Origin of the sequence: Rhodococcus globerulus NBRC 14531, from assembly GCF_001894805.1 — a bacterium.
Taxonomy (GTDB): Bacteria; Actinomycetota; Actinomycetes; order Mycobacteriales; family Mycobacteriaceae; genus Rhodococcus_F; species Rhodococcus_F globerula.
The window spans coordinates 1,717,014-1,774,684 of sequence record NZ_BCWX01000001.1; the positions used below are offsets into that span (position 1 = coordinate 1,717,014).

Sequence of the window (57,671 nt, forward strand, 5' to 3'; positions counted from 1 at the left end):
CACGCGGGATTCGTCGAGTTCCGCGGGTACCGCCGCAGGATCCAGTCGAGTGTATTTCTCGATCGAACCCCAGTCGCGACCCCAGTCGTTGTCGAGATACGACGGTATGGTCTGCGCACTGACGAGGAGATCGATCCACCCGAGCGGACCACCACCGAAGTGGTCCTGCCACGCTGTGGTCACGAGTGCGCCGCTGTGATCGGGCAGGATGCGGTACTCGGGAACCTCGGCAACGCCGACGCGATGATCGAACGGGCGCTGGCACGGAAAGGCCAGACCCACAGCCCAATCCAACATCACGGGAGTTTCGGAACCGACAACGTCCTGCAGTTTCTGTGTTTGCGGTACACGCGGCGGAGTAACCGCTACCCATTGATCGTCCTTGCTGTCGAGATCGCTGACAACAAGACGAATAGTGTTGGCTTCCACAGGAATCTGGTCGAGAGGAACGCGAAGGTTGCGCCACGACGGCGACGGGCCGATGTCGAGAGGTGCGATTCGGCCACCGATTTCGACGTCATCGGCACCTCGCGCGGTGCCGTATTCGACCTCGACGTTCTGCCCGTACGTGACGATGCCGTCAGTGTCGACGGATCGGACGCGTCCGGCTGCGGCGATGGAAATGATGTCGCCGCGGGTGCCGCTGTCGCTGAGGTCGGGAAGTTGGTACCACCCACTGGTCAGGGTGCCCGGTGCGGCTTGGCCGTAGCTGCCCATCACCGGAGTTGTGGCGGGATCGAGGCCGAACGGCAACGCGACCGAACTGCCGTTGACGCCGGTCACTCCAGCACCACCACCGGTTCCGGCGGAGTTTCCGGCCGTGGTCTCGTCGCTGTCGACAGTGTTGGCACCACCGGTGGCGGTCGCTTCCTTGTCGGCGCTGAGGTCGCCGGCAACACCGTTCGGATCAAATCCGGTGACGCCGCCGGCTGAAAGTGCGGTTGCGATGTCGCCGGACAGCGGCGTCAGCATCGATGCGTTCGGATCTGTTTCGAGCAGGACGTCGTTGGCTAGTCCACAGGGTTGTCCGAGCACCGCGTCGACGTTCGCGCGACCCACCGAATAGGCCGGGTACTGGCTGATCACGCCCTTGGACATCGAGAGAACTTCGAAGAGAACCATGGCACCGGCAGCGACGGTCAGCGGTGAGATGGCCAGCAGGCGAGCCTGACGCGGCGACATCTCCTTGCCGACGGTGTACGGCTCACGGAAGAAGAACCACGCGGCGACCCCGAGCATCAGCACGGTCAGCCCGAGGAGAACGGTGCTCGCGCCGAGCCCACTGATCGATACGGGTTTGTCCCACCAGGGAACGCTGTAGCTCGAGACGTAGTAGTTGCTGTTGCTGCCGGTGAACGCCACTGCGAGCAGGAACAGCACGCCTGCGGCGAACAGCGCGCGATTGCGCGGGGAACGTAGAAGGGTGGTTCCGACCGCAACTGCCGTCATCATTGCGAGAATTGCTGTCAGCCCCGCGAAGATCCCGAAGTGGTGAGTCCACTTGGTGGGCGAGAACATCAGCAGCGGCAGCGCGCCGATGGTGAGACCGACAATTCGCCGCGGCGGGCCGGCGGCCAATCCGGGGATGCGGCCGCCTTTGCGGAGCATCATCGCGGTGCAGACTCCCAGGCACAGGAACATGACAAACACGCCGAAGCGCCGTGTCAGTGATCCGTCAACGGAGATGTTGAGCAGGTACTGGTAGCGCAGATATTCGTCGAACCACGGGGCGTTCGGTGAGATCGAGTGAACGCGCTGCATCTCGATGACGGCGGCCAGGCTCTGATCGCCGAAGGCGGGGATGAGAATCGACAGTCCTGCAGCAAGAAGCGGTCCGACGGCAGCGAGGTAACCGGTGGTCCGAGCGCGTTCGACGATGATGCCGATGACGGGACGGATGCCGGCGATCAGCGCGGCGAAGCAGATCAGCCCGGACGGACCTGCCGTCAACGTGAACCCGGCAATCAGAATTGCGACGGCAACCGGCAGGAGTCGACGTGTCGCGATGGCGCGTTCGATCGAGCACCACGTCAGGAGAACACCGAGTGCAACAATCGGTTCGGGGCGCAATCCGTTGTTGAACGGGAGCCAGAATGCGAGAAAAACGAGCGCGCCGGTCCAGAGAGCAAGACGGTTTCCGCGGATTGCTGCGCCGAGACGCGGGGCGACCTCACGACTGATGACAAGCCACGCGACGACGCCGGCCACAAGTGCTGGGAGCCGGACCCACGGGCTTGCCGGACTGATGTGCGCGAGCAGTCCGAGGATGTTGTAGTAGGGAGTTCCGAACGGTGTTTCCGGGACGGCGAACCAGCGGAAGTAGTTCGACATGTACCCGGATTGCTCAGCTGCCCTGGCCATCGTGAACTGGTAGCCGTCGTCGGTTGTCGTGGCTCCGATGAAGTGCCACAGCACCAATGTTCCGATGACAACACCGTCGACGCGGGTGAATTTCCACCACCTCGTCGGCAGAAATTTGCGGCTGTGGCGGCCGTCGAGATTATCGAGGCGGTGCAACGCGACGAGCGAGATGATTGCGGTCAACGCGCCGAGAATCATGGCGAGCGTTTTGATCGTCGACGGGCTCGACGTGAATCGGGAGTCGGAGACTATCGAGACGTCCAATCCGGCGGCAGCGGTGTTCAGGTCGCTGAACACTCCGACAACTTGCGGCCGGTGGTCACCATCGAGAATCCGTGGCTCTGACCCGGTGACGGAGACCGTCGTCCGGGTGGGCTCGGCGAGCACCGTCAGCGCACAACCGCCGGGGAGTTCGTCGAGCGGTCCCGAGAACACAACCTCGTCCCGCAGGATCGCGTCGACGCGTGCGGGTGCGTCTGCCGATGCGGGCGACACCGTAGCGACAAACCCGTAGCGACGCGCATCGGCGGCGCGTGCGGGCGCGGTAGATACGAGGGTTCCACCCGTTGCTGCCAGCTCGTTTATCGACGCGCACGGAATGGAGGCCTCGAACCGCTGCGGTGTGTACGAGACGAGGGGGGATTCGACGCTGGTCGTCGAACCGGCCTGTGGCCAGTTGATGTTGGCCGTGTCCTGCTGGATAGGCAGGAACGGTATGGATACACACGCGAGGATTCCGAGAATGGAGGCAACGATTGCCACCATCCTTGCGTGCGACTGCCGTGCGGCGCGCTGCGGAATCGGCGGGTTGGGAGGTGCGGCCACGGCCACGTCACTGTCTGTCACGACTTTCGACCCTAGCGGTGCGTGACGCGTTTGTTATAAACACAGCGACCTTCGAAATGTCGGATGTGGAATTTGCCTAAATCCCGCGACGCCGATCGACAGTGACCGCCGCCACTGGCGGCGATGGCGGGTGGTCGCTGAGCGCCGCAGGTGGACCGGTGCTTAACAGGGTGCGACTATCCTGAATAATTGACGTCAGTTCTGTGTTCTCTCCGCGAGACACAGGTCCCCCGTTTGCGTACGAGAGGAACTCTCATGCTTGCCCGCACCGACCTGCGTGGTCGTACCCCATCCACGGCCGAACTTCGTGCCGCGCTTCCCCGAGGTGGAGTGGATGTGGATGCGGTGCTGCATCAGGTTCGCCCGATGGTCGAGGCCGTTCGCGATCGCGGCGCAGAAGCTGCTCTCGAGTTCGGCGAGAAGTTCGACGGCGTTCGTCCCGGGTCGGTTCGTGTGCCCGCAGCTGAGCTCGAGCGCGCACTTCGTGAACTCGACCCCGCAGTCAAGGAAGCCCTCGAGGTTGCGATCGAGCGCACTCGCAAAGTGCACGCCGATCAGCGTCGCAAGGACACCGTCACAGAGGTCGTTCCGGGTGGCACGGTCACCGAGCGTTGGGTTCCGGTCGAGCGTGTTGGTCTCTATGTTCCCGGCGGCAACGCCGTGTATCCGTCGAGCGTTGTCATGAACGTCGTCCCGGCTCAGACCGCCGGCGTCGGATCGTTGGTTGTCGCTTCGCCTCCGCAAGCTGACTTCGGCGGATTGCCGCACCCCACCATTCTTGCCGCCGCAGCGATGCTCGGCGTCGACGAGGTGTGGGCCGTCGGCGGCGGGCAGGGCGTCGCCCTGCTGACCTACGGCGGAACCGACACCGACGGAACAGAGCTTGTCCCGGTCGACCTCATCACCGGTCCCGGCAACATCTATGTCACTGCCGCAAAGCGTCTGTGCCGCGGACTGGTCGGCATCGACGCAGAAGCCGGTCCCACCGAGATCGCGATCCTCGCCGACCACACCGCTGACCCGGTCCACGTTGCCGCCGACCTCATCAGCCAGGCCGAGCACGACGTGATGGCCGCCAGCGTCCTTGTCACGACCAGCGTTGAATTGGCCGACGCGGTCGACAAGGCTCTGGCTGCGCAACTCGAGATCACCAAGCACCGCGAGCGCGTCACCACCGCCCTCACCGGAAGCCAGTCCGGAACCGTTCTGGTCTCGGACGTCGCAGCTGGTCTCCGCGTAGTCAACGCCTACGCGGCCGAGCACCTCGAGATTCAGACCGAAGACGCCACCGGTGTCGCAGCTCAGGTCACCAGCGCCGGAGCGGTTTTTGTCGGTCCGTGGGCGCCGGTCAGCCTCGGCGACTACTGCGCCGGCTCCAACCACGTTCTGCCGACGGCCGGCTGTGCGCGTCACTCGTCCGGACTGAGTGTGCAGACGTTCCTGCGCGGCATCCACGTGATCGACTACTCCGAATCGGCATTGAAAGATGTTGCCGGACATGTCATCACGCTGGCCAATGCTGAAGACCTGCCGGCTCACGGTGAGGCTGTGCGTCTGCGGTTCGAGGCTCTGCGATGAGTGCTGTTCCTGGAGGATCGATTTCCGTCGACGCGCTCCCGATTCGCGAGAACCTGCGCGGCAAGTCGGCGTACGGTGCTCCGCAGTTGACGGTTCCCGTACAGCTCAACACCAATGAGAACCCGCATCCGCCGACGCAGGCGCTCATCGATGACGTCGCCGAATCCGTGCGTGAAGCGGCCAAGGAACTGCACCGTTACCCCGACCGCGACGCTGTGGCGCTGCGGACGGATCTTGCTGCGTACCTGTCGAAGCAGACGGGAGTACCGGTCACCGTCGACAACCTGTGGGCGGCCAACGGATCGAATGAAATCCTGCAGCAACTACTCCAGGCCTTTGCCGGTCCTGGACGCAGCGCGATGGGATTTGTGCCCTCGTACTCGATGCACCCGATCATCGCGGACGGCACCGATACGGAGTGGGTCGAGGTCTTCCGTCGGGATGACTTCGCATTGGACGTGGATGCTGCCGTCACCGTGATCGCGGAACGTCGACCGGATGTCGTGTTCGTGACCAGTCCCAACAACCCGACCGGCCACAGTGTCGGCATCGCGGAATTGCGACGCATCCTCGAGGTGGCGCCGGGCATCGTGATCGTCGATGAGGCTTACGCCGAGTTCTCCGCCGCCCCCAGCGCGATGACGCTCATCGACGAGTTCCCCACCAAGATCGTGGTCACACGCACGATGAGCAAGGCGTTTGCGTTTGCCGGTGGCCGACTCGGCTACCTGGCTGCCGCCCCCGCGTTCATCGATGCATTGTTGTTGGTGCGCTTGCCGTATCACCTCTCGGTGGTCACGCAGGCTGCCGCGCGCGCTGCGCTGCGTCACGCCGACGAGACCCTCGCCAGCGTTCACGCATTGTCAGCCGAGCGTGATCGGGTATCGAAGGCATTGGCGGACACCGGTTTCCGAGTGATTCCCAGTGACGCGAACTTCATCTTGTTCGGTCAATTCACCGACAGTGCGCAGGCGTGGAAGGAATACCTCGATCGAGGTGTCCTCATTCGCGACATCGGCATCCCCGGATATCTGCGGGCGACGGTCGGACTCGAAGCCGAGAACGACGCGTTCATCACAGCCAGTGACGAGATCGCCGGTACAGAACTCATCAACGCAGGAGAAACGGCATGAGCGATCGCATTGCGCGGATCGAACGAACGACGCGAGAATCCAGCATCGTCGTCGAATTGAACCTGGACGGGACCGGCATTGTCGACGTTTCCACCGGCGTTCCGTTCTTCGACCACATGCTCACCGCGTTGGGTACGCACGCCAGCTTCGACTTGAGTGTTCAGGCGAAAGGTGACGTCGAAATCGACGCTCACCACACCGTCGAGGACACCGCCATCGTTCTCGGTCAGGCGTTGGGTCAGGCATTGGGGGACAAGAAGGGTATTCGCCGATTCGGTGATTCCTTCATCCCGATGGACGAAACCCTCGCGCACGCGTCCGTCGACGTGTCCGGCCGTCCGTACTGCGTGCATACCGGGGAACCGGATTACATGGTGCATTCCGTCATCGGCGGGTACCCCGGCGTTCCGTACCACGCGGTGATCAACCGCCACGTTTTCGAGTCGATCGCGCTCAATGCTCGTATCGCCCTGCATGTTCGGGTTCTGTACGGACGCGATCAGCACCACATCACGGAGGCCGAGTTCAAGGCTGTTGCTCGCGCTCTGCGTGAGGCCGTCGAGCCGGATCCGCGCGTGAGCGGCGTGCCTTCGACGAAGGGAACTCTGTGAGCGTCCTCTTTACCTATCTGTTGTTCATCGGCGCGGGAATCGCTGTGGGCGGGGCCTACTCGATGTTCAAGGTGAACAAATTGGCGTCGGGAATCCTTCTGGCACTGGCAATTCTTGCAGCGGTAGCCGGCGCGCTGCGCATCTGATGGTCGAACGCACATCATCCCCGGGGTTACTCCGAACCCCGGGGATGATCAGTGTCCTGGTCATGGCTGCTGCTGCATTTGGTGGCTGGTCGTTACTGCTTCCGGTTGTTCCGTTGGTGGTGGCGCAGTCGGGTGGCTCCGACGCCTTGGCCGGGGCCGTGACGGGCGTCTTCATGGCGGCTACTGTGCTGACACAGTTGCTGGTGCCGCGCTTGTTGAGGACTCGCGGCTATCGTCCTGTACTCACTGCGGGGTGCCTGTTGCTCGGGCCACCGTCGCTGGTGCTGTTGATGTCTTCCGATTCGATTGCGGCGTTGTCGGTGTCGGCAGTGCGCGGTGTCGGATTCGGTTTGCTCACGGTCGCCGGCGGCGCACTGGTCGCGGAATTGGCGCCCAGGCGGATCCTGGGCCGAGCTACCGGAGCCCAGGGCATCGCGATTGCCGCCTCTCAAATGGCAGGGTTGCCACTGGGTTTGGCGATAGCGGCACGATGGTCGGCCACACCGGTCTTCGTTTTGGGTGCCGTGGTTCCGGCGCTCGCGGTAATCGCCATCACCCGCTTGCCGAAATTGCGCGCTCAGCCAACCGGCACGTCTGCGCGAGTGAGTGTGTTCACGGTGATCGTCCCCGTGGTCGCGCTTGCGTGTGTGTCAGCGTCGTTCGGCGGCTTGTCCTCACTGTTGCCCATCGCAATTTCGGATCGTGCCGCAATCGCCGGCGTGGTGCTGGCGACGGCCAGCGGGTCCATGCTGGTGGGTCGATACTCAGCGGGATTGATCTCCGATCGATTCGGTAGCGGCAAGATGCTCGCACCGGCCTTGGTGTCGGCGACAGTCGGTCTCCTCCTGTTCGCCCTGAGTGTCGATGACGGTGCGAATGTGGTGTTGATCGGCGCTGCAGTGCTTTTCGGGTTCGGATTCGGTGCTGTGCAGAATGAATCCTTGGTCATGGCTTTTTCGGCGGCAGGTCCAAAACGCATCGGATCGGCCAGCGCGATCTGGAACATCGCATACGACGCCGGAACTGGAATCGGCGCGATTGCGCTGGGATTTGTGGCATCGGCGTCGGGATACACGTGGGTATTCATCGTCTCGGCAAGTGTCGTCGCGTTGATCCCGGCACTCGCTGTGGCCGGCACATCGATCGGCCGGCGGGGCGATCCGAAACCGGACAACCACACGGCAGGTTCTAAGATCCGGAGTTATGACAACCTTTGACGACACGGTTATCGCCGGTGTGACCGCTCATATGAATGCGGATCACACGAGCGACAATCTGATGATCGTTCGGGCTTTCGCGGAGCCGACCGCGACCAGCGCGCGAATGGTGGGACTCGATTCGGTTGCGGGCGAGTGGGTTGCCGAGGTCGACGGGACGGAAAAGCTCGTGAAGGTTCCGTGGCCCGAGCCGGCAGTGGACCGCGCCGCCATCCGGACGCAAGTGGTTGCTCTGTGTATGGACGCGTACAACAAACTTGGTGTCGCGAGGCCCGAGCACTGATCGCAGTAGCGTCAGACGTGCCCGATAGAGTTGGGGCATGAGCGCTTCCACGATTGCCGTCCTCGACTACGGCTCCGGCAACCTGCATTCGGCCACCCGCGCATTGGCGCGCACCGGCGCACAGGTGGAGGTAACCAGCGATCCCAAGGTGGCGCTGGCCGCAGACGGCCTGGTCGTTCCCGGCGTCGGCGCTTTTGCTGCGTGCATGGAGGGCCTGCGTGAGGTTCGGGGTGAGCGGATCATCGGTCAGCGCCTCGCGGGCGGACGGCCGGTTCTGGGCATCTGTGTCGGTATGCAGATCCTGTTCGAGCGCGGCGTCGAATTCGGCGTCGAAGCCGAAGGGTGCGGCGAGTGGCCCGGCACTGTCGAGCGCTTGAAGGCCGATGTGTTGCCGCACATGGGATGGAACACCGTCGAAGCACCCGAGTCCAGCACGCTGTTCAAGGGCATCGACGCGGACACCCGTTTCTACTTCGTCCACTCGTACGGTGTGCAGAACTGGGAACTGCCGCCGTCCGAGCACATCGCTGCTCCCAAACTGACGTGGGCCGATCACGGCGGAAAGTTCCTCGCTGCCGTCGAGAACGGTGCGCTGTCCGCAACGCAGTTCCACCCCGAGAAGTCGGGCGATGCGGGTGCTGAGTTGCTGAGCAACTGGGTGCAGAGTTTGTGACCGGACCTTCCGGCAAGTACAGCGGAGACAACTTCTCGTTGGCTCGTCTTGCGCTGTTCTCGCTCGGCGCCGCCGTGGCTGTTCTGGCAGTCACGACGGTGATCGTCGTTCTGGTGGATCCGACGCCCGTCGTGGGGCTCGTGATCGGCCTCGTCGGGGTTGGCGCGGCCATCGCGGCGATGGGCGTCGTGTCGAAGCGGATGACGCGAAATGCCTTCGGCGACGGTGATCAAGACCCGACACACGGTTCAAGGTCCTGACCGACTAGGGTTATCGCACGTGAGCCTGGTCCTTTTGCCTGCTGTGGATGTTGTCAACGGTGAAGCTGTTCGCCTCGTGCAAGGAGAGGCGGGAAGTGAGACCGGTTACGGGTCGCCCCGCGACGCCGCCCTTGCGTGGCAGAACGACGGTGCCGAATGGGTACATCTTGTCGACCTCGACGCCGCCTTCGGGCGCGGATCCAACAGCGAACTGCTGGCAGGCGTCATCGGTGACCTGACGGTCAAGGTCGAACTGTCCGGTGGAATCCGTGACGACGCCTCCCTCGAAGCTGCACTGGCCACCGGCTGTGCTCGCGTCAACCTCGGCACCGCTGCCATCGAAGATCCCGAGTGGTGCGCTCGTGCATTGGCCAAGTACGGCGACAGGATTGCCGTCGGCCTCGATGTGCGTCTGGTCGACGGCCAGTACCGTACCCGCGGGCGCGGCTGGGTCACCGACGGCGGAGACCTCTGGGAAACCCTCGCTCGTCTGGACCGTGACGGCTGCACGCGTTACGTCGTCACCGACGTATCCAAGGACGGAACCCTCACCGGTCCCAATCTCGAACTTCTGAGCCAGGTGTGCGCCGTGACCGACGCCCACGTTGTTGCATCCGGTGGTGTTTCAACCATCGACGATCTGCTGGCCATCTCCAGCCTCGTTGATCAGGGCGTCGAAGGCGCGATTGTCGGCAAGGCGCTGTACGCCGGCCGCTTCACCCTTCCTGAAGCACTTGCTGCAGTTTCCGGTTAGATTCGCTTGATGAACCCGCCGCGTGACCTCGACGAACTCCTCGCGATTGCCGGTGGGCTGCTTGACGGCGTTCACGATCAGTTTGTTGCCGGTGTGGGTTCGCCGAGCGCAGTCCGTAAGGGTTGGGCCGATTTTGCCACCGAGGTGGACCTCGCGCTCGAGAAGCGGTTGTCGTCGGAGTTGTTCGATCGCACCGGGATTGAAGTGCACGGCGAGGAATTCGGCGGGCCCGACATCGAGTCCGGGCTCGTCTGGGTTCTCGATCCCGTCGACGGCACGTTCAACTACTCGGCCGGGCTCCCGCAGGCCGGCACTCTGCTGGCATTGCTCGACGACGGCGTTCCGGTCCTGGGGTTGACCTGGTTGCCGTTGATCGGACATACCTACGCGGCAAAAGCGGGCGGCCCGTTGCTGGTGAACGGCAGCGCCGTACCACCCTTGGCATCCACTGATCTGGCGTCGTCGATCGTTGCGCTGGGTGCGCTCAACGCGAAGAGTCGCGGACGAATTCCCGGCAGCTATCGGCTGGAAGTACTGGCCGAAATCAGCAAGGTGTCTTCCCGTATCCGTATCCACGGCAGCACGGGAGTTGATCTGGCCTTCACCGCGGCAGGCATTTTGGGCGGCGCAATCGTCTATGGGCACAATGCGTGGGACAACGCGGCGGGCGTTGCCCTTGTCCGCGCGGCAGGTGGGGTAGTCACCGACCTCGCCGGTAACCCGTGGACCGTAGAATCGGGTTCGGTACTTGCTGCCGCTCCCGGTGTTCACGGTGAAATTCTCGACATCCTTACATCGCTCGGTGATCCGCGCGCTTCGTCCTCAGGAGGACCAACGTCATGACCCTCGCAGTTCGTGTGATCCCGTGCCTCGACGTCGATGCCGGACGAGTGGTCAAGGGTGTCAACTTCGAGAACCTTCGCGACGCGGGCGATCCGGTCGAACTGGCCGCAGCGTACGACGCCCAAGGCGCCGACGAGCTGACCTTCCTGGACGTGACCGCGTCGACGTCTGATCGTGGCACGATGCTCGACGTCGTAAGTCGTACTGCCGAGCAGGTTTTCATTCCGCTGACGGTGGGCGGCGGTGTACGCACGGTCGAGGACGTCGACCGCCTGCTGCGCGCCGGAGCCGACAAGGTCAGCGTCAACACCGCAGCCATCGCACGTCCTGAACTGCTCAAGGAATTGAGTGAGCGTTTCGGTTCGCAGTGCATCGTCTTGTCCGTCGACGCAAGGACGGTTCCGCAGGGCCAGCCGGACACGCCGTCCGGCTGGGAGGTCACGACGCACGGTGGCAAGCGCGGAACCGGCATCGACGCGGTCGAGTGGGCCGAGCGCGGCGCAGAGTTGGGCGTCGGAGAGATCCTGCTCAACTCCATGGACGCTGACGGCACCAAGGCCGGTTTCGACCTCCTGATGATCCGCGCGGTCCGCGCCGCCGTTCACGTTCCGGTGATTGCCAGCGGCGGCGCCGGTCTGGTCGAACATTTTGCGCCTGCCGTCGAAGCAGGCGCCGACGCAGTCCTCGCGGCAAGTGTCTTCCACTTCGGTGACCTGAGCATCCCGCAGGTCAAGGACGCCATGCGCGCCGAAGGGATTGTTGTCCGCTAGGTGTTTTCTGCTCGGATTCCGTCGAACATCATCCGGGTGATCGCCTGATTGAGGGCGGTGCAGTCCACGGACGACTCGGCTCGCAGTCCCTGTATGCCGCTGGCCAGCATCATGCCGTTGACGGCCTGGGCCGTATTCGCGATGTCGAGGTCGGCGCGAAGGTATCCGCATTCGACGCCGTGACGGAGATATCCGGCAGTCAGTGCGGCGGCCTGGTCGAGTAGGTCGAGCATCCGGCCGGTCAGGTCGGCGTCGACCCCCGTTGTCTCGAAGAGCAGCACCCGCGGGATCCGTGGGTCGTCGAAAAAGATACGGGGGAGTACATCCGCGATGCGGGCTACCTGAGCTCGGTACTCGTCCAAGGTGTTGGCTGCGTCCGGCGCATTGTCGGTGGCCAGTGCGTCGATGATCTTGGCAATCAGATCGTCGATAACGTGATCGATGATGTCGCGTTTGTTCTCGAAGTATCGGTAGAACGTGCCGTGGCCGATACCGAGAGTTGTTGCAATATCAGCGATTCCGGTGGCGTGATAGCCCCGTTGGGCAAAACACTCGAACGATGCGTCGATGATCTCGCGGCGTAGTTCCGCCTTTTTTCGCTCCGCTCGGGTTATGGCCTTCGTCACGCTGAAGATGATACCGTTTTCCATAACGGAATGACGTGTCAGTTTCTGATGTGCGGTTCACGAGGGGATTTCAACTGATGGCAGTGCAGTACGACGCAGTAGTGGTCGGGGCGGGCTTTGGCGGAATGGGCGCAGCCATTCAACTCAAGCGGTTGGGCCTGAACAACCTGGCGATCCTCGAACGCGAGGATGATCTGGGTGGAACGTGGCACGTCAATCGCTATCCGGGATTGGCGGTCGACATCGCGTCGGTCACCTACTCGTATTCGTTCGAGCCCAATCCGCACTGGTCGAGGCTCTTTGCGCCAGGTGCGGAATTGAAGAAGTATGCCGACCATGTCGCGGACAAGTACGACCTACGACGCCATATGACATTCGGCGCCGTCGTGAACGGCGCGCGGTGGGACGAGGACGAGGCGCACTGGGTGGTGTCCGTGGACGGGCAGCCTGAGATCACCGCGACCTATCTACTGACGGCGACGGGCTTTCTCTCTCAGCCGCATCGGCCGGATATCTCCGGCATCGACGAATTTGCGGGCAAGATCATTCACACCACGGCGTGGGACGATTCGTACGATCTTGCCGGTACGAAGACGGCAATCATCGGAACCGGCGCTACTGCAGTGCAACTCATTCCCGAAGTTGCGCGCCAAGCCGCGGATCTGACCGTGTACCAACGCACGCCAATCTGGGTTGTTCCCAAGCTCGACGTCCCCATTCCGTCGGCCGTCCAGAAGCTCTTCTCTCGAATTCCGTTGACCCAGCGGATCGCGCGAGCTGTCAGTTCCGGAATTCTGGAAATGATCATGGTGAGCGCTGTCTTGCACTACAAGCAGGTGAAGTTGCTCAACAAGGGCGCCGCAGCAGCATCGCGTGCCTTCCTGCGGTCGCAGGTCCGCGACGCGGCGCTGCGTAAGCAGCTCACTCCCGACTACGATTTCGGATGCAAGCGACCTACCTTCTCCAACAGCTACTTCCGTACATTCACCAAACGAAACGTTCACCTCGAGACCACGTCGATCGACCACATTGCCGCCGACGGTATCGTCACGGTTGACGGTCGTAAGACCGAGATCGACACTCTGGTGCTGGCTACTGGGTTCAATCTGTGGGACGTCAACTTCCCGGCCATCGAGGTTATCGGCCGAGAGGGCAGAAATCTCGGAAAGTGGTGGCGTGACAACCGTTTCCAGGCGTATGAGGGAGTGTCCGTCCCGCATTTCCCTAACTTTCTCACCCTCGCGAGTCCCTATTCGTACAGCGGGCTGTCCTACTTCACGACCATCGAATCGCAGATGCAGCACATCGAGCGACTGTTCGGTGAACTGAAGCGGCGAGGAGCCGACACCTTCGAGGTCACCGAGGCCGCCAATACCGAGTTTCTCGACCGAATGACCGAAAACCTGGCGGACTCCGTTTTCTACGGCGGCAGTTGCCAGACCGCGCGAAGCTATTACTTCAATCAGCACGGTGAGGCGGCTATCCTGCGGCCAACATCGACGCGCAACGCATTTGTCGAGGCGAAGCGCTTCCCTCTCGAGGCCTATTCGATCTCCTGAGCTTTCCTGCGCTTGTTTCCTGGCAAAGGGCGACGGTGCGCTGCGGCAAAAAGGGATATCCTGATTTTGGGCTTCTCGAGATCAGTGCCAGCGAATCTTCGGGGAGGGTTGGTTGGTGCAAGGTTGATGTCGGAAATCGATCCGTTTGGTACGCAGCGTGCTGATCCGTTCAGCACGGCGCACGATACGTCGAACGTCGTCTCCGAACTGGAGATGTCGGGGCTGGAGGACGCCCGCGAGATCGGGCGTGGAGGCTTCGGCGTCGTCTATTGCTGTTCGCAGCCGCGCTTGGATCGCATCGTTGCTGTCAAGGTCCTGACCGCAAGCGTTGAACAGGAAAACGATGCTCGCTTCGTCCGTGAACAACACGTGATGGGGAGGCTGACCGGTCACCCGAACATCGTCAACGTTTTGCACGTCGGCACCACTGCAAGCGGTCACCCGTACATCGTGATGCCGTATCACCCGAGAGGATCTCTGGAAACAAGAATTCGTTCGACGGGTCCGCTGTCGCTGAACGAGACTCTTAGGCTCGGAGTGAAAATTGCCGGCGCCCTCGAAAGTGCTCATCGACTCGGGATCCTCCACCGGGACGTCAAACCTGCGAACATCCTGTTCACCGACTATGGCGAGCCGGCGATCACGGATTTCGGTATCGCGCACATCGTGGGCGGATTCGAGACGTCCACCGGTACCGTGACGGGATCGCCGGCGTTCACGGCACCCGAAATTCTCAGCGGAGAGCCGCCCAGCGTTGCGGGAGATATCTACGGTCTCGGTGCAACATTGTTCTGCGCTGTGTCCGGGCACGCGGCATTCCAACGTCGCAGCGGCGAGGAATTGATCGCGCAGTTCTTGCGCATCACGACCGAGCCGATTCCCGACCTCCGTGAACTGGGAATCCCGGAAGGGATGTCCGCGGCGATCGAGCACGCGATGTATGGCGACCCACTTCGGCGGACTGCTTCTGCCCGCGAATTCGGCGAAGACCTTCGGAAGATCCAGTCGGTTAAAGGTTTTCCCGTTACCGATATGGCGCTGCTGGCAACTGAAGCGGGTGAGGAAAGTCAGCAGAACTCCGGAGCGTCAGATGGCAATGTCCTCGTCAGATACGCAGGCTCGTCTGCGACAACCACGTCCCCGCCCCCTTCCGGCAATTTGCCGTTGGAACTGACCAGCTTCATCGGTCGGCGGCGAGAGTTGACCGAAACCAAAGCGAAGATTCTCGAATCGCGGCTGGTCACATTGACGGGTATCGGTGGCGTAGGAAAGACTCGGCTGGCGGTGAGAGTCGCAGCGGATCTGCGACAGAAATTTGACGACGGAGTGTCCGTAGCCGAACTGGGCGAACTCCAGGACGCGTCTTTGCTTGCCGAACTTGTTGCGTCCTCGCTCGGGATCAGAGACCGAACCGGCCCCCTCGACGACGTATTGGCTGACTTTCTTGCCAATCGGAACGTTCTGCTTTTGCTGGACAACTGCGAACACCTGGTTGATGCAGTAGCCGATCTGGTCACGTTTCTTCTGCGCGTGTGTCCGGACCTTCGCATTCTCGCAACCAGTCGTGAACCGCTCGGTATCGGTGGCGAGACTGTCCTTCGGGTGCCACCGTTGTCCGTGCCCGCCCCCGACCGCGAAACGTCGATTCACGGTCTGTCCAGATTCGACGCGATCACGCTGTTCACTGATCGCGCCGCCGCGGCATTGCCTGGATTCGAGCTGACTGAGGGAAACAAGGTCACGGTTGCGCGGATTTGTCAGCGGCTCGACGGATTGCCCCTACCCATCGAATTGGCTGCAGCCCGATTGCGTTCGATGTCCGTCGAACAGATCCTGGATCGGTTGACCGACCGGTTCAAGCTTCTCACACTCGGTAGTCGTAATGCGCCGTCCCGTCAACAGACCTCGAGGTTGTGCATGGACTGGAGTTACGACCTCTGCACCAGGTGGGAACAGCAGTTGTGGGCGCGGCTGTCCGTTTTTGCCGGTGGCTTCGAACTCGATGCAGTGGAAAGCATTTGCTGCGGCGATCACAGTGCGGACGAGTTGCTCGACGGAATGGCCTCGCTGGTCGACAAGTCGATCCTGATCCGCGAAGAATCGGAAACGGTCGTGCGTTTCCGGATGCTCGATACGCTCCACGACTACGGCCGCGAGAAGGCAGAGGAATCCGGCGACTACGGTTTGTTGCGGCGGCAACATCGCGACTGGTATCGAAAGATGGTGCTGGAAGCGGAAACCGAATGGATCAGTGCCCGGCAGAAGGACTGGATTGATCGATTGGGGAGAGAACAATCAAATCTCCGCGACGCGATGGACTACGCGGAGTCGACGCACAGTGACGACCGCCTCGGGCTGCAGATCGCCGGCGCACTCTTCCCATTCTGGCTCTCGCGTGGACTTTTCAGCGAGGGGCGCTATTGGCTCGACCACCTCCTGGACATCGATGTCGAGCATCCGACCGTCGACAGAATCAAAGCGCTATGTGCCAGTGGCGTTCTCGCCGAAATCCAGGGTGCGCTCGATGTCGCGGCGGCGCGTGTTGCCGAAGCGGTCGAGCTGTCCCACAAGCTGGATGTGTTCGATCACCTGGACTTGTCCGAGCATCTCGACGAGTGGACCTCGCAGGCTAGGGTGATCCAAGCGCAAGGCTGCCTCGAACTGTTTCTCGGCGACACTGCGCGCGCGTGTGACTACCTCCGGAAGGCGTTGGACCTGGTCGGCACCGGCGATGATCTCGCCTTGCGGGTGTGGATTCTGAACACGCTCGGGATGGCGTACGAAGCCAATGGTGAGACGGACCAGTCGATCTCCTGTCATGAGCAGGTTCTTGCGATCACGCAGCGCACCGGCGAATCGGTGTACCGGTCCTACTCGCTGTGGTCGATGGGCGTCGCGGTCTGGCGTCAAGGAGATCTCGCTTACGCAGCGGACCTTGTCAAACAGGCATTGCGTATCGCCGAACGCGTCGAGGAACCGCTCACGGCGACGGTGTGTTTGGACGCGCTTGCATGGATTGCCGGCGCCGAACACGACGAACGTCGCGCCGTGGTCTTGATGGGCGCCGCCGAGGCGATCGTCGACATGGTGAACAGTTCTCCGGTTCTGTTTCCGAGCTTGGGAAACTATCGGCAGCGATGCGAGCAGGAAACGCTTCGTGCGCTTGGCAGCCAGGCTTTTCGCAGTGCCCGGAATCAAGGGCACGCCCTGGACTTTCACGAGTCCGTAGCCTTTGCGCTGCAAGAGAATCCGTCGGCTACCGGCCAGGAGGCCGGATTGAGTGCGCGCGAACAACAGGTTGCCGACCTCGTCGCTGTCGGCCTGGATAACAAAGCCATCGCGGATAACCTGGCAATCTCGGTTCGGACCACGCAACGGCATATCGAGCACATTCTGACAAAGCTCGGTTTCACCTCGCGCACACAACTCGCGGCGTGGGAGTTGGAGCAGCCCTCGTAGCGCTGGGGATCATGACTTGTCGCAATGGATGTAGTCGGGCGGAACCGTGCGGTACTCCCGTGCGTCCAACTGGGTGAAGCCAATGGACAAGGGGGAGTGCTGTGAGGCCGTGGGGCGCTTGTCTGTCGGTTTCTGTGGTCGCTCTACTTGGGGGATGTTCCTCGACGGTTGTGGGTGAGGCTTACCCGGTCGATTCGATCGGAATGTTCGATCCGTGCGCGGTTCTGAGTCACGATGAGCTCTTGAACTTGGGTGTTGATCCCGGCACGCAGGAGGCCGACCTTTTCAATACGCACATCGATGGATTCAATGTCTGCTCGTGGTTCGGACCAGAATATTATCTGGGTCTCACATCAACAAAATACACGCTCGACGACGTGAAGGCGAACCCTGAGTATCGTGATTTCAGTAGTGGGAGTGTTGCCGGGCGCGAAGTTTTGATCTTCCTGGATGCAGCAGATGTCGAGAGTGCGGCATGCAATTTGGTATTCGCAACAGTGCAGTCCACCGCAATGATTCGAATCGATAAAAAGTTTGGCGAGCCGCAGGACGAAGAGCCTTGTGCACTCGTAGAACGGGTAGCACAAACAGTAGTTCGGCTACTCCCGTAGCTGTCCGGATCTTTGTGTCAACTGAAAATCAAAGTTTAAGAGTGAGGGATGAATGTCCAATTCGGAATCGGAACTTAGTATCGACACCGACGTCGCACAACCAATTGCCACTGCGTGCGAGATGCTCATCGCTGAGTATCGTCGCATGATCGTTAGCGCTCGACACCTCAAAGGTCTCGGAGGATTCGGCACGCTGGATTCTGGGCTTGCTCTTCAGGACAAGTTTGAGGGAAAGGCTTTTGGTAGTCCAGACTCATTGGTGAATGCGTTGGAAAGTCACATCGCCGCAGTCGATGGCATGCGCGCGTACTTTCAGAAGTGCATCGACAATGCAGTAACACAAGACCAAACCAATGTTGACTCTCTCAGGGGTGTGGGTCAGACCAACTGAATTATGTTCATTATCGGACGGGATTGACACATATTGCCATACTATGTTCAACAGCTATCAATTGCAGTTCCTGTTGGACGAATTGTCAATGGTGATTCCGAAGAACGAGCAAGAAGAACAATCGATCGCCGATCTGAAAACTGCGGCGAAATCTGCAATCCGTCGGCATGGATATCTCTGGTTCGTTGGAGATTGAGTGTGGTCGCGCCCTGTTAGATTCGAGAAGTTACGACCCGCGCAATCGTCGGGCGGCAGCAGTTGGTCTGAAGGGAAGCGAACATGACAGTGCAATATTGCCGGCGATAGTTACGTCGACTTATGCGTCCATGTCCTCGACTTCACCCCGGCAGGAACCATGACAATCGGGTATCTGTTCTGGCGGTCCAGGCGTGAGGTGACAGAACTGTGCAGCAACTGACTCATCGCGGAAATCGGACCTCGTCGCGGCGCCCCGATCACGATGGTGAACGCGTCGTACTTCTCCGCCGTCGACACGATGAGATCTGCCGGGTCATCGTGCTTGCAGTCGTATGTCCAGTTGCCGGGGTGAGATGTCAAAGCAGAGAGTGCGCGTTCACGTTGAGTGATCATCGCGGAATTGAGGCGTTTCTCGAACTGAGGTGAATCGGTTTCCACGGGTTGGTCCTCGGCATCGATGCAGTGAACGACATGAAGTGATGCATCTTCCGCGGTGGCCAGCGAGAGGGCAAAGTCCAGCACGTCGACGCTCGACGGTTCGCTGCCGATGCCCACCACGACATGGCGTGGATTGGCGATGCCTGTTGCCGGACTCTCGAGGTGGAAGGTGTGCTCGGGGTGTGGTCCGTCATGATGCTTCTTCATCGCGAGTTCTCCTTAACCAGGCGAACGAATCTACGAATTCGGAACTTTGACAACTACTTTACGGCTGTCGCCACTGAGTTTCCGGAGGCGGATTCCGCAGGAGAGGCCGTGGGACGGTATAAACGTCCTATGAGTCTTGACCCCGCGATTGCAGCAAAACTGAAGCGAAATGACGCCGGACTGTTCAGCGCAGTCGCGCAGGAAAAGTCCACAGGCGATGTGTTGATGGTCGCGTGGATGGACGACGAAGCACTCGCTCGCACTTTGGAAACCCGTAAGGGAACGTACTATTCGCGTTCGCGTCAGCAGTACTGGGTCAAGGGGGAGACGTCGGGCCACACCCAGTATGTCCACGAAGTTCGCCTCGACTGTGACGGCGATTCAGTCCTTCTGATCGTCGATCAGGAAGGCGCTGCGTGCCACACCGGCACACACACCTGCTTCGATACCGACGTACTGCTCGCTGCAGAGTAGGAAAACTTCACCGAAGGGGGAGCATTATGGCCGCGACGAAGACTCCGCAGCCGCTCGATTATTCGTTTACCTCTCCGATCGAGAAGGACGGCGCGTTTGCGACGTATCTGACCGTGCCGGGGTCGGCGGACCTGCTCGGTACCCGGCGAGCAGTCAAGGTTGTCGGCACGCTGGACGGTGAGCACCCCTTCGAAGCGACCTTGATGCCCTCAGGCGACGGACCGCATTGGTTGCCACTGCGGGTAGCGCTGTGCAAAGCGATCGGTAAGAGCGCGGCAGGCGAAGAAGTGTCGGTTCACCTGCAGCAGCGTTTGAGCTGACTTTTGCCTTGATGAAGGAGCGTCATGGTCGCTGAAGCAGTTGACTCTTTGTCATTGGTAACCCGGCACCTGAGCGGGGTCAGTGGCGACGAGGGGAAAACGCGATCGCTCCACATGTCGCGTGAACTCGCGGCTCCGATCACGACGGTGTGGTCGGCAATAGCCGACTTGGATCGCATTCCACAGTGGTTCATGCCTGTTTCAGGCGACGCCCGACTCGGTGGTCGCTATCAACTCGACGGCAATGCCGGTGGTGAGATTCTGGCGTGCACCACGCCGCACACACTGAAGATCACCTGGGAATACGGCGGTGACGTCAGCTACGTGACGATCAAATTGATCGAAACCTCCAGCAGGGAAACACTATTCGATTTCGATCACACTGCCGATGTCGACCCGGATCGTTGGAGTGAATACGGGCCAGGTGCCGTTGGGGTCGGTTGGGACATGGGATTGCTGGGATTGGCGCAACACGTCGAACAGGGAACCAACACACCGCTGGAGACGCCGGAGTGGTCGGCAAGTGACGAAGCCAAGGCATTCATGGCAGCCAGTAGTGAGTTGTGGGCTGACGCCGCGATTGCTGCCGGCGACGATCCTGCGCAGGCGCGAGCCGCCGCCGCACGAACAACCGCTGCATACACCGGGTAGAGATCATCTCCGCGGACTAACATCGGAATAGTCTGGTTGTTGCGGGACTTCCGCGCCACGAGCGGAGACAACGATGGTGTACCGGCTCATCGAAAGTGCGACGGTATTCGTTCACTTCAGCTTCATTCTCTACGTGGTCTTCGGTGGTTTCGTGGCGTGCAAGTGGCGTCATACAATTGTTTTTCACCTCGTCGCAGTCGCGTGGGGTGCAGGTTCGGTCCTGATCGGATATGACTGCCCGCTCACGCATCTCGAGAACTGGGCCCGTCGGATGGCGGGAAGTTCCGAATTACCGTCCGCAGGGTTCATCTCTCACTACATTGCCGGCGTTTTCTATCCGGTCAGTATCGAAGCGATTGTCCAGGGCGTTGCCGCGACAGTGGTCGTGGGTTCCTGGGTGGGATACGTGTTGCTCGGACGGCATGTGAAGTCTGCGTCGGTAGGGGCGCAGCCACGCCGTTGATTGTGTTTTCAGGCGAGTCCGGTCTCCCACGTGAAGCCGTCCGGATCGGTGAACGGCGCCCCGTCACCAGTGATGATGATTCGACTCGATCCGCTGCCTTCGGGTGCGACGCCCGCATCCTTGGCCAGGGCCTTCCGGCCGTACAGCGCAACCGTGAGCTTTTTCGGGGGAGCTGTGAACTGGACGTACTTGCGTCCGTAGCTTTTCGACACCTCGAGACCGTGATCGACGTAGAACTGCTTACTGGCCTTGACGTCCTCGACGCCGAGCAACAGCACGAGATCTTCGATCTCCCGGGTCGCTGGGCCGGTGTTCTTCTTCGACGACGTTGCCACTTTCCAGATTGCGCCGTCGGGTGCCTGTACAACACCGCCGTATCCCCAGAACGATTTCTTGACGGGCTTCAACACTGTGGCGCCGGCTTCGAGGGCCGCATCGACGAAGGCGTCGACGATGTTCGGCTGCGACACGACAAGCGAAAGCGTGTGGCCGCGGAACCCTGTTGTCGGTGTCTCCGACGCTCGTACACTCACGCGGTCTCCGACGCCGAAAGCATCGTAAAAGGATTGGGCGGCTGCGGTATCGGGGACTTCGAGGATCACGGACTCTGCGGTGGTCATCTTGGCGCTCCTCGTTGATATGCGAGCGGACTGGGTATCACGTGGTGAATTCATGTCTGTAACGGTAGTTTCGGTGCGGCAACCAACGCTTCTCGATTCCTGATCGGTTTTGTGCGCGCTCCGGGCTGCTACGGGTTTGCCTGGATATCAACAGATCTGGTGTGGGTGTAGAGGTCGCGCAGCAGGGCGACCTCGGACAGATGATGGATCAGCTCGCGGTGGATGTGCAGCACCAGATCGGCCATCGCCAATTCGGGGTACGGCTCCTTCGCTCCGACTGGTTCCCGCAGTCCGCTCTCGCCAAGACTCCGCACTCCGGCGAGCCAGATATCGAGCTGCGTCTGGAGTTGCTCGAGCGCCTCGGCCCCGGTGCCGGCATACTCCCAGGTCTCGTACGACGCGGCGGCAGCGCCGAAGTGTGAAGCATTCCGCGCGGCAAGCACACCGACAATGACGTGGCCGAGTCGCCACGCGATTGTCGTGAAAGGCGGTGGGACCGGCTCGGGAAAGGCGAAGTCGATCGCGAACTCTCCAGCGCCGACATGCATCGGTGCCGTCGACTGGCCGCGAGGACGGATGCTCCAGGCATTGGGCACCGGGGACCAGAAATACTCGTCGTCGGTGAGACCGTCGAGTCGAGTTTTGATCTGATGGTTCCAATGAAATTCCCACTGCTCGCGGAGCGTACGATTCCAGTCGAATTCAGTTGCGTTCATGTACTCACTCTGCCAGCGTCGCTAGCTACGTGCGTCGGAGAGCAATCACGGGAATAGTGCGGATTCCAGCCGTCTTCTCTGCGTACTCTGCAAAACCGGGATACCGCTTGGCCTGCTCGTTGAAGATCTTGTCGCGTTTGTCGCCGGTCACGTCGCTGACAGCAACCGAGTACTTTTCGGTGCCGACCTCGATTTCGGCGTGGTCCGTTGCAGTGAGGTTGTAGTACCAATCCGGATTGGTGGGGGCGCCGGCTTTGGACGCAAAGACGTAGATGGTGTCGGGGTCTTCCTCATCGGCCAGGTACATCATCGGGCTGACGAATTCACGTCCGGACTTTCGGCCTCGATGGTGGACCAACACCATCGGTGCGCCTTCGAAGGGGCCTCCCACGTGACCTTGATTTTCTCGGAATTGGGCAATGATGTCTGCGTTCCAGTCGTCAGTACTCATCGTCGTCTCCTGGTTGGGACTGTGGGGGTTTCGATAACAAAATCTTGGCACACCTTGGGATGCGAGGGGTTGTGTTCAGACATACTTGATCTATTATCTACGCATGAACGCAGATAGTCAGATTTGTAGGCGGAAGCTTCCCGACGATCAGGTAAACCTCGTCGTCGAGGTGTTTCGGATGCTCGCTGACGCGACGCGTGTGCAGATTCTGTGGGCGTTGGTCGATCGAGAGTGCTCGGTGAACGAACTGGCGGAGCGCGTCGGAAAGCCCGCGCCGTCAGTGTCGCAGCACCTGGCAAAACTACGGATGGCTCGATTGGTGCGAACCCGTCGTGAAGGCACCACTGTGTTCTACCGCCTCGAGAACGACCATGTGCGCCAACTGGTTACCGACGCAGTCTTCAATGCCGAGCACGCCGGTCCAGGCTTGCCGGGGCATCACCGCACCGCCGGAGAACTCCGTGAGATACATCCTGAGCGCGTGCCTCGCGGAAATGAGGAGGAGGGGGCGTCATGACGCACGAACGCACTGTTGGTCACGGCCACGGCCACGGCCATGGCCATCCTCGCGGTGGTTTCCGGTCTGCCGTGCGTGATGTGTTTGCGCCACACAGTCATGACGCGGCCGACAGTGTCGACGACGCTCTCGAATCGAGCAGGATCGGTATCCGGGCAGTCAAGATCAGCTTGGTGGCGTTGGGAATCACTGCTTCGGTGCAAGTGGCGATCGTTGCGATCTCCGGGTCGGTGGCGCTGCTGGCGGACACCATTCACAACTTTTCGGATGCGCTTACCGCGATCCCGCTGTGGATTGCCTTTGCTCTTGGACGACGAGCGGCAACGCGTCGATATACCTACGGATTTGGCCGTGCCGAGGACTTGGCCGGACTGTTCGTCCTGGCCATGATCGCGCTGTCTGCGGTGGTTGCCGGTGTCGAGGCAGTTAGGCGGCTCATCAACCCGATCGAGATCGATCATCTGGGATGGGTTGCTGCCGCAGGTCTGGTGGGCTTCGTCGGCAACGAACTTGTGGCGTTGTACCGGATCAGGGTCGGTCGGCAGATCGGTTCCGCCGCACTGGTCGCCGACGGATTACACGCTCGGACAGACGGATTCACGTCATTGGCAGTTCTGCTCGGTGCCGGGGGAGTTGCGTTGGGATTCCCGCTTGCAGACCCGATCATCGGACTTGTCATCACCGCTGCCATAGTTGCCGTGCTCCGCAGCGCCGCTCGTGACGTGTTGCGACGTCTCATGGACGGCGTCGAACCGGAGTTGGTGGACGATGCTGAAACCGCTTTGCGTGCGGAACCCGGCGTTCTCGGGGTTCGCGGTTTGAAGATGAGGTGGATCGGTCATCGGTTGCACGCGGATGCAGAACTCGACATCGATCCTTCTGCGAGTCTTGCGGAGGCCCACGCGATTGCGCACAGCGCCGAACACACATTGACGCACGCGGTTCCGAAGCTGTCCTCAGCGTTGGTTCATGCGTACCCCGCTCACACCACGCTCGACAGGCACACAACAACATGACCACTTTGTTCTGAATATCCTGTTCACTAGGGGTTTCCTCGGTACGCTACGAAGCGTCGATCGGACGTATCTCACGCCGCCACGGAACGGGGAAACCAGTGATCGCTCGGTACAGAAGGTCGCTCGTCGTCCTGGTAGTAGTGTCATTGACGGTGGCCTTGGCTGCCTGCGAAACGGGTGATCCGGTATCTGGTGCCGGCGCCAATTACGGATCGGACGGGGCGCCGGTCGACTTCCGGGAACCGATCAAACTCAGTAGCGTGGACGGTGTTCTCGAGGTGCGATTGTCTGCGCACCAGGGATCGGTGCCGCTTGATACTGCGTCGGGAACAGTGTCGGACTTCTTGCTCTTCGGATACGACGTCATTCGTGGCGCAGCGTCTGATGGGTCGAGTTCCGGAACCGATGTGTATCCGGCTCCGACATTGCGGGTTAATCCTGGCGAGCGTTTGATTGTCCACTACGACAACGACTTGCAAGATCTCACGATCGAGGACTTCTACGATCCCGCATTCACTCCGGCGGGTGGTGAAGTACCGATCTATCCTCCGGTGCTGACGTCTGCGCCGCTCAATCTGCACACTCATGGCGTGCACGTCAGTCCGGACGGTAATGCCGACAACGTGTTGCTCAACATTCCCGCCGGGCAGGGGAATGTTTACGACTACGCGATCCCCGGAACGATGCCCAACGGTTTGTACTGGTACCACAGCCACCGTCACACGCTCACTGCTCAACAGACATATATGGGACTCGCGGGACTGCTGGAAATCGGCCGCCCCGATGGGAATTTGCCGATAGTGACGGCCAATGACGTACCAGTTCGCGATATGGCACTGCAGTACAACTTCATTTTTGACCGCAAAGGCCTGGGCCGAAAACTCAATGACGCAATGTGGCCACAATTTGTCAGCACTTTGGATCCGCCGACGGGTCAGGAACTTGCCGACGGCTCCTACCGCCCGAGTCTCGCGCCGGTGAATTTCTCGGAAACCACCGAGGGCTCACAGTATTTCACCAACTGGTACAGCGGGCCCTTGTCACCGGCCAACCATCGTGGCCAGAATCAGTTTGTCCCCGCAAATCTGCAGAGTTTCGTTGGCGAATCGACGAACGTTCCGGCCGATCTGTCGCTGCCGGACAATCAACGCGATGTGCAGTACACCGTGAACGGGCAGTTCCAACCTTCGTTGAAACTGAAGCCGGGTCAGACCGAAATCTGGGTGCTCGCCAACATCAGCGACTTCGCGTACCTGCCGGTCACGTTGACGGAAACCGCGACGGGTAACCATCCGCGGTTCGCGATAGTGGGTCAGGACGGAAACCCGTTCTCCGAGGTCAGGCCGCCGGTGGATGGTGACGGAACCAGGCTCGTGATTCCGCCGGCGTCGCGATACGCGATTGCGGTCACGATGCCGGAGTCCGGTGATCTGGTGCTGGAAATGCCGCCGCTGGACGGTGCACAACCGGTGAGCAATCCCGGCATTCTCTACACCAACAACGGCACCGATAATCCTCCTGCCGAGCTCGGAACCGTCACCGTCGACCCGTCGGTGATCAGTTACGCCGACGGATTCTTCACCTTCCCGACCCAGCAGCTGATCCGAGCAACGCCAGACGAAGGTGAAGGCAGGACAACACCTTTCGAGTTCGGTCAGAAACTTGATGCCTACACGTCGTTCGTGGATACCGCAGCAGTGAATCCCGATGTGACCCGCAACCTGACTGTCTCTGGTGGATTCGGAAACAACAAGGCCAGTAACAGTGACCCGAAAGCCTTCACATATGAGTTCGCCGACAACACCTTCCCGAACATCCCCCTGATTCAGCCGCGGCTGAACTCCGTCGAGGAATGGACAATTACCAACCTCAACAATGACGAGCATCCAATGCATATCCACGTCAATGACTTTCAAGTGATGGAGGTTGTGGATCCTGTTGCCGGGACCACAACCGGGGTGCAGCAGTGGGGGATCGACAACGTCAACGTGCCTGCGCCTGTGACGGACGAGAATGAGAACGCGCTTGTACCGGCGTCGGTGACACTGCGTACCAAGTTCACCGAATACACGGGGACCTTTGTGATCCATTGCCATCGCCTCAATCACGAGGACAACGGTTTGATGGCGACGGTGAACGTGATTCCCGAAGTGTCGACGTATGCGGTTGCGGTGCCCGGCTCGCCCGGCGTGCCTGCGACCGTGCAGATCTTCGACGCGAACGGCGATACGATGCTCACAACCGTGACGCCATTCCCGTCGTTCGAGGGAACCCCGAGCGTGGCGATGGCAGACGTCAACGGTGACATGGTGCTCGACCTCATCGCTGGAACCGGCGCCGGTGGTGCACCAGAAGTGGTGGCGTACAACGCGGTCGACGGGCCACCGTTCACCGACGAACTGGCACGGTTTGCTCCTTTTGATGCGGGTTTCCGTGGTGGTGTCAACGTCGCCGGCGTCGATATCGACGGAAATGCATTGGCGGACAACATTATCGTGGCCTCCGGCCCGGGTATGGAATCGCAGGTCAAGATCTACTCCACCGTACTGCCGACGGACAAGAAGTCGGCGCCGGCCGAATTCGGATCGTTCATCCCATATCCGGGTTCGAGCAGCGGAGTCACCATTGCCACGGGAATGGTCGACGCGCATTCCGGCCGGGCGAGCATCGTGACTGCTCCCGGACCCGGCGACGAGCCGTTGGTGAAAACGTTCCGGTATGACCTGTACGAGCCGACAGCAGCCGCCGGAAAGACCGACGAACATGAAGGACACACAGGTGGGCCGGTGGCGACCTCGCAGTTCTTGGCATTCGATCAGAGCTATCGAGGTGGGGTATCACTGTCGACCGGTTGGGTGGCCGGTGCGGAAGGCGGCGCGAAATCCATAGTCGCCGGGATGAGCGGCGGAGACGGAACGGTGCGAATCTTCTCGAGCGGATCACGCCTCGACGGATCACCTGAGATGTATCTGGAAAGCCCCGACCACCACTCAACCGACGTTGCCTTTCGGGAGATTGCGTCCTTCGATCCGTTCGAGGGGCTCTCCGGCGTGAGCGTTGCGACTACCAGCACCACAACGGGGGCGGATTTGCTGATCAGCGGTAGCGGAGCGAGTGCCGAAGTTCGGAAGTTCTCTCTGGGACGTGCAGATCCGTCTGCGACGACGCTTACGCCTAGCCTGATCGGAACATTGCCGCCCTATGCGAGTGGGATCGGAGCGTTGCCGCTAGGAGGTCGCTAGTGCGTATGTCGAACGTTGAATGCTGTTGCATGTCAGAAGTTCTCGAGCGTAGATCTCCTTAAGCCTGCCCGAAATGCCCCTTGAATCGAATGGTTGTTCGAGTATAATTGGGTCACGGGTGGGGAGGCCTTGATGACTACGGTCAGCGATTTTGTTTCGGTGGGGGATGTTGTAGCGGGTTCGGCTGCGGGTGTGCGTGGCAGGTTGTGGCAATTGCGCCCGGCGGAGGTTCGGGACGTTGCCGTTAGTGCGTCTGCGGAAATTCTTCGGTTGGAAGCGATTCGGGTTGCCGCTGTCGACGCGTTGGCGCTTAGTCCGGACGAGCAGGTGCTGTGTTACCGGGGTGTTGGTCGGTGGTTGGCGGCGAATACGATGCTGCAGAACGCGGCCGGTAACAAGATCGCTGCCCTCGGTGCCGCGTTGCGGGTGTTGCCGGATATTGCTGCGCAGTTCGAGGCCGGTGACCTTTCGCTCGATCATGCGGCAATAATTGCCGCATTCTGTGAATCTCCACCAAAAGGAATGCCGGAGAACGCTCTACCGTCCTGCATGAAGACTCTGTTGGCTGCCGCATCCGGTGTGGAGGCGACCACCATCAAGCTGCGGTATGCGATTGCGGTCCTGGAGCGGATTTTCGAATCCGACGAGACTCCGCCCGGTGAGGACGATGACCTCAACGTCTTGCGGATTTCGCCGACGCTCAACGGGCGGGTCGCGATCAAGGGTGATTTCGACGCACTCACTGGTGAAATGTTGTTGTCGGCTCTCTCGGGTTTGTCGATGCCTAAACCGGCCGCGGACGGAACCCCGGATCAGCGGTCGGCAGCCAAACGCACCGCCGACGCGTTCACGGAGTTGATTCGCCGGTATCTCGACAATGCTGTCACCGGTGTTGATGGTGGTCAGCGTCCGCACGTGAATGTGCACATCACCGCGAAAGATCTTGCCGAGCATCGCGAATGCGCCGCTACGCGACCTAGCAGGGACGCAGAGCTTGATGTCGAAGATCTTGATGTCGGGTACATGCCGTGGATGAGACCACTGAGTGTGAGCCTGACCCGGATGCTCGCCTGTGACTGCATGCTCTCGACGGTGTTGATGGACGGCAACGGGGCACCGTTGGATGTGACCCCGCACAAACGCCTCGTCACACCCGAGCAGCGGACTGCGTTGATTGCTCGGGACAAAGGCTGCGCCTTCCCGAACTGTGATGCGGTTCCGGCTTGGTGCGACGCGCACCATATAAAACCCTGGTCAACCGGAGGCTTGACGGTGATGGACAATCTCACCCTCCTCTGCCGTAGCCACCACCGATTGATCCACAGCACCAGCGGGTTCCGCGGGATCTGGGAAATCAAGATGGGTACCGATCACAAACCTTGGTTCATCCCACCAGCTGCGATCGACCCGAAACAACGACGCCGCCGGTCCACCACCCGCCAAGGCCCAGTGCATCGAGACTGAAACCGGCTCTGCCGGAACTGAATACCGTGTGAGAGCTTCGCATCACCAGGAAAGACGATGCGAAGCCCACACGCATGCGCAGCTCCTGAAGCAAACACGCACGGGTTCGCACGGCATATTCGTGGTGAGGGCCAAAGCGGGTAAGTAGGATTCCGCTGATGATGGGGAGGGACCGCTTTGCGTTCAGTGCTGCTGCGTGGTGCAGTGCAATCAGGGCAGCGACCAGATCTGTGTAGTGACGAGATAGAACACCACAACCCAGAACACTGTCACCGCTGCGACGATCGCCAAACCCTGAGCATTTATTTTCGCCGCGGGAACATCGGCCGGCGGACGCAACCAGCGACTCAGCAGACGGTTCACGTAATAAGGCATCGTGAAGAAACTCATGATGAAGCTCGAGAGAAGGTTTCCCACCAACAACCCAAGCCAGAGCGGCATTTTCAGTGGTGACAATGCCAAGGTCAGCAAGACGACAGTCGGGTACAGGCCAACCCACACCGCGATCGCAGTCTTGGTGTCCGATGGTGGTGGGGCTTCGTTGCCGTTCTCGTCGAACGCAAACCAACTGCCGAATGAATTGTCGACGGTGCGCAATTCGAAATCGTGGAACCTACGCCCCTCGGCAAGGAGTTCCTGACGTTCGGGGGAGGTCAGCCAGGTATCGAGATGGGCGGCGCTGTCGAAGCGGTAGAGAGTGGTCCATTCGTCTTGGACACCGTCGACGGGTCGGAAAAGTTCGGTGCCGCGGAATCCCTCGAACGTGCTTTCCACCTCGCGCAGGCGGTCTTGCCAGGCAAGGAATTCCTCGATGTTGTCATCACTGACTCGGTGTGACACGACAACGGTGAGAAGTGGATCGGGTCGTTTGATCCCGCCACTCACTACCTGTTGGGTACCGGGTCCGTCGAAGAATTGGCGGCCGCGCTCGAGGAAATCCTGACGTGTCGCGCTGTTGATCCAGGCCTGAACATGAGCGATGGAGTCGAAGCGATACACGATTACCCACTCCGGGTGGATGGCCGTCGGCGCGGACACTTCGGTGCCCAGAAATCCGGCGTAGCCCGCGGCAGCCCGGTTGAGGTCCTTTTGCCAGACTTCGAACTGCTCTGCCATTCCGGCGTGTACCCGCTGACCGATGATGACTGTGGCGATGTTGTCGGCGGATGTTTCCGCGGTCATCGGTTCAACCCCGTGTAGATCCGTTCAGGAGTGAGGGGAAGCGACCGGAATCGGGTGCCGGTCGCGTTATGCACAGCATTCGCCAGGGCCGGGGCGACCGGGTTGATGCAGCACTCCGCCATGCCTTTCGAGCGGAGTGGGCCGACGGAATCAGACGAATCGACCAATATCACCTCGGTGCGAGGAACATCTGCATACGTGGGAATGCGATAGTTTCGCAAGTTCGGGTTCATCATCGCGCCGGCTGCGTCCACATGAAAGTTCTCGGTGAGAGCAAAGCCGATTCCCTGCGCGACGCCACCTTCGATTTGCCCTCGAACTTGTGCGGGATTGATGATCACACCAGCGTCGGTCGCATGAACGCTGGAGAGTATCCGGATTTCGCCGGTTATCCGGTGCACCGCGATGCGGAAGCCGTGAGTATTGGACACCACGCTCCGCGGCGATCCGTAGGCCTTGCGGGCCACGGTAAATCGGATCCCGCGTTGCCTCGCGGCGTCGAGAACTTCCTGCAGAGTCAATCGTGTACTTGCGCAGACGATCTTGTCGTCGTCCATCGAGCACTGATCGACTGCAACGCCAGTGTGGTGTGCGGCAAAGGCAAGTAGGCGATCTCGCAACGCATTCGATGCTCGCAAGACAGCGTTTCCGGCTACAAACAGGCCCGCACTGGCAAAAGCGCCTGTGTCGAAACCGGTACGGTCGGTGTTCGACTGAATGATTCGCACGCGGGACGGTGTGGTTCCCAACTGATTCGCGGCGATCTGGACGTGAGCGGTGGACGTTCCTTCGCCGAATTCGACTGTGCCGATGGCAAGTTCGTACATACAGTCGTCGCCGAGCGTGAGCCACGCCTCCGAGATGTGCTCAGTGGGTGGGGCGGTCTCGTGTAACGAGCTGGCCGTGCCGGTACCGATGAGCCAGTCCTCGCCGAGAGATGGGACCGGCGTGCGATCCAAAGCGGAGTCCACCAGGTCGATGCACTGGCCGAGTCCGTCTTCGGTGAAGATGACGTCATCGGGTCCGTCCTCGAGCGCCACAAGTGAATCGCCTGGCCGCACGATGTTGCGTCGGCGCAGTTCCAGCGGGTCCATGTTCAACGCGAGTGCGAGTTCGGTCATCGCGGACTCCACGGCAAATGCGGGCTGAGTCATCCCGTAACCGCGCAGGGCTCCACTCGGAACGTTGTTCGTGTAGACGGAATACGCGTCGAACTTCTTGTTTGCGCATCGGTACAGCGAGACGGCAGCTCCGCCGGCGAATAACGTTTCACCGCCGTGGTTTCCGTAGGCGCCGGTGTTGGAGATGTTTCGGTACTGAAATGCGGTCAGCGTCCCGTCCGCCGTGGCGCCCAATTTGATGGTCAATTTCATCGGATGTCGCGGAGATGCGGTGGTGAACTCCTCTTCGCGCGTGAACTCGAGGCTGACGGGTCGGCCCGTGTCCAGTGTTGCCAGTGCAACGAGGTCTTCCGTGATCACCTCTTGTTTTCCGCCGAATCCGCCGCCCACCCGTTTGCAGAACACGCGAAGCTGATCCGGGCGCAGATCGAACAGGTGGGAGAGTTTGACCCTGGCAATCGACGGCGACTGCGAGCTGGTGCGCACGTGTAGGCGTTCGTCTTCCATCCAGGCGATGGAACCGTGCGTCTCGAGGTGCGCATGTTGGACCCGGGGCGAGAAGTACGTGCCTTCGTGGATCACGTCCGCCGCTGCAAACCCGGCTTCCACGTCGCCGACATGCCCATGGATCTCGAGCAGGATGTTGTGCTCGGGGTCGCGGACAAACGGGTCGTCCGATCCGTGCAATGGCGGGGCGCCATCGGCCATCGCCTCCTCTGGATCGAAAACAGCCGGGAGAACCTCGTACTCGACCACAACTCTGCGACGACCTTCTTCGGCTGCGGCAATGGATTCGGCAAGTACGGCTACCACCCGCTGCCCGACGAAGCGCATCACGTTGTCGAGAATGTAGGTGTCGTCGGGATCCACAAGGTGGTCGGTATGGATAGCCGTCGTGAAACGCTTGCGCGGCACGTCTTTCCAGGTATAGACGCGGTGCACTCCGGGAACGGCGAGCGCAGCAGCAGTGTCGATCGAGACGATCCGCGCGTGGGCGTGCGGTGAATGCAGCACCTTCAGATGCAGCATCCCGCCCGTCGATGTATCGATCGTTGTATCCATCGTGAACTCGGCGCGGCCGGTCACGATATCGGTAGCGGCGGGTGCGCCGACGCTTGTCCCTACAGCTTGCCCGGGTAGTGCGACCTCGATCGCACTGACTCCGTTGACCGCGTCCTCGATCGCTCGATACCCGGTGCAGCGGCACAGGTTTCCTTTCAGGGCGCGCGGCAGGTCGTCCTTCTGATCGTCGGTCAATGCTGCCGCCGTCATGATCATGCCGGCGGTGCAGAAGCCGCACTGAAATCCAGGCGCGTCGCGGAACTGCGCCTGCATCGGGTGCAGATTCTCCGGAGTGCCTAGGCCTTCGATAGTCGTGACATCCCGACCTTCGGCTCGAAAGGCGGGAGTGATGCAGCTGTGGATCGGAGCGCCGTCAAGCCAGACGGTGCAGGCTCCACAATCGCCCCCGTCGCATCCCTTCTTGACGCCGTGATGGCCGAGGGTCCGGAGGAAGGTGCGTAGACACTGCCCGGCGAATGGCTGCTCGCTGAAGATCCTGCCGTTCACCACGTAGCTCATAATCGGTCCTCGCTCAGTTCCAGGCGCAGCTCCTCGGCGTAATGCCGGGCGAGGTGAAGGCGGTGGTCAGGGGTGCCGTTCGGGTCGTCGAACCAGGCAGCTTCAGGAATGGCATTGATGACGTGCTGTAGCGAATCCCGGTCCGGGATGGTGGCAAACGACAGTTGGATCGGTCGGGTTGTTCCGGCGGTGATGGTGAGCAGGAGGTCTGTAGTGCCCGGTGTCCGAGTAGCGATCATGAAGATGGTGGAACGGCCGAGGTGGGTGAGACTGAATCGGCGGTGGGCGTGACGTTTGGTGAGCGCGTGAATCGGAATGTCGATGCTACGAAGCACCTCGCCCGGTTCGAGGATGTTCTGGTGGTCTCCGATCACAAAATCGGCGGCGTCGACGATTCGTTCGGTGCCGTCGGTGGACCACAGCGTGTATGTCGCCTCGAGTGCGACGCACAGCGTGATCATCGGGCCGGCGGGCAGCGACATGCAGATGTTCCCGCCCACGGTTGCGCTGTTCCAGACCTTGAACGAGGACAGGAAGTACTCACAACTGATACGACAGAGTTGAGCCGCCGGCCAATCACCCGGCGCTACAAACGTATACAGGTCATGGATCGTGCAGGTTGCGCCGATGGTGAGACCGGTCGCGTGTGTTTCCAGCGGCGTCCAGCCCAGCGTTGTCAGATCGACAAGGCGATCCAGATCGGGCTGTTCTGCTGAAAACAGCCATGTACCACCGGCAAGCCACGCGTCGCCGACCCGCCAGATCGCACCGGGGCGATCCGGTGGTCGCCGAACTACGTCGTTGATGGTGGTGAGGTCCATGCGTCGTGCTCCCCTCGGGGAAGTGACATACCGGACTGCGACATTACCGAGTACACGAAGCGCGTTCACATGTTTCGGGTATTTCAGACCAATCGGAATTAAGTCCAACTGGTCGGTGCATGCGATTTCAGATTTTGGGTACGTCTGAGTACGGGGCGGGTTCCGCCTCTTGCATTTTGCGAGCTCGGATACGGACGTGGCTACGCATTCGGCGGCTGCGGAGACCCAACAGGGTGGCACTATTGTGAAACGCTTCGATGTCAGGCAACAGCCCACTCGAGTTTCGGACGTAGAGCTGTTTCCTCTCTCCGCCGCGCAGCGTGCGACCTGGTTTGCGCAGCAACTCGAGCCGAAGGTGCCGATTTCGATAGCGCACTACGTCGAGTTGCGTGGAGTTCTCGATGTCGACCTGCTGCGCAGGGAAACCCGGACGGTCGCACGGGAGTTTCAGTCGCCCTTGCTCAAAGTGCTCGAGGTCGACGGCCAGCCGATGCAGTACGTGGACAACTCGATGGAGATCCCGGTCGAGCTCATCGATTTCCGTGACTACGACGATCCGATGGTCGCTGCACACGAGTGGATGCAGCGGGATTATCAGACCACTCTTGATCTCGGAATTGATCGACTGGTCGAGACCTCGGTGCTCTGCGTGGGTGAGCTGCACTATTTGTGGTACAGCCGAATTCATCATGTCGCACTCGACGGATTTGGTGCGATGACGCTGATGAATCGTATTGCGCACCGATATTCGGCAGCAGTCTCCGGAGGCGAACCGGATCCGAATCGCGCTGCGCCACTACGCAAGCTGTACGACATCGACAGTCGCTACCGGTCGTCGGATCGGTTTGCCGCCGATCGCGAGTACTGGGCGGAGAGGAACTCAGGCGGTACCGGTTCAGCCCTGGCGACCGGGCACGAACCGGCAGTCGCTGCGAGCAAACTCCAGAGCGCTGTGCTGTCCGGGGAATCGTCTGCCGAACTCCTGGAATCCGAAGGTCAGGCGGCTACGATCATCGGAGCGCTGGCCTGTTATTTGGCACGTCTCACTGCGAAAGACGCTGTACTGGTGCAAGTTCCGATGTCAGGCCGAACGACGGCGGTACTGCGCGAGTCCGGCGGCATGATGGTCAATGTTGCGCCGCTGTCCATCTCGGTCGACGAAGGGGATACCGTCGCGGAACTCGTGTCCCGGGTTCAGCGTGAGTTGATGGGCGCACTACGCCATCAGCGCTGCAGTCTCGAAGACATTCGCCGCGACATCGGTGTCAGTACAAATGGTGTCAGTACAAATGGTGTCAGTACAAATGGTGTGAGCAGCGATGACGCATTGGCCGGGCCGATGGTCAACGTCATGATGTTCCGACAAGAAGTTCAGCTCGGCGCGATGGTGGGTGAATACCACATCGTCACCTCGGGGCCGGTGGAAGATCTCCTGGTCAACGTGTATCCGAGCGCGGATCAACTGTTCGTCGACTTCCGGGCGAATCCGAACAGGTACGCGGATTCGGTGTTGCGTGCGCATCACGGGCAGTTCGTCGAACTGCTGGAAGAACTGATCGCGGCGGCTCCGGATGTGCGGCTTGCGACCATTCACGACCGCTCCTTCCGCACTGGCGTGAAACTGCGCCGTGAGGCCGAGCAACTCGAGTACTGGAAGAACCAGCTCGCGGGGATGCCCGAACTGCTGAGTCTCCCGTCCGACCGAATTCGACCCGCGGCGCAGTCGTTGAGCGGCGATCGGGTTGACGTTCGGATCAGCGCTGACACACATCAGCACCTGATCGCGCTGGCTCAGGAACACAACACCACAATGTTCGAGGTGCTGCACGCTGGGTTCGCGCTCTTGACGAGCCGCCTGTCCGGTGTGCTCGATGTGGTGGTCGGGACGCCGGTGTCGACAGGATCGAACATCGTCGTGTTGCGCAACCAGGTGGCACCGGATAAGTCCTTCTCGCGACTGTTGGGCCAGTTTGTCGAGGTCGACGCGGAAGCGTTCGAGCGCGCCGATATACCGTTTGATCGGTTGGTGGGGGAGCTGGAGGTCAAGCAATCCCCTGCGTATTCGCCTGTTGTCCAAGTGTTGTTCGAGAGCGGCCTCGAGCGCGGCCTCGAGACCGGCCTCGAGACCGGCACTGCCGCGGAGGAGACTGGCAACGGTATCGGCCGATTCGACCTTCGGGTATCTGCGGAAGAAACGTTCAGCGACGACGCCGCACCGTCCGGCATCAATGTGACGCTGGGGTTTGCCACCGATCTGTTCGATGCCGACACTGTTGCTCGTCTCGGAATTCGATACCGAACAATTCTGGAGGCGGTCACCGCCGACCCTGAGACGGTAGTCGGTGACATAGGCATTCTCTCCGAGGACGAACGGGGAGCGCTCCTTCCGGTCCAGACCGCGCCGGGACGTTCGCAGCGCACCCTGCCGGAGTTGTTCGATGCGGCTGCGCGGGCGCATCCCGACGGTATCGCGCTGTCGTATCAGGGCGCCTCGGTAACCTATCGAGAACTCGACGAACGTTCGAACCAGTTGGCGCGCGTGTTGGCTGCCCGCGGCATCGGATCGGAAGATCGTGTGGCGCTGGGTATGACACGCTCGGTGGAGTCGGTCCTGGCCATGCTCGCCGTGGCAAAGTCCGGTGCGGCATTTGTTCCCGTGGATCCGACGTATCCGGCTGAACGAATTCAACACATGCTGATGGACTCCGGCGCGGTCGTGGGGTTGACCGTTTCCGCTGAGCAATCGTCATTGCCGAATTCGATTCCGTGGATGACTCTCGATGACAACACCTTTCGTGATCATTGCGCGGCGATGCCGATTTCGGCAGTCACCGACGCCGAGCGAGCGCGACCACTTCGCCGCGAGAATCCCGCGTACGTGGTCTACACCTCGGGTTCCACGGGGCGACCGAAAGGCGTGTCGGTCACCCACACTGGACTGGACGGCTTTGCTGCTGAGCAACTTTCACGGTTCGGTGCTACACCGAACTCTCGAACGCTGCATTTCTCGACCCCGAGCTTCGACGCGTCGATCTTCGAGTATCTTCAGGCGTTCGGGGCCGCAGCCACAATGGTGATCGCTCCGCGCACGATCTACGGCGGCGAGGAGTTGGCCCGCTTCCTGAAAACCGAACGGGTCACCCACGGATTCATCACCACCGCCGCACTCGGATCAACACCCGCCGACGGCCTTCCCGACTTTCAGGATGTTGTGTTCGGCGGTGAGGCATGCCCGCCGGAGCTGGTGCAGCGGTGGTCTCCTGGTCGCAGGTTGTGCAATGCCTACGGGCCGACCGAGGCGACAATCATGGCGAATATCAGTACGCCGATGTCGCCGGCGGGACCGATCACACTGGGTGGCCCGCTTCGCGGGTGCGTCGAAGTTGTCCTCGATTCGAGGTTGAATCCCGTCCCGGACGGTGTTGCCGGTGAGCTCTATATTTCCGGTGAGGCCCTCGCTCGCGGGTATCACGGAAAACCGGCATTGACCACAGAACGGTTTGTGGCCAGCCCCTTTGGCCATCCTGGTGACCGGATGTACCGGACTGGAGATGTGGTGCGCCGCCGCGGCGGCACGCTCGAATACGTCGGGCGCAGCGACTTCCAGGTGAAGGTCCGCGGGTTCCGCATCGAACTGGGTGAAATCGATACTCTTCTGCTAGCTCATCCGCGGGTGCGGACTGCTGTAACCGTGGCACGAACCGCGCCGTCAGGCGATACGGTGCTCGTCTCGTATGTTGTGCCTGCCGACGGGCAGGTGCTGTCGCCCGCCGACCTGACGGAATACGTGGGGGAACATCTGCCCACGTATATGGTGCCGGCGGCGATCGTGTTGCGCGACGAGTTGCCGATGACGCCGGTGGGGAAGCTTGATCGTGCGGCGTTGCCAGCGCCACAATTTCTGCGCGGCGCCGGCGAGTTCCGTGCTCCGCTCGACCCGCTGGAGCAGGTTGTTGCACAGATCTTCTCCGATGTCCTCGGGGTTGAACGGATTGGACTGGGCGACAGCTTCTTTGATCTCGGCGGAAACTCCCTTGTAGCAACAAGGCTGATCGCTCGGGTCAACGCGGCCGAGGGGGTCGACCTTGGTGTACGGAGTCTGTTCGAGGCTCCCACCGTTGACGCGCTGGCGGTGGAAATTCGCGGTGCGCGGACCGCCGCTCGCTCCGGCCGTCCGAATCTGAACGCGCAACCTCGTCCCAGCAGAGTCCCTGTTTCGCTTGCGCAACAACGTATGTGGTTCGTCAATCAGTTCGACGTATCGTCGGCCGCGTACAACATTCCGATGGTGGTGCGGCTGGCAGGAACGTTGGATGTAGATGCGCTCCGGGCCGCAATGACAGACGTGATCAACCGCCACGAGTCGCTCCGCACCATGTATCCGGCGTCGGTGGACGGTCCTCTTCAAGTTATTGTTCCGCCGGCGCAGGTGATCCCGGAGTTGATTCCGCTTGTCGCCGTCACGCGCTCCACGTTGGATGCGCGGATTTCCGAACTTGCCGGTCGGGGTTTCGACGTGAGTGCCGATGTGCCCGTTCGCAGTGCGTTGTTTCGGATCAGTCCCGATGAGCATGTCCTGGTTCTTGTGGTACACCACATTTCGGCGGACGGAGCGTCACTGGCACCGCTCGCCCGCGACCTCACGGCGGCATACGCGGCGCGAGCGGCGAAGCAGGATCCGAATTGGCTCCCACTACCGGTGCAGTACGCGGACTACAGCCTGTGGCAACAGGGTGTTCTCGGCCTCGACGACGATCCGGGCAGCGTCATGTCCGCACAATTGGGGTACTGGAAGTCGACGCTGTCCGGCGTCCCCGCCGCTATCGACTTACCGCTGGATCGGCCGCGGCCGGCGCAGCGATCGCTGCGCGGTGAGACCGTCGAGTTCTCGGTTCCCGCGGAATTGCACAGTGAAGTCCTCGAACTTGCGCGCCGGCACAACGCCACAGTGTTCATGGTGATGCATGCTGTGCTTGCGGTGATGTCGGCGCGGCTGAGCGCATCGGCAGACATAGCAATCGGGACACCGACAGGAGGTCGTGGTGAGGAGGCACTCGACGACCTGGTCGGGATGTTCGTCAACACACTGGTGCTGCGGACGGCCGTACATTCTGCCGCGACCTTCGAACAAGTACTGGCCGGCGTCCGTGAGGTGGATTTGGCGGCGTTCGGCCACACGGAGGTGCCCTTCGAGAGTGTCGTCGAAGCATTGGCGCCGGAACGCTCGACATCGCAATCACCGCTCTTCCAGATCTTGCTGGAGTTCCAGAACACGGTCGCGCCCCACCTGGAACTCCCGGGCCTCACAGTGGACGTCGTACCGGTCGATTCCGGCGTCGCCAAATTCGATCTGCAGTTGACGCTTGCGGAACGCCGTGACGACATGGGGTCGGCAGCAGGCTTTGCGGCGTCGTTCACGTACGCGTCGGACATCTTCGATCGGGACACGGTCGCAGGCTTCGGGGAGCAGTTCGTTCGAATTCTGAGCGCTGTAGTAGCGGATTCGAACACCCCTGTCGGTGATGTAGACGTGGTCGATTCGCGTGAGCGCGACGTGGTTGTGGGGGTGTGGAACGAGACGGATCGACCGATTCCGTCGGTGACGTTGGCTGATCTGTTCGATGGGCAGGTTTTGCGGACACCGAATGCGCCAGCTGTTGTGTTCGACGGAACGGTGCTGTCGTATCGGGAGTTCGGTGAGCGGGTGAATCGGCTGGCCCGATTCCTGATTTCGGTGGGTGTTGGTCCGGAATCGCGAGTGGGTGTCGCTATTTCTCGTTCGGTGGAGTTGTTGGTATCGGTGTATGCCGTGCTCGAAGCAGGTGGGGCGTATGTCGCGATCGATCCGGGCCAGCCACCGGACCGGGTGGGGTTTGTGGTGGGCGCCGCGGATCCCGTGGTGGTGCTGACAACTTCGGGTGAAGGTTCGGTATTGCCCGCCGGTGTGTTCGTCGTCGAGTTGGATCATGTTGATGTGAGTGAGTTTTCGAGTTCACCGGTGACAGATTGTGACCGGCTGACTCCACTGCGGCCGGAACATGCGGCGTATGTCATGTTCACGTCGGGATCGACGGGTCGGCCGAAAGGTGTTGTGGTTCCGCACGCGGGAGTAGTCAACCGCCTGCTGTGGATGCAGGATCGCTACCCTTTGGACGCCAGTGACGTGGTGCTACAGAAAACGCCGGCGACGTTCGACGTATCGGTGTGGGAGTTGCTGTGGCCGTTGCAGGTTGGTGCGCGGTTGGTCATCGCAGAACCGGGTGGGCATCGTGATCCGGCATATCTTGCGGGCGTGATTGTCGACCAGTCGGTGACAGTGGTGCATTTTGTGCCATCGATGTTGGAGGTGTTTGTTGCCGAGGCGTCGGCGGCGCGGTGTTCAGGTATCCGGCGAGTGTTTGTATCGGGTGAGGCGCTGCCGCCGGGGACTGCGCGGCGGATGCGTGAGTTGATTCCCGGTGCCGGGCTACACAACTTGTACGGTCCGACGGAGGCGTCGGTGGATGTGACGTCCCACGAGGTCAGCGATGTCGACACGACAGTAGTGCCCATCGGTGCGCCGGTGTGGAACACCACGGTGTACGTGCTGGACGGGCGCTTGCATCCGGTGCCGGTGGGGGTTGTGGGCGAGTTGTATCTCGGTGGTGTGCAGTTGGCTCGGGGGTATTTGGGGCGGGCTGATTTGACGGCGGATCGGTTTGTGGCGGATCCGTTCGGGGCGAACGGTGAGCGGTTGTATCGGACTGGGGATCTGGTGCGGTGGGTGCGGCGTGGCAGTTCTGCCTTGGGTGAGTTGGAGTACGTCGGGCGTAGTGATTTCCAGGTGAAGTTGCGTGGTCAGCGGGTAGAACTTGGAGAGGTCGAGGCAACGCTGGCCCGGTACGACGGGGTAGCGCAGGCGGTAGTGGCACTGCGGTCGGGGGTCGCGGGCGATTATCTCGCCGGGTTTGTGGTTCCCCAGCCAGGGGCGACAGTTGACGAGCGAGTGATCTTGGAGCGGGCCGCCGCCGAGCTTCCGGGGTTCATGGTGCCGTCAGTGCTGGTGGTGATGGACGAGGTGCCGGTGACGGCAAATGGAAAGTTGGATCGGAAAGCGCTGCCGGAAACAGATTTCGAAGCCGGTGCTGCCGGATATCTTGCACCGCGCAATCCGATCGAGGACATTGTCGCCACTGTATTTGCGGATCTCCTCGGAGTCGCGAAAGTAGGTACGCACGAAGATTTCTTCGACCTCGGCGGGAACTCGCTGATCGCCACGAGGTTGGTCGCGAGGATCAATGCCGTGGTCGGGGACAGGATAGGAGTGCGGGACGTATTCGACGCTCCGACCGTCGCGGATTTGGCGGCATTGGCGCAGTCGAATGACGGTGTGGAATCCAGACCGCCGCTGAAGCCGCGGGGTGGTACTGCGGAAGTCCCACTGTCGCTGGCGCAACAGCGGATGTGGTTTGTCAATCAGTTCGACACGTCGTCGTCGGCGTACAACGTCGCGTTTGCGTTGAGGTTGGACGGCGCGCTCGATATCAGTGCGCTGCAGGCAGCTTTTGGTGACGTCGTCGAACGACATGAGGCAGTGCGCACAATCTTTCCGCTCACCGATGACGGCCCACAACAAGTGGTCGTGCCTACCGCGAGTGCAGTGCCTGACCTTGATCCCATCGCATTGTCCGGTGACGCAGAGCTTCGCGAGAAGTGCGTGCAGGTGCTGGCCGAAGGCTTCGACGTGACAGAGCAGGTCCCGCTGCGTGCCGGTCTGTTCCGGCTCGAAGGAAAGGCGGCTTCTCATGTCCTGGCAGTCGTGGTGCACCACATTGCTGCCGACGGTTTCTCGATGGCGCCGCTGGCCCGAGATGTCATGGGCGCGTATTCGTCACGTGTGCTGGGTTCGGCACCGGACTGGGCACCACTCGAGGTTCAGTACGCCGACTACACGTTGTGGCAACGCGAGTGGCTGGGTTCGGAATCCGATGAGCAGTCGCTGATGTCGACGCAGCTGGCGTATTGGAGCAACACGCTCTCTGACCTGCCCGAGGTGTTGGAGATTCCCACCGCCCGTCCGCGTCCCGCTGTTCGTTCGCTTCGCGGCGGACACGTCCCGTTTTCGATAGATCCCGAGGTTCATGCGGGCGTGGTGGCGCTGTCGCGGGAATACAACGTCACGGTGTTCATGGTTGTGCACGCGGTGTTGGCGGCAATGTTGGCGCGGTTGACTGATTCCGACGATATCGCCGTCGGCACACCGATCGCGGGTCGTGGTGAGAGGGAGCTCGACGACGTCGTGGGCATGTTCGTCAACACGCTTGTCCTGCGCACCACGATCGACACGGGCGCGACATTCGCCGAATTGCTCCACACCGTCCGGGAAGCTGATCTGGGTGCATTCACGCATGCGGAAGTTCCCTTCGAACGTGTTGTGGAAGTGGTGAATCCCTCACGGTCGACCGCGCATTCTCCGCTCTTCCAGGTCATGCTGGAGTTCCAGGACATCGAGCGCCCGACCTTGGAACTTCCCGATCTGCAGGTCAACAGTGTCGATGTCGAGATCGACACCACCAATTTCGATCTGCAATTGACAGTGTCGGAACGCGTGGACGCCGACGGTAACCCAGCCGGCATGGATGCAAAGTTCGGTTATGCCACAGACCTTTTCGACAGTGATTCTGCCTTGACGTTTGCGCGGCGGCTGCAGCGAATCCTCGTCAGTGTCACCGCTGATCCATCTGCAAGGGTCGGAGATATCGATATCCTCGACGCTGGTGAACGTGACGACCTGACCCCGGTTCGAGGTAAGGAGGGAGTGGACCCGCACACGCTGCCGGATCTGTTGGCAGCCGCAACCGCTCACGATCCGAATGCTGTTGCGCTGATCTATGACACGCGTGAGGTTAAGTACCACGAACTCGACAAACGCTCGAATCAATTGGCCCGCATGCTGATCGAGTACGGTATCGGGCCCGAGAACGTAGTTGCACTATGCGTGCCGCGATCCGTCGAGTCCATTCTGGCGCTGTGGGCTGTGGCCAAGACGGGTGCCGCGTTCCTTCCCGTCGATCCACATCATCCCTCTGTGCGGATCGAATACATGCTCACCGACTCCAGCGCAGTGTGGGGCGTGACCGGGGCGGCGCACCACGCCACCCTTCCCGCTGTCGTGCCCTGGTTGGTACTGGATGAACCGGGCTTCGGCGAACGACTGTCGTCCTACCCGTCGTCGGGGATCAGCGATGAGGAGCGGACATCGACGATTCGGATCGATAATCCGGCGTACTTGATCTATACCTCCGGGTCGACCGGCACACCCAAGGGCGTCGTTACGACACACCGCGGTCTGCACAGCTTTGCCGTTCAGGAGCGCGAAACATTCGGAACCACAACGCAGTCGCGGACACTGCACTTTGCGTCGCCCAGCTTTGACGCATCGATCCTCGAATTGTTGTTGGCGACCGGTGCCGGCGCCACGATGGTGATTGCGCCGCCGTCCGTGTACGGCGGAACCGCTTTGGCGGAACTGCTCGAATCCGAGCGGGTCACGCATTGTTTTGTCACTCCGGTGGCACTGGCGTCGGTTGAACCGGCAGGTCTCTCTTCGCTCGAATGCGTGGTGACGGGTGGGGAGGCTTGCCCGCCCGAACTGGTGGCACGATGGGCGCCGGGTCGGCGGATGTTCAATGCCTACGGACCGACCGAGACGACAGTAGTGTCGAGTATCAGTGCGCCCCTTGCGCCCTCGGACCCGGTCACCATCGGTGCCCCCACGCGCGGTTTCACTGAAGTTGTGCTCGATTCGCGGCTTCAGCCGGTACCGGTGGGTGTTGCCGGCGAGTTGTATCTTGCCGGTCCGGCTCTTGCGCGTGGTTATCACGAGCGGTTCCGCCTGAGCGCCGAACGTTTTGTCGCCGACCCCTTCGGCCCGGGCGGAACGCGCATGTACCGCACCGGCGATCGGGTGCGGTGGTCGTCAGATGGGCAATTGGAGTACCTCGGGCGCACTGATTCACAAGTGAAGATTCGTGGTTTCCGCATCGAACTCGGCGAAGTCGAATCGGCGCTTACTGCGCATGAGGACGTGGCTCAGGCCGTTACCGACGTATGGAACGGTGACGGCAGCGGCGACCGGTTGATCGGTTACGTGGTGCCCGAACCTGGCGCGATAATCGACTCGAAAGAAGTTCTCGACGTCGCAGCTGGGCGACTGGCGTCGTACATGGTCCCGGCGACGCTGGTGATACTCGGATCTCTTCCCCTCACGGTTCACGGGAAACTTGACCGCGCGGCGCTGCCGGAGCCTGACTTCTCGGCCGCGGTGACACCGGATCGACCACCGCGAACCGAGACCGAGGCGTTGCTTGCCGGACTGTTCAGCGAGGTACTCGGACTGGAATCGGTGGGCGTCCACGATTCTTTCTTCGCGCTCGGCGGGGACAGCATCATGTCCATCCAATTGGTAGCCCGCGCAAAGGCTGCCGGTGTGATCCTGAGTCCCCGAGATGTTTTTGATCACAGAACCGTTGCAGCGCTTGCTGAATCGGCGCGATTCGACGGTGACGACGCGGATGCCCTCGACGAGTTGCCCGGTGGCGGTGTCGGTTTCCTGCCCGTTACCCCGGTCGCGTCGTGGATGCTCGAACGCAGTGGCGGCAAACTCGACCGATTCTCTCAAGCCTTGCTGCTGGCAGCGCCAGCCGGCCTCACGCAGAACGTTCTTGCTCTCGCAGTCCAGGAAGTGCTTGACCACCACGACATGCTTCGGGCGCGTCTGATCGTGGACAACAGTGCACACCGGGACATGGCAAGACCTGGCATGGAGGTGCTGCCGCCAGGTTCGATCACGGCGGACACGGTGATCGGTCGGGTGCTCGTCGACACGGTTGACGGGGATGATTTTGCCGCCTTGGCTTCCACGGAACTCGAGGCCGCTGCCGACCTTTTGGATCCGGCCACCGGCGGCCTGCTGCGCATTGTCTGGTTCGACGCCCCGAATGCCAACGGCCGACTCCTTGTGGTGATTCATCACCTCGCGGTAGACGGCGTCTCGTGGCGCATCCTCGTCGCGGATCTTGCGTCGGCAGTGGGACAAGTCCAGGCCGGTGAAACGCCTTCTCTCGCCCCCGTGGGTACGTCGATGCGACGCTGGTCTCATGGCCTGCGCGAACTCGACCGCAGCAGTGAAATCGACCTGTGGACGAGTATCCTGGACGGCCCCGATCCGTTGATCGGGTCGCGTCCACTCGATCCCACTATCGACGTCGAAGCGAGTGTTGGCACCGTCACCGTCGACGTGCCGCCCGCCGTTACACGTAGTCTGCTCACCACATTGCCGACGGCTGTTCACGGAAGCGTTGGCGACGGGTTGCTTGCCGCCGCGGCGCTGGCTCTCGTCAGTTGGCGGCGTCAACAGGGCTCTGCGCGTCAAGAGGGCACTGTTGCGGCAGACGCGCTGATCACACTCGAGGGACACGGCCGCGAGGAAAATGCAGTCCCCGGCGCGGAGCTTTCCCGCACCGTCGGATGGTTCACCACCGTGTATCCGGTGCGGCTGGATCTCGCCGGGATCGATGTCGACGATGCGCTGGCCGGTGGTCGTGCGGCCGGGCAGTCGGTCAAAGCCGTCAAGGAGCAGTTGCGTGCGATCCCGGATCACGGCATCGGCTACGGAATGCTGCGATACCTCGGCGTCGAGGGAGCGTCGCTCAGCCAATATGGTTCTCCTCAAGTCAGTTTCAACTATCTGGGACGAGTGAGCACCTCCGACGGAACGCAAGACTGGCTACCGGTCGCGGGCAGCAGAGAGCTCGGTGGGACGCAGAACCACACCATGCCGGTCGCGTCCGTGATCGACATCAACGCTGCTGTCGAGGACGGTCCGGACGGTCCGCATCTGACCGCGACGTTCACCTACCCGGCAGGTGTGATCAACGAGGACGAAGTCGCGGGGTTTGCCGAACTGTGGCGTCGTGGCCTCGAAGGACTCGCTGCTTACACGTCACTGCCGGGAGCGGGTGGGCTCACCCCGTCCGATGTTCCACTCGTGTCGGTGAGCCAGCAGCAGATCGAATCTTGGGAGGAGCGATTCCCCACAGTGCGCGACGTGTGGTCGCTCTCGCCGCTGCAGGAGGGGTTGCTCTTTCACGCCGCGGTGGCCGCAGAAACCGTGGACGTGTATACCGCACAGCTGTGCATCGAGTTGGAAGGTTCCGTCGATGCGGGGCGCCTGCGTTCCGCTGCAGCAGGTTTGGTGGCCCGTCACCCGAATCTGCGTACCGCGTTCGTCTACGGAAGCGACGGTGCTGCCGCTCAAGTGGTTGTCGACGACCTGGAGATTCCGTGGCAGGAGGTGGATCTGACCGGATACGGATCGGCCGCCGACGAGGAATTGCGACGCTACCTCGACGCGGATCGCAGTGCCCGGTTCAATCTCGACTCACCTCCGTTGCTGCGTCTGACTCTGCTGCGAACTGCACCCGATCGATCAGTGCTTGCGGTGACAAACCATCACATCATCCTCGACGGTTGGTCGATGCCCTTGCTGGTGCGCGAGCTTCTGACGCGGTACGCCGCCGACGGAACCCCGGTGGATCTGCCGGAGTCTGCTTCGTACCGCAATTATCTGACCTGGTTGGCACATCGGGATTCCGAAGCGTCAGCACAGGCGTGGGAACGTGCGCTGCGCGGTGTCACCGAGCCGACGTTGCTGGCGCCTTCCGCGTCTGGCGGGCACCGGGCTGTGCCGGCCGAGGTCGACATCGACCTGCCCGCTTCGGTGCTCGATGCCCTGACTGCCACGGCCCAGCGCAGCGGGGTCACGATGAACACAGTGGTTCAGGCTGCGTGGGGTGTTCTACTGTCCCGCTTACTCTCTCGTGACGACATCGTATTCGGCGCCACTGTCTCGGGGCGATCACCGGAACTGCCCGGTGTGGAAAACATGCTGGGGTTGTTCATCAACACGTTGCCCGTGCGAATGCAGGTAGATCCTGACGAGACCTGCGCACAGTTGCTGGTTCGGATGCAGGAGGAGCAGGCCGCTCTTCTCGATCATCACGAGGTGGGGCTCGGTGAGATTCAGGCCCGCGTCGGTGTGGGCAACCTGTTCGACACGCTGTCGGTATTCGAGTCGTACCCGGTCGACACGTCAGGGCTGGATGATGACGTGGACATCGCCGGTATGCGGGTGACGGGGTTGGATGCTCGCGACGCGACGCACTACCCGCTGACCCTGCTCTCGATCCTCGAACCCCGGTTGCGTCTGAGCCTGCGCTATCAACCATCGATCTTCGACGCCGCGACAGTCCACCTGTACGCCCATCGGTTGACGAGGATTCTCGAAACGATTGCTCTCGACGACTCAACACCGGTCGCTGAAGTCGACATCTTTGCCGACGGTGAGCGGGAGTTGGTGCTGGATGAGTGGAATGCGACGGAGCATCGCGTGCCCGCTGCGACCTTGCTGGATCTAATCGACGCACAGGTGGCACGCACTCCGGACGCTGGTGCGGTGGTGATAGATGGCTCCGTGTTGACGTACGCGGAGTTCGATGCGCGCGTGAACCGACTAGCGCGGCTGCTGATCGGTGCAGGCGTGGGTCCGGAGTCGCGGGTGGGTGTTGCGGTGTCTCGGTCGCTGGAGATGCTGGTGGCAATCTACGCCGTGGGGAAGGCAGGCGGGGCGTACGTTCCGATCGACCCCGATCAACCTGCGGAGCGCGTCGCATATGTGGTGGGAGCGGTTGATCCGGTGCTTGTGCTCTCCACCGCTGCCGAGCGGGCTGTGCTGCCCGGGGGCATGACGGTAGTGGAGCTGGATCATGTTGACGTATCGGAGTATTCGCCGGATCCGGTACGCGAGTGCGAGCGGATTGCGCCGCTGCGACCGGAGCATCCGGCGTATGTGATGTTCACGTCCGGTTCCACCGGTCGACCGAAGGGGGTGGTGGTTCCACACGAGGGTGTGGTGAATCGGTTGCTGTGGATGCAGGATCGGTATCCGCTCGCCGGTGACGACGTAGTACTGCAGAAAACGCCGATGACGTTCGACGTATCGGTGTGGGAGTTGTTCTGGCCGTTGCAGGTTGGTGCTCGACTGGTGATCGCCGAACCTGGTGGGCATCGTGATCCGGTGTATCTGGACCGGGTGATCCGCGACGAGTCGGTGACGACGGTGCATTTTGTGCCGTCGATGTTGGAGGCGTTTCTCGCCGGCGCAGATGTCGGCGGTTGTGACTCTCTGCGGCGGGTGTTTACCAGTGGTGAGGCGCTGGCAGCATCGACGGCGGCGCGTCTGCTGCGGTGCAGTGATGTGGAATTGCACAACTTGTACGGTCCGACAGAGGCGTCGGTGGACGTGACATCCCACGAGGTCAGCGAACTCGACACGACAGAAGTGCCCATCGGTGCGCCCGTGTGGAACACCACGGTGTACGTGCTGGACGGGCGCTTGCATCCGGTGCCGGTGGGTGTTGTGGGGGAGTTGTATCTCGGTGGTGTGCAGTTGGCTCGGGGGTATCAGGGCCGGGCTGATTTGACGGCGGATCGGTTTGTGGCGGATCCGTTAGGGGCGAACGGTGAGCGGTTGTATCGGACTGGGGATCTGGTGCGGTGGGTGCGGAGTGGTATTGCGGGGTCGAGCGGAGTGAGGGGGAATGTTGCTGCTTTGGGTGAGTTGGAGTACGTCGGGCGCAGTGATTTCCAGGTGAAGTTGCGGGGCCAGCGCATCGAATTGGGGGAAATCGAGGCAGTAATGGCGCGCCAGGATGGGCTGGCGCAGGCGGTAGTGGTTCTCCGAAACGGCGAAGCCGGGGATTTCCTGGCTGCCTATGTTGTTGCCGCGCAGGGCCTAACGCTGGTCGAGCAAGAAGTGCTCGACGCGGCAGCACAGGATCTACCCGCGTACATGGTGCCGTCGGTGGTGACGGTGCTAGCGGTACTACCGGTGACCGGGAACGGCAAGCTGGACCGAAAAGCCCTGCCGGAACCGGAATTTGCCGCAGTGGTGTATAGAGCGCCGAGCACACCGGCACAGGAAGTAGTCGCGCAGGCATTTGCCGACGTGATCGGCGTTGATCGCGTCGGCGCCGACGACAGTTTCTTTGCACTCGGCGGCGATTCGCTCAGTGCTACCCGAGCAGTGGGACGGATCAACAGTGCGTTGAACACCGAATTGGGCGTGGCCGGGTTGTTCGACACACCAGTGGTTTCCGCGCTTGCTGCCAGGCTCGAGTCGACTGCCCGAACCGAACTCACCCAACCCGCACTGGCGGCGCGGGCGAGGCCCGATCGAATCCCGTTGTCTCTCGCTCAGGCCCGGATGTGGTTCGTCAACCAGTTCGACACGTCCTCGTCGGCTTACAACATCCCGGTTGTCCTGAAGTTGGACGGCGCACTGGATGTGGAGGCTCTGCGTGCGGCGCTGGGCGATGTGCTGGACCGGCATGAGTCCTTGCGTACAGTGTTCCCGGGTTCTGCGGACGGACCGCGTCAGCTGATACTCGAATCCTCGGATGTCGCGCCGGACCTTCGTCCGATTCCCGCACTCGATCAGGAACTTCACGATGTGATCGAGGGCTTCATCGGCACGGGATTCGACGTCACCACGGATCTTCCGATCCGAGTGCAGTTGCTGCGACTGGCTCCCGAGCGGCACGTTCTTGCCATTGTCGCTCACCACATCTCGGCTGACGGATTCTCGATGACACCGCTTGCCCGGGATGTCATGCTCGCGTACACCGCTCGCGCGCAAGACCAGAGGCCCCAGTGGGCGCCGTTGTCCGTGCAGTACGCCGACTACAGCCTATGGCAGCGGGAGGTTCTGGGCACGGAGCAACAATCGGAGTCGGTGGTCGCCGATCAGCTCGAATACTGGACCGCAGCGTTGGCAGGCATCCCCGAGGTCATGCCGTTGCCCTTGGATCGCCCGAGGCCGATTCAGCGGTCCACCGAAGGTTCCGTGATCCCGTTCGACATTCCTCTCAGCGTGCATCGTGAACTGGTCGAGATTGCGCACCAGAGTAATTCGACGTTGTTCATGGTGATGCACGCAGCGCTGGCAGCGCTGTTGGCACGGTTGTCGGGCTCGGGTGACGTTGCGGTGGGGACGCCGGTCGCAGGCCGGGGTGAAGCATTGCTCGACGACGTGGTGGGGATGTTCGTCAATACGCTGGTGCTTCGAACCCCGTTGTCGCCGGGATCTTCCTTTGCAGACGTGCTGAGTGCGGTGCGATCAGTGGATCTCGGGGCGTTCGGGCATGCGGATATCCCCTTCGAGAGGCTGGTGGACGAGCTTGCACCAGAACGGTCTACGTCGCATACGCCTCTGTTTCAGGTGGTCATCGAATTCCAGAACGCCAGCCACCTGCGACTCGAACTACCTGAGTTGACTGTCCACGAACTCGACGTGGATCTGGACGTGGCAAAATTCGACTTGCAACTCAGTCTCATCGAGCGGGTCGACGAGCACGGGTCGCCGGCCGGGATCAGCGCCGGGTTCCGCTATGCAAGTGACGTTTTCGATCAGGCATCGATTCAACGTATGGCAGAGCGATTTGAGCGTGTGATCGCAACCGTGGCCGAGGACCCCTCGGTTGCGGTAGGTGATATCGACATACTGCTGCCGACAGAACGCGAGCGTGTGCTCCTGGACCCGAACCGCCGGGGCGTTGATGTCGGACCGATGTCACTGGTGGATCTGTTCGATCAGTCGGTGGCGTCGGCGGGTGATGCGGTTGCGGTGAGCTGCGACGGCAATGCGGTGACGTACCGCGAACTCGACGGGCGGGCGAACCGACTCGCGAGGCTGTTGGTGGCGCGGGGAGTCGGCGCGGAAACTCTGGTAGCCGTGGCTATGACGCGATCTGTCGATCTTGTTGTGGCACTGCTGGCTGTGGTGAAAGCGGGTGCGGGCTACCTCCCGGTGGACGTGGCTTCTCCGGCGCAGCGACTGGAATTCCTGTTGAGTGATGCCGCGCCGACCTGCGCTCTCACCACAATCGAAGACTGCGGCGCATTGGAGTCTTCGATTGTCCCCATGATCGTGGTGGACAGCGACGATACTGTGACTGCGCTGCAACAGTTTTCGCCCCTTCCGGTCACGGATGCCGACCGCCTGCGTCCGTTGCATCCCGATTCGGTGGCGTATGTGATCTATACGTCGGGCTCTACCGGACGGCCGAAGGGCGTGCAGGTAGCGCACCGCAACGTGGTCACATTGCTGGCAAACACCCAGGCGCTGTACAAATTCGGCGAAAATGATGTATGGACGATGTTCCATTCCGCCGCGTTCGATTTCTCGGTCTGGGAAATGTGGGGTGCCCTTGCCCACGGTGGCCGCCTGGTATTGGTCGACTACTTCACTGCCCGCTCACCGGAGGCGTTCCTCGAACTCCTGCAGCGCGAACGCGTCACCGTGCTCAATCAGACCCCGACGGCCTTCTACCAACTGGCGCAGGCAGACCGCCTGGCCGGCGAACCCGACTTGTGGTTGCGGTACGTGATCTTCGGCGGGGAAGCCCTCGATTTCGCGCAGTTGGAACGCTGGTACTCGCGACGCGGCGACACCGCCCCGACTTTGGTCAACATGTACGGCATCACGGAAACGACGGTGCATGTCAGCTACCTACCTCTGGATCACGACCTTGTGCGCGACGTATCCGCATCGGTGATCGGCCCGGCATTGCCCGGCCTCCGCGTTTACGTGCTCGATGATCGGCTGCATCCGGTACCACCGGGCGTGGCCGGCGAGATGTACGTCTCGGGCACGCAAATCACACGTGGATATCTCGGTCGGTTCGGACTCACGTCGGCACGATTTGTGCCGGACCCCTTCACACCTGGGGCGCGTATGTACCGGTCCGGCGACCTGGCGCGATGGAATGCGCATGGCCAGTTGGAGTATCTCGGCCGCAACGATCAACAGGTGCAGGTGAAGGGTTACCGGATCGAACTCGGCGAGGTCGAGTCGGCTTTGCTCGCCGGCGCTGGGGTGGCGCAGGCTGCGGCGGTGGCACGCGGTGACCGGTTGGTGGGCTACGTTGTGCCCGAAGCCGGCGCGGTGATCGACCCGGTTGCGCTACTCGATCAGGCCGCGGAGGGTTTGGCATCTCACATGGTGCCGTCGGTTGTCGTGGTCCTGGATCAACTGCCCCTGACCGGGAATGGGAAGCTCGACCGAAAAGCTCTACCGGAACCAGACTTCGGGCAACAGGTGCGGGTGAGTCGAGCTCCGGGTTCCGAGAACGAACGCATTCTCGTCGACCTGTTTGCCGAGGTTCTGGGACTAGGCACAGTAGGCGTCGACGATTCGTTCTTCACCTTGGGCGGCGACAGCATCATGTCGATCCAGTTGGTGACCCGTGCCAAGGCAGCCGGAGTTCTGATCACGCCGCGAGACGTGTTCGAGCGTAAAACCGTTGCGGCGCTGGCCCAGACTGCGCGTACGAGTGGCGACGAAGTTGTTCTTGACGAACTGCCAGGCGGCGGTGTCGGCGAGATCGCGTTGACCCCGATCGCGGCGTGGATGTTCGAGCGTGGCGGCGATTTCCGCCGCTACTCGCAGTCTGCACTCTTCACGGTCCCGGGGAACACGGATGAAGACACTCTGACGACGGCCGTGCAGGTAGTCCTGGACCGGCACGACGTTTTGCGGTCCCGGCTACACCGCACCGAGCACGGCTATTCACTAGAGGTGATGGGCCAAGGTTCGGTGAAGGCATCCGCGGTGGTTCGGCGGGTACCGACAGCCACTGATAACAGCGCGACGGATACAGCGAGGGAACTTGATGCGGCTGTAGGGCGGCTGGACCCGGAGTCGGGTGTCATGGTGCAGATTGTGTGGCTCGACGCCGGTCCGGATCGAGAGGGCCGCTTGTTGTTTGCCATCCATCATCTGGTGATGGACGGCGTGTCCTGGCGAATATTGATCCCCGACCTTGCCCTGGCGTGTGCTCATCTTCAGGCCGGTGTCGAGCCGGCCCCAGCGCCGGTGGGAACGTCGATGCGCCGGTGGTCGCATGCACTGGTCGACGCCGCCCACGATCCGCACCGCGCTGGTGAACTCGACTTCTGGCGACAGACACTCAGCGGTCCCGATCCAGCGCTGGGTACACGGGCACTGACACCGCGGGACACCGGAGCCAGCGTCGCGGATATCGAGGTGCGAGTGCCCATTGCGTTGACCGAGAGCCTGCTCGTGGCGGTGCCGCAGGCATTTCACGGCAGTGTTGCCGACGGATTGTTGACTGCGCTGAGCCTGGCATTGATCCGGTGGCGTCGTGACCGCGGTATCGCACATGCGGACGCATTGCTCAATCTCGAAGGTCACGGCCGCGAAGAGCACGTCGTACCCGGTGCAGATCTTGCCCGCACTATCGGATGGTTCACGACGATCTTCCCGGTTCGTCTCGATCTGAACGGCGTGGATCTAGACGACGCGTATGCCGGCGGTCCGTCCATGGGCAATGCGATCAAGACGGTGAAGGAACAGCTTCGCGCAATTCCCGAGCGCGGCATCGGTTTTGGGTTGCTCCGATATCTGAACAGTGAAACGGCCAGTCAGCTTTCTCCGCTACCCGATCCGCAGATCAGCTTCAACTACCACGGACGGCTAGGCAGTGCCGGCATGGACAGTTCAGCGGGCTGGGCGCCGATTGACGATGGTGCACTACGCGACGCGACAACTGCAGATCTGCCGCTGGCTGTTGTCGTCGATATCAATGCGATGGCTATCGAGACCGACGACGGTACGGTGCTGAGCTCCACCTGGACGTATCCTCCCGGCGTGCTCACCAGCGAAGACGCACAACAACTTACCCGGCTGTGGTTGGAAGCGCTTGCTGCGCTCGGTGCGTACGCGGCATCGAGTGGTGGGTTCACCCCGTCCGACTTCGATCTTGTCGACCTTCGACAGGATGCGATTGACGACCTCGAAAGGCGTTGCGCGGACCTCGCAGACGTCTGGCCACTATCACCGTTGCAATCGGGGCTCCTCTTCCATGCCGAACTGGCAGACGAGTCCGCCCAGGATCTCGAGTCAGCCCACAACCACGAATCTGTCGACGCCTACCTGGTGCAAGTAGCGCTCGACCTTGTAGGCGACGTGGATTCCGGTCGGTTGCACCGTGCCGCCGCCACGCTGCTCGACAGGCATGCCAACCTTCGCACCGCTTTTCTGCACGACGTGGACGGACAGGCCGTGCAGGTCGTTGGGCGCCATGTGCCACCTCCGTGGCGCGAGGTTGATCTCACGGCCGGTGGCGAGCAGAACCTCGAACAGGTTCTGGCGCAGGACAGGTCGACGCCCTTCGACATGACACAACCGCCGCTGATCCGGTTCACACTGATCAAGATCACAGCGAGTACGTACACGCTGGTGATCACCAACCATCACATCCTGCTCGACGGCTGGTCGATGCCGTTGCTGGTCAGAGAACTGTTGACGTTGTATGCCGTCGACAGTGACGCGTCTGCACTGCCACGCACCCGCGGATACCGCGATTACCTCGAGTGGATGAGTCGCCGCGATCACGGTGACTCGCGAGACGCCTGGGCCCTGGCTCTCTCCGGGGTGGACGGCCCAACCCTCCTCGCTCCCGTGGATCGGGCGCGTCGGCTGTCCACCATGACAGCGGAGTGGGAGTTCGATGTCGGCGAAAAGGGGACTACGCGTCTGCGCGATGTTGCGCGTTCGCGCGGACTGACGATCAACACGTTGGTGCAGGTGTCGTGGGGGATCGTTCTTGCCACGCTGACCGGTCGTGACGACGTGCTGTTCGGTGCCACAGTGTCGGGCCGGCCGCCCGAATTGGGTGGCATCGAAACGATGATCGGACTGTTCATCAACACACTTCCCGTTCGGATCAGTCTGCGCACCGACGAGACGCTGGGTGAATTGCTCGATCGGGTTCAGGTTGAGCAGGCAGCGTTGTTGGATCATCACTACCTCGGACTCGCGGAGATCCAGGACGTCGGTGGTCCGGAGATCGGATTCGATACGTTGACCGTGTTCGAGTCGTATCCGGTTGACCGCGAAGGATTGTCGACCGACACCGATATCGCCGGAATGAGAGTCACCGGTGTAGAGGCCAAGGACGCCGCTCACTATCCGCTGAGTCTGGTCGCGTCGGTCGACACCAAGTTGCACCTCAAATTCGAGTACCTTCCCGACGTTTTCGGTCCGGATGCAGTCGAATCCATGGCGCGGCGCCTGCATCAGGTGCTCGACGCGTGTGTTCGCCCAGACCTACCTCTGGCCGCCGTATCGTTGTTGACCGACAGCGAGCGCAGCGAACTGGTGCCGGTCCGTGGCTCCAGTGGCGGTTCGATCCGCACTTTGCCGGAGATCTTCGACGACGCCGTCACGCGTGATCCGGACGCGATCGCCGTCGTCTCGGAGGACGGCGACATGAGCTTCGAGGAGATGGACCGGCGGTCGAATCGAATTGCCCGAGTGCTGATCTCGCGTGGCGTCGGACCGGAGAACGCGGTGGCGGTAAGGATTTCGCGCTCTCTCGATTCGGTGCTGTCGATAGTGGCAGTGGCAAAAACCGGTGCCGCGTTTGTGCCGATCGATCCGAACTATCCGGACGAGCGCATCTCCCACATGCTCGCAGATTCGGGAGTGAGCCTGGGTGTCACCACAACCGATCACCACGATCGTCTCCCGGGAACCGCGCGCTGGCTGGTTCTCGATCACCCCGATTTCGTGGGCGAATGCGAGGAACACTCCGGGGCGCCGGTGAGCGATGACGACCGAATCCGTCCGATCAGGATGGATAGCGCCGCCTACGTCGTGTACACCTCAGGGTCCACCGGCCTGCCCAAAGGTGTCGTGGTCACGCACCGCGGTCTCGACAACTTCGCCCGTGATCAGATCGACAGGTTCTCGGCGGGCCCCCGATCTCGAACCTTGCACTTCTCGACGCCGAGTTTCGACGGGTCGCTGTTCGAATATCTGCAGGCGTTCGGCGCCGGCGCGACGATGGTAATTGCGCCACCAGACGTCTACGGCGGTGAGGAACTCGCCCGTCTGTTGGCCGAGCAGGACGTCAGCCACGCTTTTATCACCACCGCGGCGCTGGCATCCCTCGATCCGGCTGGGCTCGAACATCTTTCGGACCTCGTGGTCGGCGGTGAGGCGTGCCCGCCCGATCTGGTCGCTCGCTGGGCGCCGGGTCGACGGTTGTACAACGCGTACGGGCCGACCGAAACGACGATCATGTCCAACATCAGCGCACCGATGGTGCCTGGCGACCCGATCACCATCGGGGGACCTATCCGTGGCGTGAGTGAACTCGTACTCGACGCTCGGCTGCAACCGGTGCCAGTGGGCGTGCCAGGCGAGCTCTACCTGGCCGGGGCCGGATTGGCGCGTGGATATCACCGGCGACCAGGGCTGAGCGCCGAACGTTTTGTTGCCAATCCCGCCGATCCGGGAGCGCGCATGTACCGCACCGGGGACATCGTGCGCTGGACTCCGGAGAAGCGCATCGAATACGTGGGTCGCAGTGACTTCCAGGTCAAGGTTCGTGGTTTCCGCATCGAACCTGGTGAAATCGACGGTGCCCTCATGGCGCAGCCCCAGGTCGGATTTTCGGCCACGATCGCTCACCGTGGCTCAGCTGGCGACACCCTGCTCGCGTCGTACGTCGTACCGACCGCTGGAGGTGCGCTCGACGGCGAGGTTCTCATGCGGGCGTTGTCCGCGAGCTTGCCCTCGCACATGGTTCCCTCCTCGATCACAGTGCTGGAGCGGATTCCGCTGACAGCAGTAGGCAAGCTCGACCGTTCAGCCTTGCCCATCCCCGACGCCCTGTCGCGGACCAGGCCCTTCCGAGAGCCGACGGGGCTGGTTGCGAAATCAGTAGCGGACGTCTTTGCCGATGTACTCGGCCTCGAACGGGTAGGTGCCGACGACGATTTCTTCGAACTCGGCGGCAATTCGCTCAGTGCAACTCGGGTCACAGCCAGGCTCCGGACAGGTCTCGGCGTCGACAGCGGAGTGCGGGATCTCTTCGAAGCGTCGACCGTCGACGGTCTGGCCTCGCGCATCGAGCAACTGCGCACAACTGAGCCACTGGGTACCGCAGAATCCGGGCGTGCGCCCCTTGCTGCACGCACCCGGCCGGGAGACATTCCACTCTCGTTCGCTCAACAGCGAATGTGGTTTGTCAATCAGCTCGACACCAGTTCTCCCGCATACAACATTCCGATCGTGGTCCGGTTGAGCGGCAAACTCGATGTGGCGGCGCTGGATTCGGCGGTGTCCGATCTGGTTGCCCGGCACGAGTCGCTGCGAACGATGTTCCCCATCCACGGCGCTGCACCCGTCCAGCAGATACTCCCGACCGAGAATGCGGTGGAGACTCTGCTGCCTCACCGCGTTGCGGACGAGCACGAACTGCATGACGAGCTTGCCCGTCTGGTATCGGCGGGATTCGATGTCACCGCGCGTATTCCGTTGCGAGTCGCCCTGTTTGAGCTCACCGACATCGAACACGTTCTGGCCGTTGTGGTACATCATATTTCGGCCGACGGTTTCTCGATGTCCCCGCTTGTTCGGGACGTGATGACGGCGTATCAGGCGCGCACCAGCGGCGCCGCGCCGGACTGGGCGCCGTTGCCGGTGCAGTACGCAGATTACGCGTTGTGGCAACGAGAGGTACTCGGTGATGATGACGACCCGGAGTCGATAATCGGAGAGCAGCTTGCCTATTGGCGCGATGCGCTGGCCGGTACCCCGGATCTTCTCGAACTGCCGCTCGATCGTGACCGGCCGGCGCAGCAGACCTTCCACGGCGCTCGTGTGCACTTCACTGTTGGACGCGACCTTCATCGCCGCATCCGGGAGCTGTCGCGCCGGCATCAGTCCACCGAGTTCATGACTGTGCACGCTGCGCTCGCGATCCTGCTGGCGCGTCTCGGCAGCACTGACGACGTGGTGATCGGGACGCCCATCGCCGGCCGGGGAGATCGCGCTCTCGACGACCTGATCGGCATGTTTGTCGGCACGCTGGCTCTGCGAACGAAAGTCGAACCTGCGCACTCGTTCCGCGCGCTGGCCGCGCATTGCCGTGAAGTTG

33 protein-coding genes (2 of these 33 cut by a window edge) are annotated in these 57,671 nt (G+C 61.5%); 24 read left to right on the top strand and 9 right to left on the bottom strand.

Annotation, left to right across the window (positions count from 1 at the left end):
- A protein-coding gene (locus tag RG2_RS07765; RefSeq protein WP_033231417.1) for an arabinosyltransferase domain-containing protein crosses the window boundary here: on the bottom strand, positions 1 to 3,192 show its 5' portion. 48 nt of this gene lie to the left of the window's left edge; the window shows 3,192 of its 3,240 coding nt (coding positions 1–3,192); its start codon is at positions 3,190 to 3,192; its stop codon lies off the left edge, out of view.
- Positions 3,193 to 3,462: 270 nt separating this feature from the next.
- On the opposite strand from RG2_RS07765, the gene hisD reads away from it, so the two are divergent.
- From hisD to hisF, 11 genes are all read left to right on the top strand, one after another.
- On the top strand, positions 3,463 to 4,785 hold the full coding sequence (gene hisD, locus RG2_RS07770; protein WP_033230917.1) for a histidinol dehydrogenase: 1,323 nt from the start codon (positions 3,463 to 3,465) through the stop codon (positions 4,783 to 4,785).
- The gene (locus RG2_RS07775; RefSeq protein ID WP_033230916.1) at positions 4,782 to 5,918 is read left to right on the top strand and encodes a histidinol-phosphate transaminase; all 1,137 of its coding nucleotides are present in this window, start codon (positions 4,782 to 4,784) and stop codon (positions 5,916 to 5,918) included. Before hisD ends, RG2_RS07775 begins: the two co-directional genes overlap by 4 nt.
- Positions 5,915 to 6,529: an imidazoleglycerol-phosphate dehydratase HisB gene (gene hisB / locus RG2_RS07780; RefSeq protein ID WP_033230915.1), complete on the top strand. Its 615-nt coding sequence runs from the start codon at positions 5,915 to 5,917 to the stop codon at positions 6,527 to 6,529. The genes RG2_RS07775 and hisB overlap by 4 nt, the downstream gene beginning before the upstream one ends.
- Positions 6,526 to 6,675 (top strand): hypothetical protein, encoded by a 150-nt coding sequence (locus tag RG2_RS31755; RefSeq protein WP_033230914.1) that lies wholly within the window; start codon positions 6,526 to 6,528, stop codon positions 6,673 to 6,675. Before hisB ends, RG2_RS31755 begins: the two co-directional genes overlap by 4 nt.
- A 62-nt stretch (positions 6,676 to 6,737) precedes the next feature.
- Entirely contained in the window at positions 6,738 to 7,892 is a 1,155-nt protein-coding gene (locus RG2_RS07785) for an MFS transporter (RefSeq protein ID WP_230589946.1), read from the top strand.
- Positions 7,879 to 8,175: a DUF2470 domain-containing protein gene (locus RG2_RS07790; protein ID WP_033230913.1), complete on the top strand. Its 297-nt coding sequence runs from the start codon at positions 7,879 to 7,881 to the stop codon at positions 8,173 to 8,175. The genes RG2_RS07785 and RG2_RS07790 overlap by 14 nt, the downstream gene beginning before the upstream one ends.
- 37 nt (positions 8,176 to 8,212) lie before the next feature.
- Positions 8,213 to 8,848, top strand: coding sequence for an imidazole glycerol phosphate synthase subunit HisH (gene hisH, locus RG2_RS07795; protein WP_033230912.1), 636 nt, complete (start codon positions 8,213 to 8,215; stop codon positions 8,846 to 8,848).
- Positions 8,845 to 9,108, top strand: a complete 264-nt coding sequence (locus RG2_RS07800; RefSeq protein ID WP_033230911.1) for a membrane protein — start codon at positions 8,845 to 8,847, stop codon at positions 9,106 to 9,108. Before hisH ends, RG2_RS07800 begins: the two co-directional genes overlap by 4 nt.
- Positions 9,109 to 9,127: 19 nt before the next feature.
- Complete coding sequence (gene priA, locus RG2_RS07805) at positions 9,128 to 9,862, top strand: bifunctional 1-(5-phosphoribosyl)-5-((5-phosphoribosylamino)methylideneamino)imidazole-4-carboxamide isomerase/phosphoribosylanthranilate isomerase PriA (protein ID WP_033230910.1); 735 nt, start codon at positions 9,128 to 9,130, stop codon at positions 9,860 to 9,862.
- Between the two features lie 9 nt (positions 9,863 to 9,871).
- On the top strand, positions 9,872 to 10,705 hold the full coding sequence (locus RG2_RS07810) for an inositol monophosphatase family protein (protein WP_033230909.1): 834 nt from the start codon (positions 9,872 to 9,874) through the stop codon (positions 10,703 to 10,705).
- The gene (hisF, locus tag RG2_RS07815) at positions 10,702 to 11,475 is read left to right on the top strand and encodes an imidazole glycerol phosphate synthase subunit HisF (protein ID WP_033230908.1); all 774 of its coding nucleotides are present in this window, start codon (positions 10,702 to 10,704) and stop codon (positions 11,473 to 11,475) included. The genes RG2_RS07810 and hisF overlap by 4 nt, the downstream gene beginning before the upstream one ends.
- On the opposite strand, the gene RG2_RS07820 is transcribed toward hisF, so the two are convergent.
- On the bottom strand, positions 11,472 to 12,101 hold the full coding sequence (locus RG2_RS07820) for a TetR/AcrR family transcriptional regulator (RefSeq protein ID WP_033231415.1): 630 nt from the start codon (positions 12,099 to 12,101) through the stop codon (positions 11,472 to 11,474). The two genes, hisF and RG2_RS07820, sit on opposite strands and share 4 nt — an antisense overlap.
- Before the next feature lie 77 nt (positions 12,102 to 12,178).
- On the opposite strand from RG2_RS07820, the gene RG2_RS07825 reads away from it, so the two are divergent.
- From RG2_RS07825 to RG2_RS07840, 4 genes are all read left to right on the top strand, one after another.
- Entirely contained in the window at positions 12,179 to 13,660 is a 1,482-nt protein-coding gene (locus RG2_RS07825) for a flavin-containing monooxygenase (protein ID WP_033230907.1), read from the top strand.
- A gap of 126 nt (positions 13,661 to 13,786) precedes the next feature.
- Positions 13,787 to 17,119, top strand: coding sequence for a protein kinase domain-containing protein (locus RG2_RS07830; protein WP_033230906.1), 3,333 nt, complete (start codon positions 13,787 to 13,789; stop codon positions 17,117 to 17,119).
- Positions 17,120 to 17,253: 134 nt separating this feature from the next.
- A complete protein-coding gene (locus tag RG2_RS07835) occupies positions 17,254 to 17,730 on the top strand; it encodes a DUF3558 domain-containing protein (RefSeq protein ID WP_341477499.1) in 477 nt (158 codons plus the stop codon).
- Positions 17,731 to 17,782: 52 nt separating this feature from the next.
- Entirely contained in the window at positions 17,783 to 18,121 is a 339-nt protein-coding gene (locus tag RG2_RS07840) for a hypothetical protein (protein ID WP_033230904.1), read from the top strand.
- A gap of 306 nt (positions 18,122 to 18,427) precedes the next feature.
- Here RG2_RS07840 and RG2_RS07845 read toward each other — a convergent pair whose 3' ends face one another.
- The gene (locus tag RG2_RS07845; RefSeq protein WP_033230903.1) at positions 18,428 to 18,964 is read right to left on the bottom strand and encodes a universal stress protein; all 537 of its coding nucleotides are present in this window, start codon (positions 18,962 to 18,964) and stop codon (positions 18,428 to 18,430) included.
- Between the two features lie 129 nt (positions 18,965 to 19,093).
- Here RG2_RS07845 and hisI point away from each other — a divergent pair, with 129 nt between their 5' ends.
- The 4 genes from hisI (at position 19,094) to RG2_RS07865 (ending at position 20,872) form a co-directional block, all read left to right on the top strand.
- The gene (hisI, locus tag RG2_RS07850) at positions 19,094 to 19,438 is read left to right on the top strand and encodes a phosphoribosyl-AMP cyclohydrolase (protein WP_033230902.1); all 345 of its coding nucleotides are present in this window, start codon (positions 19,094 to 19,096) and stop codon (positions 19,436 to 19,438) included.
- Positions 19,439 to 19,464: 26 nt separating this feature from the next.
- Complete coding sequence (locus RG2_RS07855) at positions 19,465 to 19,758, top strand: DUF1905 domain-containing protein (protein WP_033230901.1); 294 nt, start codon at positions 19,465 to 19,467, stop codon at positions 19,756 to 19,758.
- A gap of 24 nt (positions 19,759 to 19,782) precedes the next feature.
- On the top strand, positions 19,783 to 20,409 hold the full coding sequence (locus RG2_RS07860) for an SRPBCC family protein (protein WP_033230900.1): 627 nt from the start codon (positions 19,783 to 19,785) through the stop codon (positions 20,407 to 20,409).
- Between the two features lie 73 nt (positions 20,410 to 20,482).
- Positions 20,483 to 20,872, top strand: coding sequence for a DUF2784 domain-containing protein (locus RG2_RS07865; RefSeq protein WP_033230899.1), 390 nt, complete (start codon positions 20,483 to 20,485; stop codon positions 20,870 to 20,872).
- An 8-nt stretch (positions 20,873 to 20,880) separates the two neighbouring features.
- On the opposite strand, the gene RG2_RS07870 is transcribed toward RG2_RS07865, so the two are convergent.
- The 3 genes from RG2_RS07870 to RG2_RS07880 all read right to left on the bottom strand — a co-directional run bounded on the left by RG2_RS07870 (position 20,881) and on the right by RG2_RS07880 (position 22,659).
- Complete coding sequence (locus tag RG2_RS07870) at positions 20,881 to 21,492, bottom strand: VOC family protein (protein WP_033230898.1); 612 nt, start codon at positions 21,490 to 21,492, stop codon at positions 20,881 to 20,883.
- Positions 21,493 to 21,620: 128 nt separating this feature from the next.
- The gene (locus RG2_RS07875) at positions 21,621 to 22,208 is read right to left on the bottom strand and encodes a DinB family protein (protein ID WP_033230897.1); all 588 of its coding nucleotides are present in this window, start codon (positions 22,206 to 22,208) and stop codon (positions 21,621 to 21,623) included.
- A gap of 25 nt (positions 22,209 to 22,233) precedes the next feature.
- Complete coding sequence (locus tag RG2_RS07880) at positions 22,234 to 22,659, bottom strand: nitroreductase/quinone reductase family protein (protein WP_033230896.1); 426 nt, start codon at positions 22,657 to 22,659, stop codon at positions 22,234 to 22,236.
- Between the two features lie 103 nt (positions 22,660 to 22,762).
- On the opposite strand from RG2_RS07880, the gene RG2_RS07885 reads away from it, so the two are divergent.
- The 4 genes from RG2_RS07885 (at position 22,763) to RG2_RS07900 (ending at position 28,898) form a co-directional block, all read left to right on the top strand.
- Positions 22,763 to 23,176: an ArsR/SmtB family transcription factor gene (locus RG2_RS07885; protein WP_072782351.1), complete on the top strand. Its 414-nt coding sequence runs from the start codon at positions 22,763 to 22,765 to the stop codon at positions 23,174 to 23,176.
- Positions 23,173 to 24,192, top strand: a complete 1,020-nt coding sequence (locus tag RG2_RS07890) for a cation diffusion facilitator family transporter (protein ID WP_033230895.1) — start codon at positions 23,173 to 23,175, stop codon at positions 24,190 to 24,192. Before RG2_RS07885 ends, RG2_RS07890 begins: the two co-directional genes overlap by 4 nt.
- A 98-nt stretch (positions 24,193 to 24,290) precedes the next feature.
- Positions 24,291 to 27,434, top strand: coding sequence for a multicopper oxidase family protein (locus RG2_RS07895; RefSeq protein ID WP_033230894.1), 3,144 nt, complete (start codon positions 24,291 to 24,293; stop codon positions 27,432 to 27,434).
- 132 nt (positions 27,435 to 27,566) lie between these two features.
- The gene (locus RG2_RS07900) at positions 27,567 to 28,898 is read left to right on the top strand and encodes an HNH endonuclease signature motif containing protein (protein WP_033230893.1); all 1,332 of its coding nucleotides are present in this window, start codon (positions 27,567 to 27,569) and stop codon (positions 28,896 to 28,898) included.
- A 210-nt stretch (positions 28,899 to 29,108) separates the two neighbouring features.
- Here RG2_RS07900 and RG2_RS07905 read toward each other — a convergent pair whose 3' ends face one another.
- From RG2_RS07905 to RG2_RS07915, 3 genes are read right to left on the bottom strand one after another with little or no spacing between them, the layout of a single operon-like run.
- The gene (locus RG2_RS07905) at positions 29,109 to 30,080 is read right to left on the bottom strand and encodes an antibiotic biosynthesis monooxygenase (RefSeq protein WP_033230892.1); all 972 of its coding nucleotides are present in this window, start codon (positions 30,078 to 30,080) and stop codon (positions 29,109 to 29,111) included.
- Positions 30,077 to 32,782, bottom strand: coding sequence for a molybdopterin-dependent oxidoreductase (locus tag RG2_RS07910; RefSeq protein ID WP_033230891.1), 2,706 nt, complete (start codon positions 32,780 to 32,782; stop codon positions 30,077 to 30,079). The genes RG2_RS07905 and RG2_RS07910 overlap by 4 nt, the downstream gene beginning before the upstream one ends.
- A complete protein-coding gene (locus tag RG2_RS07915; RefSeq protein WP_033230890.1) occupies positions 32,779 to 33,603 on the bottom strand; it encodes an FAD binding domain-containing protein in 825 nt (274 codons plus the stop codon). Before RG2_RS07915 ends, RG2_RS07910 begins: the two co-directional genes overlap by 4 nt.
- Before the next feature lie 196 nt (positions 33,604 to 33,799).
- Here RG2_RS07915 and RG2_RS07920 point away from each other — a divergent pair, with 196 nt between their 5' ends.
- Positions 33,800 to 57,671: the 5' portion of a non-ribosomal peptide synthase/polyketide synthase gene (locus RG2_RS07920; RefSeq protein WP_443096516.1), read on the top strand. 3,005 nt of this gene lie beyond the right edge of the window; only the first 23,872 of its 26,877 coding nucleotides appear in the window; its start codon is at positions 33,800 to 33,802; the stop codon falls past the right edge of the window.

Coding starts and splice junctions, on each gene's coding strand:
- hisD (WP_033230917.1), top strand. CDS start 3,463: ATGCTTGCCCGCACCGACCTGCGTGGTCGTACCCCATCCACGGCCGAA.
- RG2_RS07775 (WP_033230916.1), top strand. CDS start 4,782: ATGAGTGCTGTTCCTGGAGGATCGATTTCCGTCGACGCGCTCCCGATT.
- hisB (WP_033230915.1), top strand. CDS start 5,915: ATGAGCGATCGCATTGCGCGGATCGAACGAACGACGCGAGAATCCAGC.
- RG2_RS07785 (WP_230589946.1), top strand. CDS start 6,738: ATGGCTGCTGCTGCATTTGGTGGCTGGTCGTTACTGCTTCCGGTTGTT.
- RG2_RS07790 (WP_033230913.1), top strand. CDS start 7,879: ATGACAACCTTTGACGACACGGTTATCGCCGGTGTGACCGCTCATATG.
- hisH (WP_033230912.1), top strand. CDS start 8,213: ATGAGCGCTTCCACGATTGCCGTCCTCGACTACGGCTCCGGCAACCTG.
- RG2_RS07810 (WP_033230909.1), top strand. CDS start 9,872: ATGAACCCGCCGCGTGACCTCGACGAACTCCTCGCGATTGCCGGTGGG.
- hisF (WP_033230908.1), top strand. CDS start 10,702: ATGACCCTCGCAGTTCGTGTGATCCCGTGCCTCGACGTCGATGCCGGA.
- RG2_RS07825 (WP_033230907.1), top strand. CDS start 12,179: ATGGCAGTGCAGTACGACGCAGTAGTGGTCGGGGCGGGCTTTGGCGGA.
- RG2_RS07830 (WP_033230906.1), top strand. CDS start 13,787: ATGTCGGAAATCGATCCGTTTGGTACGCAGCGTGCTGATCCGTTCAGC.
- RG2_RS07840 (WP_033230904.1), top strand. CDS start 17,783: ATGTCCAATTCGGAATCGGAACTTAGTATCGACACCGACGTCGCACAA.
- RG2_RS07845 (WP_033230903.1), bottom strand. CDS start 18,964: ATGAAGAAGCATCATGACGGACCACACCCCGAGCACACCTTCCACCTC.
- hisI (WP_033230902.1), top strand. CDS start 19,094: ATGAGTCTTGACCCCGCGATTGCAGCAAAACTGAAGCGAAATGACGCC.
- RG2_RS07855 (WP_033230901.1), top strand. CDS start 19,465: ATGGCCGCGACGAAGACTCCGCAGCCGCTCGATTATTCGTTTACCTCT.
- RG2_RS07860 (WP_033230900.1), top strand. CDS start 19,783: ATGGTCGCTGAAGCAGTTGACTCTTTGTCATTGGTAACCCGGCACCTG.
- RG2_RS07865 (WP_033230899.1), top strand. CDS start 20,483: ATGGTGTACCGGCTCATCGAAAGTGCGACGGTATTCGTTCACTTCAGC.
- RG2_RS07870 (WP_033230898.1), bottom strand. CDS start 21,492: ATGACCACCGCAGAGTCCGTGATCCTCGAAGTCCCCGATACCGCAGCC.
- RG2_RS07875 (WP_033230897.1), bottom strand. CDS start 22,208: ATGAACGCAACTGAATTCGACTGGAATCGTACGCTCCGCGAGCAGTGG.
- RG2_RS07880 (WP_033230896.1), bottom strand. CDS start 22,659: ATGAGTACTGACGACTGGAACGCAGACATCATTGCCCAATTCCGAGAA.
- RG2_RS07885 (WP_072782351.1), top strand. CDS start 22,763: ATGAACGCAGATAGTCAGATTTGTAGGCGGAAGCTTCCCGACGATCAG.
- RG2_RS07890 (WP_033230895.1), top strand. CDS start 23,173: ATGACGCACGAACGCACTGTTGGTCACGGCCACGGCCACGGCCATGGC.
- RG2_RS07900 (WP_033230893.1), top strand. CDS start 27,567: ATGACTACGGTCAGCGATTTTGTTTCGGTGGGGGATGTTGTAGCGGGT.
- RG2_RS07905 (WP_033230892.1), bottom strand. CDS start 30,080: ATGACCGCGGAAACATCCGCCGACAACATCGCCACAGTCATCATCGGT.
- RG2_RS07910 (WP_033230891.1), bottom strand. CDS start 32,782: ATGAGCTACGTGGTGAACGGCAGGATCTTCAGCGAGCAGCCATTCGCC.
- RG2_RS07915 (WP_033230890.1), bottom strand. CDS start 33,603: ATGGACCTCACCACCATCAACGACGTAGTTCGGCGACCACCGGATCGC.